We start from the raw sequence: 54,029 nt of genomic DNA on the forward strand, positions 1-54,029 counted from the left end.
GGCTGTCGAGGCGCAAGAACGGGCTGTTGCGGAACGGGAAAGAGCAGAACGATTAGCAGCACGATTGCGGGCGTTAGGGGTTGAACCTGAGGATATGGAGTAAGTGCGATATTATGGTTAATCTTCCCACTCAAACTGACCCCCCCCTTTCACCTCGGCAAACCTTACCCACGATGTATGATTTACCGAGTGATAACCCGGAGGAACCTGGATTGCCAGACGAGTTTCATTTTTTACAACCCTTATTGTTATTTCTCACGTTTCAACCTGCTAACTGGAATCCGGAGTTGGTATTTTCGGCTTGTGATTTAAATCTTTACTATGATGTGAACCATCCCCAGTGGTACAAACGTCCCGATTGGTTTGGGGTAGTGGGAATACCTCGGTTGTATGAAGGGCGAGATTTACGTTTAAGTTATGTAGTGTGGCAAGAAGTAATCAATCCTTATGTGGTGGTGGAATTATTGTCTCCCGGTACACAAGAGGAAGATTTGGGTCAAACGGTGCAAACACCTGGAAATCCACCGACAAAGTGGCAGGTTTATGAACAGATTTTGCGGATTCCATACTCAATTGTGTTTAGTCGCTATACCAATGAACTTCAGGCGTTTCAGTTAGTCGGGGGTCATTACGAACCGATGAACATGATTGATAATCGCTTATTGATGCCGGAGTTATTATTAAGTTTAGGACTATGGCAGGGGAGTTTTCGAGGAATTAACCGTCTATGGTTGCGGTGGATGACACTTGAGGGAGAGTTGATTTTAACGCCGGAAGAAGAGGCTGTTGCGGAACGGGAAAGGGCAGAACGATTAGCAGCACGATTGCGGGAGTTAGGGGTTGAACCTGATGATGTTGAGTAAGTGCGATCGCCTTTGCCACTGCGGTAAGCTGTTTGGCAACAAACGTACCCTTGCTCCTCCAACTCCCCCAACTTCCCCAGCTTTCCTTAATCTGAAGTTCCCCTTTGACAAATCGCTACACTGTATGCATATCTTGGCTTAGGGCGATTTTGCTCTTGGCTTCACTGGGTACATATCAGGCTGACGCCCAATAAATCTAAAGCCTTCCTTTGTACCGGAGTCGGTTCGGTTACCTTGTCAAAGTCGAAATTTACACCTGGGATATTAGACTGAATTCGATTGTTAACAATTGTGCCTAAATCAGCCAACAGGGTTTGAAAGCTATGCACGGGTAAATTATCGACTGTCCGCTTCTTTTGAGCTTTAGACTGAACTTCCGGAGATTTGGTGCAGACGATTTCAGCAGATGTGTGGAAGAAACGCCAAACCCCTGGTCCGATGTAGTAGGGGAAGCTGACTCGCATTTGAGCATCTCGCACGTAGCTGCGGTTAAGCCATACATCGATAAATGCCACATACTGGGAGAGGGCGCCACATTCACGACCAAATTCCAGACGTTCCCGGCGCTTCTGTACACCGTTGAGATAGTGGTGACTCAGCCGCCAAGCCTGCAAAATTGCCAGTTTTTGCTGGGGCGTGCAGTTGGGGAATTCTTCGCAAACGTCGCCACCGTAGCGATCAAACTCTCCGACGGCTTTAGTCTCTTCGTACAATTGATCCAAGGCGGCTTCGTCGGGATTGGTGTTTTTTTCAATGTCATCCGCCGTACACACACTAAACGCTGCCAGCAATTTTGGCATGAAGTCTTCGTACCAGTAAGCCACGGGCATCATCGCGCCGTCGATTTCTTCGCGATCATCTTGGAGAATCACCCGGTTCCATTGCTTCAAGTAAGCCTTGGGATCTTCCCCATTCATTGTTGGTGGCGGGGGGGTCATATCATGTCCTAATGATTGCCCATAATTGCAATGCTGTAATAACAAGGGTTTCAGGCATTTTTATTAGGGGTGTTTGACCGGACATGATATCAGTTCCCCATTCAATTCCAGTTGGCGCAACCGATTCAGTTCATTGATTGCCAGCACGCCTTCAACCACATCTCCCAAGTGAAGGTGCTTTTTCTTCATCGTGATGGCGAATTCCACCCCAGCGGCGAATTTCTCGCGAACGGTGGCAGATTTGCTGCGGGTTTCATGCATCCGCTGCGCCTCTGCGAGCATTTCTGGGGTTTTTTCAAGGTCATCTGTCAAGTTGATTCAGAAAAGTTTGTGGCGTTGTCTGAATTTAGGGACAAAAACAAATGATGCCAATCGGGAGAACCTGTTTCGGCTGCTTTTATTTCAAACGAATTGATTAACTAAGTCTGCCAGATCCTGAAGGTCTTGGTCTGAAAAAGATGCAGCGACTGGTAGATAAAGCACTTGCTCAATCAAGCGTTTTCCCTGCAGGGGATGTACAACAACAGGGAGTTGGTTTTTATCATGAGAATAATCGATACAGGTTAAACTTGTTGTCCCGCGAGTTGTATCAAATCCATTCTCTCTCAGTTGTGTCATTAGCAATTCTGGATTCGGGACGAGGATCGGAAAAACCCAGAATGAATGGTATTCTGCTTGACGACCGGAGCAAATAATTTCAGGTCTAAGCAGAGAGAGAAATCGCTGTCCATTTAACTGCCTTTGTTCAAAGTGATGGTTACTACAAGTTCTTAATCTTTCGTTTAACAGTGAGAGCATTTTACGTGGAGGTCGATATCTGATATTTGTCAAAATATCTCCCGGCGAAAATCCTCGCGTTAATGAATTAATCACTCGATCAACGTCTTGATTCAATAATTTTAGACAAGCGATGAGAGTGCCATAAATCAAAGGAATTGAGAAAAGTTTCAAGCCTAAATACTTGAGCAGGCGTTTAAAGAACCAAGTCTCACTCTTGACCGGATACTGTTGCTCGATAGATTTTATTTTCCTAGCTAGTTGTTTATCCCCAACCAGAGCTACGGCTCCCCCAAGAGCCGTGCAAGACTTAATTGCACCAAAACTAAAAAAACTGATATCGGCATCCGGATAGCCATAATACTTAGAACCTGCAAAAGCTTGAGCGCAATCTTCTATCAGAATAATATTATGTTTTCTACAGAGTTTAGCATAGGGGTCTAAATTATTAATCGTTCCAAATAAATGGGCAATAATAAACAATCGACTCCGTTCAGAAATCAGATTCTCTAGTAATTCCAGAGAAGATGCCAGTGTATCTAAGGAAATATCAACGGGAACAGGGATAAGTCCATGTCGTTTCACAATTTCAACCATATCCCGGATATTAACGGCACTCATTAAGACTTCTGAGCCTGCCGGAAGATTTAATGATTGCAACAGCAGATCCAGGGATGTCCTAACTGAGAGAGTAACGATGACCTCTTTTTCAGTTTGCCAAAATGACTGGATTTTATGGGTTTCTTTTTCTCGATCAGCAATGGTCAAAAAGGATAATAGATTTAGGATTATATCGCTGAAGCGAATATCCAGTTCGAGTCGAGGATAAACCTTTAACATCATCAATAGTTTTGAGAAAGCGTTTGTAGTCACGGCTCAAACCTGATGGCGCTGAAGCGCAACTACAAACTTATTTTTGAAAACGTGTTAGTTTAGGCTAGCAAATAAATGATGCCAATTTGGAGAACTTGTTTCGGCTTCTTTCACTTCAAACGTAACATTACAAGCTTGGGATTGTTCTAGTGCCTCAAGGCAAAGTTCAGCAATATCCTCTCGACTGACTTTTCCTCGAATATTATCGCCTTGCTCAAAGGCTAAACCTTTACCGCCTGGTTCTTCGGTTAAAGCACAGGGACGGATAATCGTATAGGGAATACCACTTTCCCGCACGGCATCCTCTCCCCGTAGCTTCCAGGTAAGAATTCCGCCTAATTGGTCATTCATTCGCACGGCTGGAGGTTCTTCTTCTAAGTTAATTCCGGGACGCCCTGGACGAGTAACGCCAGCAGAACTAATCATCATAAATTGGGGTAATGTTGCACCGTTGTATGCCTTAATTGTTTCTACCTGTAAGGAAAATGTTCCGGGTTCAAAGTGGGGATTAAGTGCGCCGTCATACTCAAACTTACTCAGCATCAATTGCACCGCGTAAATATGGCTCGGATCAAAGGGTTCGGCATTGTCTAAGGTTTTGGCACGAAATACCGGAATCAGCGCCCCAAAGGGAACCTGAACATCAATCCAGGTATCTTTTTCAGTATCAAATGAGTAGCAATAAGAAATGCCATCCCACCGTGATTCTGTTCTCAGAATAAACTTATAACGCTGTCCATCGCCTTTAACACGCAGTTCCATCCCCTCATATCCAGCTAAATTTAAAGGTGGATCAAAATTGCGGGTGCGAACGGAAACAAAACCACCGGAGTTTTTGGTAGATACAGTGCCACTGAATAATGCCGCATTATCAATCAGCCGAATTGAGCTTTCACTTACACCACCCATGACGACATCATCCACCGCTCCCCAGGTTTCTTTTACGTCATCTGAGGGATTTTTGAAATCAAAAATGAGTTGTTTTCCGGGTTCGAGATGATTAGCGGCGACTTGGACTAAATTCTTAATCCCTTGATAGTCTACAATTTCGGGACTATCGACAACTTCTGGCATATAGAATTTGATGCCTTGATAATATTTTTCCCGGTTTGGCGTATCTCCTTCTACAGGTTGCACCCGAACACCTGTGCAACAAATAACGGCGGAGATACCGTCCATCATGGCAGGGGTTAAGGTTTCGGGGATAGTGATATCAGCTTCAAACAGTTCCACCTCATCTCCCAGCATTTCCCGCCCTCGCTGAGTATCTCTGACTAAAGCGCGTACCGGATAATCCCGTTCCATCAGACGCCGCACGACTCGCTTCCCGACGCCACCCGTTGCACCAGCTACCAGTATCTTACCCAATCGTTTTCCTCCACTTTGGTTTGGTTTGTGATGTTGTGTATTACCTGAAAATAAGCGTTTTAAACAGCTAATAAAAGGGATAACCTCAAAGTAAGCTAATGTTTTGACAAATCGACCAGCATCCCATTGGGAGCGATTATTCTCAGTCATCATCCCCTCCTGTACTATTTATTTTTTTCAGTGTACCGAATTTGGCAACGGGGATGAATCCGCTATAGCGGATCGTCTTGCGGTGCAACCTAGATTAGGTTTAGGGGGATACCAATATCATTGTCGGGGCGGGTTTAGGAATTCAATGTGGCTGATTGAATCCGGCGCACGCCATGCGCCCCTACAATTTCTGGATCTACTTACGATTCAATCACTGGCGGTAATAGCTCAGAAACTGTAATCGTACAACTGGGAAATTGCAACGGCGAAACACTCGCATCTTCTGCCAGAATTACTTCACTTTGATAACCGTCTGGAGTGGGTTGACGAAAAACGTGCAGTTGTCGATGTTTAAGATCAAGTACCCAATAGTCAGCAATTCCGGATTGGGCATAATCCCTCGCTTTTATTTGACAATCGATTTGCAGGCTAGTATCTGCTACTTCGATAATCAGATAAATATCGGATGCTAAGGGATGATGGTCAGCATAGTCTAGGGGATCAACTCTGACGATAGCAACATCGGGTTCGGGTTCCGAGCGATCATTTAATTGAATCGGAAGTTGTTTCTGGATCAGCACTTGCTCTGTCAAACGGTGACTAAATACCCGATCCGTGCGTCTAATTGACGCCGCATGAGGACTTCCTTGGGGACTCATTTTTTTAATAATCTGTCCTGCAATTAATTCAACCGATTCATCGGGCTGCAAAATGCCCACTTCAGCCATTCGATGGTACTCTTCAATAGTCCACAAGCGCAGTTTGACGGGGGGTTGAGTTTTCGGCATAACTTTTATTGCTGAGATTGACCCATGGTTATCAATAATTTGAGGATTCATCGTTTATTGTACTCACTTCTCTCCCAGCCAGCCATATCGTTTACTGTGCCTTGATGGATACTTGGTATTGAGCTTCTCGAAATACTCATCGGTCACGGTTTCAGTTCCAGAGTTGACAATCACGGATTTTCCGGTAGTTTAGTATAAAATGCTCGAATCTGGACTTGTGCGCCCTAAGCTGCATCCAGAATAATGTTTAAGCTGAATAGATTTAGCTGTGAGTTCTAAGAATTTACCGGAAACCACTGCCTACGTTCGGATTACCCAGCACTCTTGGCAACGGGGCAAAATCGAGGGAGAAGTTCAAGCGGCTGCTTATGAGTGGCAGTTTCAATGGCGTTTCCGTCAAGGTCAGTTAGTCGTCAGACCTGCTTTGGGACGTGCTTTAATTCAAGAACCACTGGGTCGATTTTTAGAACGTTGCGATTACCAGTTGGAACCAGGAGGAGATTATGCGTTTACTATTCGGGCGGAATTATAGCGCTACGCGCTCGGCAATGGGCAATGGGCAACACCTCGACTTCGCTCGGTGTGTCATAGGCAATAGTGAAGACAAAAGCTTACCTGACAAGGGATTGAGCGTATTTGAATTTTTCTTTTATGTCCTAACCTTAGTGCGTAGTGCTATATAAACGTTTTAGGCTTGAAACCATTGCCCATTGCCCATTGCCTATTCCCTCTCCCCACCACAAGACTTATTCAGTAGCCCCTCACTATTATCATTTCTGAACTCGCCCAGATGTGACTAAACCCGCCCTGACCTAATTTTTAGGTCTGAGTTTGTAGGGGCGGGTTTAGGGACTTTGGTATCGCTATTGATGATAACGTTTGTTCAAAACCCGCCCTGACCCAATTTTTAGGTCTGAGTTTGTAAATAACGCTCAATCAGTAAGATAGCAACAATATCATCAATCGGTCGAGGTGGCTGGCGCATCCCTTGGGGAATCAGGCGTTGGAGTCCTTTGGGGGGATACATTTGCCAATAGCGATCGCGGGCTTCTAGGGTACTATAGCGTTCATCGACTAAGACAATGGGAACCGTGGCGGAAATGGCTTCACGAATTTTCCCTTGCCATTGCTTCGAGGTGGTTTGGTTCCCCATGACAATTGTCTCAATGGAAAACTGCTGAGATAACTTTTTAATGGTTGCGATCGCCTGATCGGATGGTATCACTTGATGATAGGAAATCTCTTGGTCTTTGCCTTTCACGGCTAAACCACATTTATCTCGTCCTGGGTCAAACCCTAATATCATAATTAGTCATTGGTCATTTGTCATTTGTCATTTGTCTGTCCTATCACATTGAGGTTCGATATTTTTCCAATAATTCTGGCAGGTAATCATACCCATCTACCCCAATTAAAGGAATAATTTTTGACCGTTGCTGCTGGAGGATTTCTTGGAATATTTTTCCTCCCAATTGCCCTTGCAAAATCGTCAGTAATCCCACGGCTTTGCGCCAGTCTTCCGTACCAATCTGCTCCAATAAATATCCGCCCAAGCTGCCTGTATAAATCGTTTTAATCCAGTTTTGTAACTGATAGTAGGCTTGCGCTAGATAGGCTAAGTTGAGTCCCTGCAAATACAAATCTCCAGAAAATTGTGCGGCTTGCCACCCTTGTTCTAAATAGGTAATCGCCTCTTGGGGTTGTTGCATAACCACATAAGCAATCCCTAAACTACATAAACACAGGGCTTGACTTTGGCGATCGCCTAATCGTTCTAATAATTGCCGCCCTTGTTCCAGGAAAGTAATGGCGCTTTCGTAGACATCAGGATCAAGGGCTTGCTGTTGGGCTTGAAAGACTTCACTATAGCCTAAATTCGCTAAGGCGTTGGCTTCGCCTAATTTATCCCCGGCTTGCCGTGCTAAGATTAATGCCCGTTGGCTATAATTAATCGCCTCGGCATAATTTTTCTGTGCCACACAGATTCGGCTTAAATGATTGTAATTAGCAATCTCACACACGCGATCGCTCGCTGAACGGGCAATCTCTAAAGCTTGCTCATGGAATTGGATCGCCCGATTATATCGACCTTGCGCCCGTTGGGAATAGCCTAATAACGTAAGAATTCGCGCTTTCTCTTCGGTTCCCTCGACGCGCCGCAAGGGTTCATCCAGGTAATCCATCGCATTCCGCAGATAATTCCCACTTAAGGAGGCAAAAACACCGCCATATAAAGGAAAATACTCCCGTTGGGCAAACGTGCGGAGAATTTGCAACGTCGCCTGAAAACAACTATCGATCAAGCGTTCTCGTTGGGGAACCGTTGCTTGATTTAAGGCAAGGGCAAGTTGTGACCAAATTACCGCAAATACGATAAAGGTGGAAATCGAGAGTCTCGCCCCCATTTTGGAGTTATAGACTCGTTGATCAAACCACTTAACTAACCGACGTTGTAACCATTGCAGAACAACGGTTAATTCTACCCAAGCATCCAGTTCTAAGGTTGGCTGTTGGCGAATCCATGCATCGAGAGGTTGATTATACGCCAGCGCTTGGAACAATGACTTAGGTAGAGGACGATTCACCTTTTTTGCCCAGAGTCCCCAAGGTCCTCGTTGTTCAGCGAGTTCCTCAAATCCCAAGGAACCCTGACTTTGCTCATAAATCCAGCTAACTAAATCATTTTCCAAGTTTCCCCAAGCGGCTAACCCCCCAGTAATTCCTTTGGCTAACTGTTCAAGTTCCTTAGCACGTTCGGAGTCGGAACTGGTGGATGCTTCTTGCTGAAGGGTTTTAGCTAATTGAGCCAACTGAGATAGATTCAGGACAGGTTCTCGATTCGGATCGATCGCCCGTAGCCAAGCGCTCAACCGTTCACTCTGATCAGCTTGGGTAATTCCTTGGGTAGCCGTTGCGATCGCCGCAGACACCTGATTTTCCTGCTGTACTCGTTCCCATTCACTACTAATCATATTCAGCGCCCTCTGCGCCCGTATCGCTTTAGCCTGTTTGAGTTCACTCGCCGGATTATCGATTTCCTCCTGAGTGCTGCTATGACGTTCATCCAGACAGCGTTCAAACATTTCCCCGGTTCCACTACTGACACCTGACGCCAGCGTTTGGTAAACCTGTCGCTTGGAGCGGATTTTTCCTTTCAGCGTCGCGGCGACAATTTCATCAATCAGTTGAAAACAGCGATCGCGTAACGGTAAAGAGTCTGTCATCGTGTTTTGTTCTCAAAACTTACGTTAATATCCTAGACTTGGGCTAACCTATGTTAATATGCATCCCTCAAATCAAAGCGTTGTGTAGAAGCTAGAATTGAGCCACAGCCTACCTCACACGTCTTTTCACCACAGAGACAACCATGCGTACCCTGTCCCTCCCCTATCCCGACGACTTACTCATTACATCTGGTAAATCACCCCAAGCCTTAGAAGCTGAACTGATCTTCTTGCTCACCGTTAAACTGTTCGAGTTACGTCGGCTATCTCTGGGCAAAGCTGCTGACTTTTGCAACATGAACAAACTGCAATTTATGTACGAACTTGGACGATTGCAAGTCCCAGTAATCAACCTGGACGATGACCAAATTGCCGACGAATTACGGGATGACTAACGCCGCAATCATCGCTGATAGCAGTCCGCTTATTTCCCTAGCCATCATTATATCCGAGCCAGCCTTATTGAGGCGGTACTACACGATGTTGGATAAATTTTATAGATACACTTTTAGAAGGATTAAAAGCCATTGAGGAGTTTAGTTGGAGTTTAGGATAAACGGCTCTTCCATATCTGTTATGCTAAAGTATAATTAACGAATAGATTGAATATCTAAATTCCAAGAGAGTGAGGTTCAGTTGAAATTGCTAATCCATCCGAAAATATTAGCCAGAAAAACTTAAAACATATCAGCAAGCATTTGCCAGACTTCCAAGTTCATGAACCCTCTATAACTCTTGATGATGTTCTCCAAATTGGTCAGCAAATTGCGAGTTGTCCAGAAAACTTAATTGGCAATCCGGGAGGCAGACAAATTTTTGAGCAATATGTAAATTTAGGAGGACAGCAAATTAGAGTTCGAGTTGTTCTCAATTCTTTAGGTCGGTTACGTTCTGTACATATTAGGGATAGGTAAAAACGATGAAAATTGAATGGAAACTCGATGAAGAAGGCGGCATCGATCCCATAGATCCAGTGGGCGATATTTCGATTAGCGATGGCGAGAGAACAATTCAAGAAGAATCGACTTATTTAGATTCTTGGTTTGATGCCTTGATTGCAGTAGGTAAAGCAATAAAATCAGGAAATAATTTGGCTGTTGAGATAGCAGAAGAACCCTATAATTTGAAGCTTGAATTAGTGTCGTCAGGAGCTGAAATCTCCTATAAAAACAAAACAATTTTAGTAAATAAAGTCGATGAATTTATTGAAGTTATCAGGCAATCAGCAACAGGTTTTGTCTTGAAACTAAACAACAGGCAATAAATAGAATCTGCCAAGAACTCAAGTTCTTGGCTAAAAGCTAAAACCCGTTAAAACGGGTTCATAAGTAGCCAGCTAAAGGAAGCTTTAGCTTTGACGCATAAATTTATTTCCTGGCTATATAAGTCAGCGACATTCCACCGAAACTACTGTGAAGTAGGCAAGAGCAACGGACGATAATATAAGTGCATTAACGGGGACCCGCTTCAATCGCAGAATTAGCAATGTTGACCATTATCGCTTCGGCTTGATTGACATCTGTACCCATCCCTTTTAAGGCAATTCGATAATGGGTATCTTGCCACACCCATTCAATCACCGCTGGCGTACAAATACTCTGACATCGACTTGGTGTAAAGTATCCCCAGATTCCATTGGTGAGGGGAATTTTTTTAATGAATCCATCGTCAGGAGAATACTGTGAATTCACTGGCGTGGCGCTAAATGCACCTACAGTACAATCAGGCATTCCATTGCAGTTTTGCTTTAAGTTTAAGGCAATACTATAGGTATTGGGTGACCTAAAACTATTCACATAAATCCGCTGTTTAAACTCCGGCATTTGGCTAGGTAATAAAATTAAGGTATCGGTTTGTTGCTGGAGTTGCGGTAAGACAGGGGTGAATAGATTCGCTACCGGAGGTTGTTCGGAGGGTGTATTCGGATTAGCGCGATCGCGATTAATTAACCGTCGCGCCGTCTGACGAGGAATCCCATAGCTAGCCAGGGTGCTGGGAGTAAATGGAGTTTGAGTTGACGCGATCGCGTGCCATTGATTATTCTGATTAAACACAACCGTCTCTCCAGCCACATTGTCCCAAAACCAGTGCGCGATCGCATAATTTTCAACAACTGTAATTTGAGTAACTTCTGGAGACAACCGAAACCCATTACCCCTTTCCCATAAATCCAGGAGTACAACTTTCCGAATCACTCCCGTATCATCTGCTACAGCAGGAGTTGCTTCTGTCAATATTGTCAGCACCGGATAACTAGCCAATAGAATCAGGCTGGCGATGTACCCAAATCCAAAACTAACCTTCATAATTCCCTGTCATAAAAAGATTTGTAGTTGCGCTTGTAGTTGCGCTTGTAGTTGCGCTTTAGCGCCGATCAAACTCACGCATCTACTAATATAGAACTATTCCTATCATAACTCCCATAGCATACAACCATGGAGCCAAACTTAACCCTAATTGCCAGAGGACTCTCTCCACTTCTCGCACCCGTTAGTCGTCAGGTAGGAAAGCATCTCATTGGTGAAGAAATCCTAGAACGCCGGAAACTCAATGAAACAGCCTTACAACCCATTCTCCAAAAAGCCGCTGAGACAGTATCAGAACGAATCCAATGTTATGAACCCGCAGAGATTGACCAAATTTGCTTGTTTCTGGAATCTCCACCCGCCGAAACCATCGTCCGTCAAATTTACGCCGCCAAACTTTCAGATAATCCGCAAACTAATTTTGAACTGATCCGTCAGGAATGGTTAGCCGCCTTCTCCCACTATACCAACATCCCAGAATCTGAACTACAAGACGCAGCAAATCCTATTTTAGATGACCTGATTGAGGGATGTGAAGAAGCGCTACAAATCGCCATTGATCAGGGTAGACTCTCCGCGCATGAGGCAAAATCAGCATTCCGTTATCAAATCGTGCGGGATGAACTGGCGACAATTCAAAAAATGCTTAACCTATTGACAGCGCCACAAAAACCCGATATTAAAGCAATTCTTGAATTTGAGGAAAACTATCGTCAGCAAGTTGGTGAACGCCACAAATATATTATTCCTCCCGACTTCGATAAGGCACAGAAACTACCCATCAATCGCCTATATGTTTGTCCCAACTTTATCCCAACCCCCACCAAACAAACCAATCAACCAGAATCCCTAAAAATTACAGTCTTTCTCGCTAGCATTTACCGCGTTGTCCTGCTGGGAAATCCGGGTGGCGGTAAATCCACCTTTACCCAAAAAATTGCCCATGTTTTGGCAACCTGTTATTCAGAACGCCCCTTTGCGGGTAGACAAGTTACACCAATCCTGGTTATCCTGCGGGATTATGGCGCAAAGAAAAAACAACTCAACTGCTCCATCGTACAATATATCGAAACAAAGGCGAATTCTGATTATCAAACACCGCCACCGTCTGGAGCCTTTGACTATTTACTATTGACGGGTCGAGTTGTAGTTATTTTTGATGGATTAGACGAACTGCTGGATACTAGCTATCGCCGGGAAATTAGCAGCGATATTGAATTATTTTGTAATCTTTATCCCTCAGTACCTGTGCTAGTGACATCCAGAGAAGTGGGTTATGATCAAGCACCTCTTGATCCAGAAAAATTTGAGGTTTTTCGGCTGGCTCCCTTTGATGAAAATCAAGTCAGAGAATATGTCAAAACATGGTTTAAGGTCAACGAGGAACCCGAACAAAAGGGAGAAGCCTTTCTCAACGAGAGCCAATTTGTCTCCGATTTGCGTTCTAACCCGCTGATGTTGGCGTTGATGTGTAATCTCTATCGGCGCGAAGGTTACATTCCCAGAAATCGCCCGAAGGTGTATGAAAAATGTGCTGAGATGTTATTTGAGAAGTGGGATCAACATCGAGATATTCCGGTTGAGTTTAGCTTTGAGGATAATATTCGACCAGCGATTGCATATCTGGCGTATTGGCTTTACGCGGATGAAGGTTTACAGGGAGGCGTAACCGAACGCCAGCTTATTGCTAAACTCTCTGAGTATTTGTTAGAACGTCGTTTTGATAACCGTGATCAAGCAGAAAGGGCGGCGCGTGAGTTTATCCAATTCTGTCGGGGACGGGCATGGGTATTTACGGGAATAGGAACAACGGCAGATGGAGAGGAACTTTATCAATTTAATCATCGTACTTTTCTCGAATATTTTACCGCGCTCTATTTGTTTAGAACTCAGGAGACAGCTAAAGAATTAGCCGAGTTTCTTTTGCCCAAGATTTCTAAGAGAGAATGGGATGTTGTCGCACAATTGGTTTTTCAAATAAAAAGCAAGGAATCGGAAGATGCTGGCGATAAATTACTCACCACTGTCCTTTATGCTGTTCGTGAGGCTGAAGCAGAGGAAGTATTAGAATTACTATATTTTGCAGCACGATGTTTAGAGTTTATGGTTCCTAGTCCAAAGGTGACTCGGAAGATTACTACAGCTTGTATTGAATGCTTACTAGATTGGGGAATTAAACAGATAAATTTAGATGATTATACAAACGGAATTAGCATAAGCTATATAGGCTTTGGAGAGACTCTATTGCTTCTCAATACTGCAACTGAAAATCGTGAAACTATTGCAGATAATTTAGGAAGATTACTGATTGAAAGATTCAAGAGCAGTAGTGAACGTGAAGCCATTGTGGTTTTTGCAATCAGCTCCCATGTTTGGAAAAGTGTTTTTCCGAAAATAGTCGAGGCGTGTTCTGAGTGTATAGAGGTACTTTATACCAAATATTTTTGTCCTTGTTATTTAGCTTGGCAACAAGGAAAAGTGTCTCTTGAAACCTTGATTAATTGGCATGGTGCAAATAGCATTTTTATAGATAGCAGTTTGTGTGATCCAATTTTTGATCTAGTTCCAGATTACTGGAGTTCTGTTGCTGCATATTTAATTCATTCCGTGAATAATTACTGGAACTTGTCTGACGAAACAACAGAGATTGAAAACCAGGTAGATGACTTAATAGAAATAGGTAAAATTTTGCTTGCGTCTTCACCACCTTGGATTAGTGGCGAGCAATACGACACAGAAATATTATTGCAAATTAATCATTTTTATGGAATTTCTTTGCAGAAGTATCAAAATCAAAGTCCAGATACCATATTCGGAGTCTTTGCCTTATTGTCTACAACATTAGAATTGGCTCAAAGAGCGTACCAAAATTACGTTCCTTCTTCTATTGCTCATCTTCCAGAAAATGATTGGTATTTCTTGGGTGGTATCCGCTGGGTATTAATTGCACGATTTCAGCCAGTAGGCGACGATAAAGTACAAGCCGAAATGGATCAATGTGGCTTCTCACCTGAACAACAAGACATTATTTGGCGGTGGATACGACAAGAAATCAATCTTGTCGCAAATACCACAGACGAAGAGATTTGTTAAATTCTCACGGTGTCTAGCAATTCAGCTTATAAGATTTGTGTATTCTTTGTCCTCACAAATCAGCTAGTCTAAATTCCTTGTCCTTTCAGATTGTAGAGACGTTTCATGCAACGTCTCTACACTGTTTTTGGGGTTTACCAAAAAGCTTTAATATAGGGCGACCCGAATAAATTGAGTGGATTTGAGTTGTTCATTGATGTAAGCGGGTCGCCCCTACATGCCCAATTTGATGCAAGCATTGATTTAAAATTAAACCCTGAACTAAAGTTCGGGCTAAAAGCTAAAACCCGTTAAAACGGGTTCAAAGATACCTGCTGAGGAGTTCAAACTCCGGGCAATTTAGTTCAAGTCTATTAAAATGGACTAAAATTATTATTCAGTCAGCTTTAGCTGACTTGAGCTTTTGGTTCCTTGGGTTTGAACCCAAGGCTGTTTAACTTTGGTTCCTTAGATTTGAACCCAAGGCGGTTTAACGCGAGTGGATTGCTCAAAACAGATATAGTATGTTAGGTCTGTACTGAAAACTATTTTTAGCTTAAAAGCGTGGAAAAGGGTATATTTTTTAGTATCTGTCTGGGATTAATGGGTTGGGTGGCTCAACCGACTTTGGCGTTACCTCCCCCAGATGATCTCCCCGAAGAGGTGTTGAGAACCGAGATAATCACCGAAGCGCGATCGCCTATCGATGGGGAACCCCTTACCGCCGCCGAATACGCCCAACTTAAAGCTGAATTAGCCCAGCGAGGAACGACTCCGGAACTCGCTCCTGAGATCCGGCACAATGTTTTTCTGCTGCAACTGCTTGATCTGTGGCGGACAGTCACACCGTTTTAGCCGAAGCAAAAAACGCCGGAAGCCTCACCCTGTCCTCAAGGATAGCGCTGGATACATTACCCAATCGACAGGCTATAATCCGTTGTTATACCCCAATTTCCCCCAAATGTGTAGAAAAAATCAAAAAAGTATATAAATATTAAGATTATTTAACACCCATTTTTCATTCACTGAAGTAGATACCTTGAATTTTCCCATGATTGCCCCTGAACAGATTGACCGAATTGTCTGGAATCAACATCACGACCCCTTTGAGATACTGGGTCCACACCGATTAGAACAGGATGGAAAGACCACCTGGGCAGTGCGGGTGTATTTCCCCAATGCTGACGCTGTGTGGGTTGTGCTACCAGAACAACGCCAAGACTATCCGATGCAATCAGTGCATCATCCTCACTTTTTTGAATGCCAGATTGATATCGAAGAACTGGCAAACTACCAGTTACGCCTCAAAGAAGGCGAACACGAGCGGGTGATCTACGATCCTTATGCCTTCCGTTCGCCCCGCTTAACCGACTTGGATCGGCATCTATTTGCCGAAGGGAATCATCATCGCATCTACGAAAAACTAGGAGCCCATCCCACGGAAATAGATGGAGTTCAGGGTGTCTACTTTGCAGTTTGGGCTCCGAATGCTCGCAACGCTTCGGTTTTAGGGGATTTTAACCACTGGGATGGGCGCAAGCACCAAATGCGGAAGGGTGACACGGGAATTTGGGAACTGTTTATCCCCGAAGTGGCAGTTGGCGACCATTACAAGTATGAAATCAAAAACTATGATGGGCATATTTACGAAAAATCTGACCCTTATGGTTTCCGCCAAGAAATCCGCCCCAAAACCGCCTCGATTGTTGCCGATCTTGATACCTACACCTGGAATGATCAGAACTGGATGGAGCAGCGCCGTCATACCGATACGCTGACTCAGCCAATTTCTATCTATGAAATGCATTTAGGCTCGTGGCTGCATGGTTCTTCAGGCGAACCCGCCATCGGTGCGGATGGCAAGCCTGAACCCGTGGTTATGGTGTCTGATCTCAAACCGGGAGCGCGATTTCTCACCTATCGGGAATTGGCGGATCGCTTAATTCCTTATGTTAAAGATTTGGGTTTTACCCATATTGAGTTACTCCCCGTCGCCGAACATCCCTTTGATGGTTCGTGGGGGTATCAGGTAACCGGATACTTCGCCTGCACCTCTCGCTATGGCACACCTGACGATTTCATGTATTTTGTGGATCAGTGTCACCAGAACGGGATTGGCGTGATTGTGGACTGGGTACCGGGTCATTTTCCCAAAGATGGTCACGGTTTAGCCTTCTTTGATGGCACTCACCTGTATGAACATGCTGACCCCCGCAAGGGTGAACATAAAGAGTGGGGAACCTTAGTTTTCAACTATAACCGCAACGAAGTCCGTAACTTCCTGGTATCCAACGCCCTGTTCTGGTTTGACAAATACCACATCGATGGAATTCGCGTGGATGCTGTCGCCTCGATGCTGTACCTGGACTATTGTCGTCAACCGGGAGAATGGGTGACGAACCAGTATGGGGGAAGGGAGAACATTGAAGCCGCCGATTTCCTGCGACAGGCGAATCATGTAATCTTTAGCTATTTTCCTGGTATCCTCTCCATTGCCGAAGAGTCAACGGATTGGCCCATGGTGTCTTGGCCCACCTACGTTGGCGGATTAGGCTTTAATTTGAAGTGGAACATGGGGTGGATGCACGACATGCTGGATTATTTCCACATGGACCCTTGGTTCCGCCAGTTCCACCAGAATAATATTACCTTCAGTATGTGGTATCACCATGCTGAAAACTATATGCTGGCGTTGTCTCACGATGAGATTGTGCATGGTAAGAGTAATATGCTGGGCAAAATGCCTGGGGATGAGTGGCAAAAGTTTGCCAATGTCCGTTGCTTATTTACCTATATGTTCACTCATCCCGGCAAGAAAACCCTGTTTATGAGCATGGAGTTCGGTCAGTGGAGTGAGTGGAATGTCTGGGGCGATTTAGAATGGCAGTTACTGCAATACGAACCCCATCAGCAGTTGAAGCTGTTTATGGCTGACCTGAATCAGCTCTATCGACGAGAATCTGCTCTCTATACCCAAGATTATGCTGAAGCTGGGTTTGAATGGATTGATTGTAGTGACAATCGCCATAGCGTGGTGGCATTTATCCGCCGTGCTAAGGATTCTGAAGAGTTTGTTATCACGGTTTGCAATTTCACACCTCAGCCCCATAGCCATTATCGGATCGGGGTTCCAGAAATGGGCTTCTACACGGAACTGTTTAACAGTGATGCTCGCGAGTATGGTGGGAGTAATATGGGGAATTTGGGCGGTAAGTGGACGGATGAATGGTGGTTCCACAATCAACCCTATTCTCTGGACTTGTGCTTACCTCCCCTGGGTGTGTTGATTCTCAAGCTCAATCGGGAGAAGACAGTCGCCGCCCTGGGATCAGAGCAGTCTTGATTAGACCGAAAAATTGGGTTCAGGCTCCTGGTTAGTTGAAAGTCTCCCGTCGGGTTGATGACGGGAGATTGGTTGCACCATAACCAGGTTGCCCAAGGGAATCTAACCGAATAGAGGAAATCATTGGTTACAATGGTCGATATTAGTGGTCGTTAAGATGCTGATAGCTATAGAAGGCGTAGGTATCAAATAAGGCTGCCACAAAGCTACAGGTCAAGCTAATCACGAGCAGCCCTTCCACGGAACAGCCGTTCCCAAAAATCGCCAGAAACTGTAACAAATCGTTTGCGCCTGTTTGACCAAGGGTTTCCAAGCCAGGAACCCAGCTCATGGTGCATAGAAAGGCGAAAAATCCCAAGAAGAGGACAACGGGAGCAATAAAGCTGAGTAGGGCGGTTAAAGCAAGGGAACGAATCAATGTAGGTAGAGTAGTCATAAAATAATTAGCTCGTTATGGCAAGTGAGTGAACAGAACGTTAGCGTCGCCGTTAATCGGCGCTCTGTATATCAGAATAGGCGCGATCGCCGCCAATAAACGAAATTGTCAGAAATCTTAAATCTTCATTAAGAATCTTGGTAAAACTCCGTAAATTTTACCAAGCAGACAAGGATAAAGTAGAGTATATCGCCCTTTCGGGTGATGTCAATCCACTTCAATGTTGAGTACATCGGCGGGTATTTGGTTGATCAGATAACCACGGGATGGTTTTTGTTGGTCAAGGGATTGACAAGGGGGAGGAGAGGGGGGATGGAACCAGAGGTGATCAAATTCGTTCCAGAGGCGTTGTAACTGTAAATTAATCGCACTGTCGGCTAAAATGCCCATGACGACCTGATTGATACCCAGTAAGTCGGGTAAATCACCCCTAACATAAATTTTGCCACTCATTACCGCCGCATCCAATGTCACAGCACCCGTAATGATATCTCTCAGGGTTTCAGCATCGCTGCAAAAGTGAACGGGTTGTGGTTCTATCAAGGATTCGATGCGAACCTGCAACGGTTCATCTTCCTGCGCCCACAGTTGCAACTGAGTTCCATCTAGCTCAATCACAGCCGTTTTGCCAGAAACCGTCTGAACCAACCTACGCCATGTCGAATTTCCTTGGCTACGCAGGATTTCTACAAGGCGATATAACCATTGAGCTAATTGTTCGTTATTTGTCATTTGTCATTTGTTGATTGTTCATGGTTCATGGTTCATTGTTCATTGGTAATTCTCTTCCCCTGCTCCCCCTGCTCCCCCTGCTCCCCCTGCTCCCCCTGCTCCCCCTGCTCCCCCAGCTTCCCCTGCTCCCCCTGCTCCCAGACGTGCCATGGCACGTCTCTACATTGCTTCCCCTGCTTCCAGTTACGAATAAGTTGGCATCGGTGGTAAATCCGGTGCTTCCTCCAGGTTGCTCATGTTATCCGCATCAATCTCACCTGTTGTCAGAAAGCGGAAGGTTTCCTGATACAAACTCTTCCAGAAACGATTCGTCATTCCCTGACTCACTTCTGTCGGGTCTACCATAGGATGAGGTACAAGGTCACTCGCTGGATAGAGATAGTAGTGGTGTCCTTTGTCTTTCCCTCCTAATTGGTCAAAGAATCTCTGGTTTGTTTTCAGATCAGCCGCGTCTTCGTTCTCGGTTAATACCAAAAATGTGGGAATAGTCTTTAACGCTTCTCGGTTTTTGTCACTACGAACAAAGGCACCAAAACGGTTAGCAGCAGTTAAACAGCCAACCGGAAAACTAACATTTTGTTCCCAAGAAAATTCCCTCAAGTCTAAGGGACCTGTGAGGTTAATGTAACGCTCATTAACTTCATTAGATACTTCCAAAAGCGGAGCATAAGCCACCACCTTTTTAATGCGATCCGGTCGGGACGCCGCCAGTCCTAGGGCAACAGCACCCCCCACAGAAAGTCCCAGGGTATAAATTGGTCCTGGCATCGCATCCAGTTCTGCCAGACGTTTCTGGGCATTGGTCAAATAATTCAGATGGGACGATGTGAAATAGCGCTCAAAATCAGGGTCATTGGGTCGCTCAATTGCCAATGCCATATCCAATAGCTGGGGTGCCATTTTGATGATCCGACCAATCAGCGCCATCTTCTGAAACGTTGTCAATCGTTGAAATTGCTTTAGCGATTTATTATCACGATTGGACAAGAAAAGATCTAAAACGGCATCTTTTCGGGCTTCTTCCCGTAGAGGATCACGAAATTCTGGCTTGAGGTCAACTTGGGGCCAATAATTATCAGGTGGCATAAACCCATGACCCGCTAAAGGAATTTGATAGATATTAAACCCGTTGCGAAAGAGATAGTCACCCACCAGGAACATTTGCATCGGTTTGGCAGAAAAGCCATGAAAAATCATCACTGTTCCATGAATTGATTCTCCCGGTTCATGCATTTGATAAAAAGGAGCCACTCCTTCCCGTTTGTCTGGATGATAGAACCAGGAAATGTAATAATCTTCAATCGCTTTTTTGGTTTGAGCGATTTGATCAGCCGTTGGAGTAATCATGATGTTTCAGTTTAGAATGTTGATAACTAGGTGGACACAATTAATGTGAACGGTTGAGATTAGGGAACAGGGAACACCTCGACTTACCTCGACTTGCCTCGACTTCGCTCGGCAACACGCTCGGTAACACGCTCGGTGTGGAACAGGGAACAGGGAACAGTAAGGGTTTGAGTAACATTCGCAGAACTTAACATAGTTCGGTTTATTTCCACCGACCTACTTGATTTTTTTCTATGGATTGTATGTTACCCATAATAAAGTTAGAGGAGTGTCTATTGCTCTCCGTGTTTATCTAATAAAGCCTTGAATTTTTCCAGATTTGTAGGTCGGTAGTCAAAAAGTTTTTGCCACCGTTCTTTAACACTCTCATGTAGCTCATTAAAGTCATCACTTACTGTGCGGGTTATCTGTCCAGTTTTGAATGTTAATCGACCGATCAAACTCTGCGGTTCATTGCTGAACATGATAGTTGGGTCAGGGTGAATACCATATTCGATGACGGTTGGATCAAGTTCCAATCCCAGACGTTGTTGTTGACGCAATTGCTCAATGGATTCAATCATCCACAGCAACGCTCCATCGGATAAACCAGCTTGTTCTTGAGAGCCACCGCCCACTGAGCCATGAACACCGGGAAACCAAACTTGACGCAGGAATTGATCCACAGCCTGACCCTTATATTCGCTCCTGCGGCTTATCTCCATGGGGGTAACGTTGAAAACCTCACGCTGCTCATCAATAGCAACAGCATGTAGGGCATTCTTAATAATAGGACTCAATGAGGTATCGTGGAAGGCGTATTTCTGGTTAATCTTTTGGTCGAAGGAGAGAAAAGCTGATAAATCAGGTATGCCAAGGGCACCGACGGTGTCCCAGCAACCAAGAAGCGTAATCGGAACTTGCTTGGCGTTATTGTCTTGGCGAAACTTTTCCATCTTGTAGGAATCGGGTTTATCTTCACTCTTACGGGAGCGATAGTTCTCGTAAGCTTCAGGAGCTTTGCGAATCTTTTCTCGCGGTAATAGTCCTGAATTAAAGATCATTCCCGCTAAACTGCGAACCGTATAAGCGCCACGGCTGAAACCGAACAAATAAATTTCATCCCCAGGTTCATAGTTTAAGCAAAGAAAGCGATAGCAATCTTGTATGTTTCGATCAATTCCTTTACCAAACGCGCCACCAACAATCTTAGCGACTGGATTCTCTGTACCTACTCCCTCATCATAAAAAACGATTTGGGGAATAGTTTGACTACAGGTTGCTTTAACCGCTTGGGCAATTTTAACCACATTTGTGGGATAAGGACTCGTTAGTTTTTGCCAGGTTCCATCACAACAAACAACCAGACGCTTCATTAATTATCCTACTCCTAAAAAAACTGAATTGGCATAAACGGTAGATTCTCCCTTGGCTATAGTGACTAATTTAAGGATCTAAAATGAACCAGGTTAGCGCAACTGAAGCAATCAGCAACCCGACTAACACTAAATTTCCCAGTAATGAAGGGGGTTGACGAATATTTTGTCGTTTGACCAGCAAAGAGACTCCCCCCTGATTATCCGCCAGTAGGTCATCACTGATAAAAAAGCTGACCTCACTGCCAAATTTTAGGGTAAATGAGGTGTTTTTTGCTTTAGAGCGAGCGAGTTCTGGTGTTGCATATACACCTGTCGTGGGTACACTAACGATAAATTCACTGGAGGTTATGTAGTATTCATTGAGCCATCCAGTAGTACAATTTTCGCCATTTTCTTCACATTCATAGACGAAACTCCAGCGACTCCAGGCATCATACATTCCACCTTGAGATTGATCAATAAACTGAACCTCATAAGTGCCAGGTTTCAAATATTTGATGACGGGGTTATTCTTGTTGTTAACTCGCGCATCAATATTAATAATTGTCACATCACGAGAACGAGTCAAAAGGGATTGCCCGGATTGAGCTTGATTGGTCATAGTTCACCCTCTATAAATGCTGCAAATAGTTGCTTAAAAGACAGTTTAGCTTAATGAATCACTAACACTTAAGTTTCTATAATGTCTGATGAGTTCCCCCTAAGCCAACATTCGTTTGTGTTTCTTAATGAAACCTGTTCAGAATTTATGTAGCTACGCTATCTATAGTGGCAATGGTGCGTTACGCTACGCTAACGCACCCTACGTATACAGCATTTGCGAAAATGCTGAACGGCTGATTTTCCCCTAGTGAAAGAAGGCAGAAATAACTGAACAATTAACATCTCCCCCAGCTCCCCTGAGTCAGGGGAGGACAGGGATAGAGTGATCACGTTTCGTTGGCAAATGCTATATAAGCACTACCCGCATAAGGACACCCTTGAGCATCTGCATTATGCGCCCCGGTGATGATCACACTCTGACTCAGAGCAACGGTATACCCAAACCCGTCTTGTGGTTGCACCTCTGGGGAGTATAATTTCTGTTTTTGCTGCCATGTCCCCTGATTGAGTTGGAAAATGTAGGCGCTTCCGGCATCAGAAGTCCCGACGACAGCCACTTGTCCCTGAATGGCGACAGAACAGCCGAAGCCATGGCGACGCTGTAAGTCATCGGGTTGCAGCTTCTGTTTTTGTTGCCACACCCCGTTTTCCTGTTGGAAAATGTAGGCAGCGCCAGTATCGGGATACCGTTGGGCATCAACACCATAGGCACCGACAATCGCCACCTCGCCACTGATCGCGATCGCATTCCCAAAATTATCCCCATATTGTAAGTCAGCAGGTTGCAGTTTCTGTTTTTGTTGCCACACCCCGTTCTCTAACTGGAAAATATAGGCACTCCCGGCAAATTGACTGCCATCTGTCTTGGCAAGACGCGCCCCGACGATCGCGGTTTCCCCACTAATCGCCACTGCACCCCCAAAACCATCCCCGCGCTGTAAGTCATCGGGTTGCAGCTTCTGTGTTTGTTGCCACACCCCGTTCTCTAACTGAAAAATATAGGCACTCCCAGCTTCGGGACGACTTTCAGCGTCTACCGTATAAGCACCGATGATCGCGAAATTGTCACCAATCGCCACCGCACTCCCGAAGCAGTCATTTGCTTGTAAGTCAGCGGGTTGGAGTTTCTGTTTTTCTGTCCACACGCCATTTTCCTGTTGGAAAATATAGGCGCTTCCGGTATTAGGGCGATCGGGCGCATCAGTAAAATAGGCACCGACAATCGCCAGATTTCCATGAATAGCAACCGCATTCCCAAAAACATCTTGATGCCCAAACCCCGACGGTTGCAGTTTCTGTATTTCCGTCCACACGCCGTTTGTGTGTTGGAAAATATAGGCACTGCCCACAGCCGGACAACCATTCACTGGAGCCAAACGCGCCCCAACAATCGCCGTATCTCCACTCATAGCAATAGCGCTGCCAAAGATACCTTTTTCGGGTAAATCTGGGGGTTGTAGCTTTTGTTGAGGCTGCCAGGTGGGGCAGGGTATGACTAACGGCATCCAGGCTTTGACGGAGGTGAACCCAGAATTATTCAGATTTTCAATCACGGCATCCGGAGATGCGCCTTTATATCCGACAATTGACCAAGCCCCCCGAAATTGCAATTCATCAATCAGACGGCTACCGATCGCGCGACAGGCATCTTTGGCAGCTTGGGAGAGATTGACAAAGGCATCATCTTTGAGTGCGATCGCGACAATCTTCCCATCGGGTATCGCTTCAATCTGCTGGGCAAAGACATCCGCAACAGATGCATCCGCAAACAAGTCAAACGAACCACTCGACAGGGGCTTGCCAGTAGCAGGTTCAAACACTACCACATTTAACCCGCGCTGATATCCTCCCTTAATCGGGATCACAGATCCATTCCGGCTAATATGCGTTAAAAAGCCGTACTCTCCAGCCGCCGATGTCGCCGAAATCGTCGCCGTGTTCGCGAAAATGGAGGGAAGCGCAAAGGAACGAGAACAAGTGACGCCATGCTCATCCGATAACGCTTCAGTCGCCGTTCCCGGTGTCGCTCCCTTTTGACCAATCATCGCCCAAGAACTGCGAAATTGCAGATAGTAAACCCAATACGCCCCCAACGCCGCACAAGCATTTTTTGCCCGTTCATCCAGATAGATAGTCCCCTCATCCTTCAGCGCGATCGCCACAATTCGACCAACAGGCAGACTCTCCATCCATTCGGTGAAGGCGATCGCACAACTGGGATCGCCAAAGGTATCAAAGGTGGCGCTACCCAGCTTTTGACCCGTCACTTCATGGATAACTGCCACATTCAGTCCGCGATTGTACGGGTCAAACCCGAATTCTTCGTCATTGACCGTAATCCGAGCCGAATTTCCCTGGTTACCAGCGGCAGACTGAACAGTGATATGGAGATGGGCTTCGTTATGGTTCATTCCTTTGTTCTTCCTTCACCCGCATCTAAAAATTTGGTCATTCGTCATTTGTCATTTGTCATTCGTCATTTGTCAAGTCGGGGCGGGTTTATTTACATCTGGGTGTAACCGAAAAGATAGTAGTGATACTAAGTTGCATTCAAAGATATAACTTTCCCTTCCCCTGCTTCCCCTGCTTCCCCTGCGTCCCCAGCTCCCCCAGCTCCCAGACGCGCCATGGCGCGTCTCTACAACTACGCCTTATGCTTAAGCGCCTCCAGCACGGTGGGCGGAACTTCCAAATAGGTGTACGAATTGTTACGATCCCTTGACACCAAGAACAGCGTATCGCTGTCAGTGGGGATATTGGTCGTCACTCGTACTGTTTCCGAGTCAGCGATAGGGAGCCAGTCCCCACTTGCGGTGACATATCCCAACTCAGCCAGGTAATCCTGATCCGCTGACGGAAAGGTGAGCAGCACATAATTCTCTGAACCCTGACAATCATAGTCCTGGACACAGTGGGAACGATAGCGGTCTGGATCTAAGCTGTCGGAGACATCATATAGACGCAACAACAGTGTTTCTCCCTCTTGACGCTTTAAGGCTTGAATCTGATTGGGCGCCAATTCCCAGTAAGCATAGGCATTTTTGCCACTGTAAGGCACTAAGAAGAGGCGACTTTGAGAGGGACTCGGAGAATGAGACAACCAGGTTCCTTCACCATGACCTATGCTTCCTGGGAGAACATTGCCCGTCCCCAAAATTGGCGTCACCCGCACAGTTTCCGATCGCGTCAATGGTAACCAATAACCTTCGCGGGTCAAGTAACCCAGTTCCACTAAATAATCCCGGTTCTCTGTGGGTAAAGACAACAGTAAATAGTTTTGCTCCCCCTGACATCCAAACTGTTGTAGCATCGGGGGCTGATCCCGCTCTGGATTGGGACTATCAGTGACATCATACAGACGCAGCATCAGCTTTTCTCCCCCTAAACGCTGGAGAGATTGGGCTTGAACGGGGGCAATGTCCCAATAGGTGTAGGCATTTTTGCCGTCATAAGGAACCAAAAATAGGCGACTGTGAGCGGAGGCTGGCGCGTAATATCCTCCGCCGTACCCCGATTGGGGAGGCGGTGTTGTCATCGCCGATGTTGTCGTGGCTGGGTAGGGCGATGGCACAAGCCCAGCTTGTAGGTTGGGAGTGGCGGTGACGGCGGTACTGATGGGAATTGTCGGAGAAACCCGCACCTTATTTGAGGTAGCCAAGAGCAGCCATTCTCCGCCTGGGGTGAGATACCCTAACTCCGCTAAATAATCCCGATTTTCTGCGGGTAGCGTCAACAGGATATAAGGAGGTTGAGGCTCACAGCTAAACTGCTGGAGGAGATAGGGGGGCTGATGGGGCGAAATCAGGCTGTCGGTGACATCATAAAGCCGTACTACCAGATCTTTGCCACCTTGACGCTGGAGATTCTGGATATGGGCTGGGGCTACGTCCCAATAGGTGTATGCGTTTTTGCCATCGTAGGGGACTAGGTGTAAACTGCTGTGGACTGGTGCTGGTGCTGGCGCTGGTGCTGGTGCTGGCGCTGGGGCGGCAACTGGGGGGGGAGGAGGAACAGCCGCGCCTGCTGTGTTTATTGGTTTGCCATTCGTCGCCATCCCCGCCCCGAAAGGACGACGTGCTGGACGTTCATCATCATCGTTGCGATCTTTAAGCAGCCAGACGAGGAAACCGCCACCTAGAAACGAAAGGGCGATCAGTAACGGTACCCACCAGGGGATTAGTCCGGATGGCGTGGCTTGGGCATCGACATCGACCTCATCTACCTCTACAGGTGCGGCGGGTTCGGGCGAATCGGGTGCATTCGGTGCCTGGGCTAACTGGGGTGCGGCGGCGGGTTCTTCGATCGCGTCTTCTGGTTCTGTGGTGGTTTCGGCAACGGCTTCGTCAACCGCCTCCTCATTGGAAGGATCTAAAGCATAGCCGACAAAGGCTTCTACCGCAGGTGTAGCAGGTTCCTTATAGACATAAGACAGGGATTGGGAAAAGGGGTAGCGTTCATCATCGGGAAAGACTTTATGCATGGGGATGATTTTCACATCCTGACGATCAAACACTTGATCCGCGATCGCATACCCAATCCCGCCAGCGTTTTTCCCCAGTTCTTCAATTACGGCATCGGTACTATCTCGATCTACCTGGGTGGTATTGGCTCCGGTTCTAAACGATGCCGCTTTAAACACATCGTACCGTTGAAACGCCCGCCGGGTATCACTATACTCCGGGCGATCAATTAGTTGAATCGGTCCGGGTTCACCCCCAAGTTCTGACCAATCGGTAATTTCACCTCGGAACACCCTGGAAAAGTCCTCAAAGGTAATATCTATTTCACCATACGGACTATTGGGTCCAACGAGAATGGCAATCTTTTGCCGACTTAAGGGAATTTGCACTAATCCTTGTGCCTTTTCTACCGCCGTCAACGGGCGTCCAATCGCCGCCAGATCAATTTCTTCGTTGACTAAGGCTTCTAAGGCGGCGGTACTCCCAGCCGCATTGAGTTGAACATCACTATTGGGATACTGTCGCTCAAAGCGCTCTTTTAAGGCTTGATTTACCTTTGCCATACTGCTAGAACCATCCAGCCGCACGGTTGTCCCACGGGGAACGGATTCTGGTACCTCGAATTCCTCCGGTGAAACCTGAGCCAATACCGGACTCAACCGCAGCGAGGTGAGTCTCAACTGAGGGGAAACCGTTCCTAAGGTGAGAAATAGGATAACGGAAGCGATGAACGCCTCTTTTTTGCCGAACGTCTGCATCATTAGTACCCTTGATTCTAATTGATAAGTTTTTTAGTTAACGTTTAATGGAAGCTCAAGCCGTCTAAATTCGTTTTTTCAGGGTTATGCAATGTCTAGAAATACTGAAAAATTTATGATATCTCATGATCGCTTTTTAATCTAGCTAGTTTGGAAAAATTCATATTTCTTTAGACTCAACAAGAGCAAATGGATAAGTTTTGAATTGACTCCTAACTCAGTTCCGAAACCGAGGCATTCTCTCACCAAACTCGAACTCCCACGGATCGATCATGACTCAACTGTTCTATGGCTGAACCTGCTGATGTATCTTTATATCCCACAATCGCCCAAGAACTGCGGAATTGCAGATGGCGAATCAAGCGACTACCAAGGGCTTCACAAGCTTGTTTTGCCCGTTCGGAAAGATTGACGAAGGCATCATCTTTGACAGCAATGGCAATACCGTGATCTGGGGAACAATCTTCAATCAGTTGGGCAAAGGCTTCGGCATTATCCGGATTAGCAAACAAATCAAAGGAACGACTGAATACTTGCGTTTTATTGTCCCGGTCAAAGACAACAACATTCAATCCCCGTTGATATCCTCCTTCTATCCCTATCTCTTCGTTATTCCAGGTCATTTGGGCAAAATTGCCCTGATTTGCCCCTGCTGATATCACCCCTAAGCTGGGACGCTGGACAGTATCTGAAGAGACAGAAATTAAACGAGAACAGATGACATCGGAATAGTCCGATAATTCTTCTTTCGCGATTCCCGGTTTAGCATCTTTTTGACCAATTAGCGCCCAAGAGGTGCGGAATCTGAGACAGTGAACTTGCCGACTGCCCAGAGATTGACAGGCGCGTTTTGCCCGCTGACTTAGGTTGGCACTGGCATCATCTTTAACCGCGATCGCGACAATTCGACCACTGGGTAACTTGTCCACCAGATCGGCAAATCGGTCGGCATTTCCAGGGAAAAAGGTATCAAATGTGGTGCAAACTAAGGGGTGTCCTGTTACTTCATCGATAACAGCAACATTCAGTCCGCGACTATAGTAAATAAACCCAATTTCTTGGTCGTTGAGTGTGATCCGGGCTGAGTCACCCATGAACCCACCCGCTGATTGAACCGTTATCGTTACTGGTGAAGAAGTCATTTAAATTAATTAGAGTTGATGCAACCGTCAAAGGATGTTCGTAGTCGGCACTTTAGTGCCAGAAGCGCTAAAGCGCTTACTACAAACTAATGAACATATTCACCATAGGCAAACCCCCTTGCTTGTATTGTTTCCCCTTGCAGTACGAGAGTCACGTCCACCGCACCCGTCACTTCATCAATAAAGGTATATTGGCGATTCTGATTATCGGGTACAATTAACTCACTTGTGGCATCAAATGCCATGGTTAATGACAATTGATCCTGATCATCTGCCGCTTGCACTTGTAACCGTTGGGGCATACTCACCGTGCGATCGCCAAAGAGTGACGCCATAATTCCGGGGAGGCGTAACGGTAAACTGGCAGTGGCAGACCAATCCCAATCAATTTGTAACGTAGACCCTAAAAACACCTTCCGCAAGCGAGTGCCAGAATAGATAAAAATATAGGGTAAACCACTGATGGAATGGTTTTTATTCGTGCGTTTATCTAACACGAGGGTGAAGGATCTGCCCTTTTTGTCAGTAACATAAGCGACAAACCATTCCCAACCAATATCCTCACCCCAGCGAAACCGACCAAAATTGCGATCGTGATAGCAAAACCAGTCCTGATCAATGGCAAAGGATCGCCCACAAACGGATAGTTCTCCCGAAACTTTTAATCCTGGAATTAACCCCCAACCAATAAACCCACTCCCGAATGGCGCATCTTCAGTTACTAATAGGGGCATGGCTTCAGCTTGTCCTTGAACGTTGAGGGAAAGCTGCGCCCTCTCGTCGTGAACGTGAACCGATGAGTTCATGCCATTAATTTCCAGATTGATCCCTCTTCCTTGCAGACGTAAGGGATGACGACATACCATGTCCGGTTGCCAGTCTAGGCTAAAGGTTGTGCCAAAGGTTGCCACCGAGGGGGGGAATTCCAGTTCTGGAGTAATTTGGGCGGAGGGCAAGTTGGCAATAAAGCTGACTTGCATCTGCCCCTGTTCCGGTTTGCCAATCAGGGTAGCGTTGACGAGTAGACGGATTCCCGTTTTCAGATCCAGCAAAATAAAGTGATACCAATCCTTCCAATCCAGAGGTAAGGCGGGATCTTCTAGGGGAATACGTAAAGCTTCGACACGGTTAAGGAGAACTTGTTCGTTGACATTCATCGCCCCAAAGAACCTCCTTCATTCAGAACATCATTGAACATGACGGGGGAGGTTGGGGTAGGTGTGAGAGGCGGCGGGGCTTGATCCGCGATCGCCTTTACCCACTTCGCCATCTTTGGTGACACCTGAATCAGTCCCAACAGAATCCCCACAAACCAGCGCTGGGCATCCATTCCCAGTTCACAGACAAAGGTTTTTGTCGCCGCATTGGATACAGAAACCGGGTTGTCCATTCCCTTAACGTTTAAGGTATTGGGAACTAATGTCCACAACCATTTTTCGCCGACATGAAGTAATCCCCCTTGTCCCATCTGCACCCCCAGAGATGAATGATACGCCGCCGCCGCTGATTGACTGATCACCAGCCATCGGGGGGCTTGGGCTGAAGCAAAGGCGAGGACGCCATTCTTGAAGAAACGGGTACGGCTAAGTTGATTCAGTAATTGGCAACCGGATTCCGTGCGGCTATAGGTATCCCCTTGTTGTGCCAACAGAATCAGGAGTTCCACCACCAACCAACGCCCCGGAAGCGCATCCAGTCCCGGTAATCCGGTGGTTAAACTGTAGCTAGCTTGGGCAGCAATTGTATGATCAACAGTTGGTATTGTGGAGTCCTGAGTCGCGATCGCCCGAAAACAATTCGCCATTCTAGGTGATACCTGGGCAAGTCCCAAAATCAGTCCCGCAAACCATTGTTCAGGGTTTTGCGTGTTGAGTATTGACGCTTCGCTTCGCTGATAGGGAACCGGGTTTGTAGGGGCGGGTTTAGGGACTTTCTTGTCGCTATTGATAGTAACGTTTGTGCAAAACCCGCCCTTATTCAATTCTGAGTTAACTCCCCTACCTCCCCTATCTCCCAGTTCAATATCAGTTTGGGCTAAATCAAATAACCATTCCTCCCAAATAGAAAGCAGATGTCGTTGTCCAATTTGGGCGGCGAGGATAGTATTCGCCATGGATAAACTACTTGTTATCCAAGCCGGAACTTGGGCAGAGGAAAAGGCATAAACACCATTTTTAAAGAACTGGGTGCGACTCAGTTGGGTAAGGAGTTCATTCCCTTGGGGCGTCTGGGCATAATCATTTCCATGTTGGCACAGCCGTGTTAACAGTTCTGCGATCAACCAACGGGCAGGAATTTTATCCAAATCGATTAACCCCGACATCAGACCAAAGATTCCGGCGGTACTGGGTTCAGCCGTTCCTAAGTAGTTTTCCTTGCTGTCTCTCGGCGGCGGAAAGGTGACCATTAAGGGATGGATTACGGGAGTGCGATCGCTAATTTCTGTGGTTTCTAAGATTTCCAATTGGATGGGAATAGCGTCTTCTAGCCAACCGGGAAATCTTAACCAGGTTTTCAGGCTTGTCCCACTCGGCAAATAGTCGGGAACGGGAATCGTTAATTGACAAGTAGACTCATACTCTGGAAACAAATAAACATAAGGTGGTTCTAAACGACTCACAACGGGCAAAATCTCACTGTTATTAAGAACCCAATCATCTAGAGTCGGACGCAAAAGTACAGCTTCATGAAGTTGATTCCGGATCAATAGCTGGAGAACCAAGTCTGTACCGGAATGGAGTTGTAACGTTACTTGGGGCAGGACAAGAGTTTTTTTTAAGCGCTGACTCATTTAACACCTAATCGGACGGCGTTTTACTTTGTCTATTTTAATCCTTATTTCATCTTTATAAACTCTTTTTTTCTAGTCATTCGTCATTCGTCTTATGTCATTCGTCTTATGTCATTCATTATTTGTCATTTGTCATTCGTCTTATGTCATACTCGCTACCCTTGAGAAGCAAGCTACGTTTATGTATGTAAGGGTTTAAGGGACATCCACATAACTTAACATAGTTTAGTTTATTTCCACTGACCTACTTAGTTCAGTGATATTCGACTTAGACTACCACTAAATTAAAAAGCAGGTTGGGTTTGTTGTGGCTAAACTCTACTCTCAATCGAGGGTCGGCTGGGTTACGCTTCGAGAAGAGTTAACCCATGATTTTACAGACCCAACCTACAAAATATTAGTTTTAGTTGGTTACATCTAATGCTCTCCACGATAACCAATAGGATGCAGAGGCGTAAATAGATAAAAGTTAGTAAAAATTGGTTCTTTTTTTTAGGGCTGACTTTATATTCATAAAGTTGGCATTTTGTCAATACATAAAAATTGGGGAATTATCGTCTTTTAGAGGGGAACGGCAACAGGGTAGCTGTCATGCATTTAAATTGGGAATGGGTAGCGAGCATTGGGAATGGGTAGCGAGCAAGATGCTCGCACTACAAAGATTTCGTTATTCTTGACATTAAGCTTTAAAGTGCTATTGCTCCCCCAGCTTCCCCTGCTCCCTCAGCTTCCCCCGCTCCCCCTCACCACAAAACTTATTCAGCAGACCCTAATTAATCCAGAATCATCCAATCCACCGTGATGCACCCTTTATTATCCCAATACCACCCTGGCTCATCATTCATTTTAAAGATGACAATTTGACCTGCTTTGAGGCTGAGAGTCTTAGCACTGCTGATTTCTTCAATAACTTCACCACTCGCTTGATCTACAGCAACCAAGGCGTAGGGTGTATTGTTCGGATACGTCACATGACTGAGTAGTTCAGCCCCTGGTTCTCCGGCGGCGGTAATCTCTACTCCGTCTTTCACCGACCAAGTACCAGACGGGGTGACTTTAATTTTAGCAGCCGTGTCCATAGGATTTTGGAATTCTACCCCTTCTTCAGAAGTCGCATAGACTTGCAATTGACCGGAGGGGAGGACTTTTTTCTCAAAGGCTTTATAGGTTACATTATTTTGGGAGAAGTTATAGAACGCAATCCGCCCTTCACTAAAATCGCCATCAATATCAATTTCTAAGTTGCCATTCACAGAGACTTGCAAATTGGTTTTAGTATAAACAAAGTCAAACGTATTTTCGACGTGTTTTTCCCATCCCTTATTGCCCAGAGTTTTTCCCCGCGCCAGTTCAGTGACTTTACCCGTATGACTCCAGAATTCAGCTTGATCTTTAGGAACTCCATTAATTAAAGATACCGCTAATCCGGTTTGGGCAAGTTCTCCCCACCGTTTCTGCTGACCTTTCCTCCAATCAACGAGTAGATATTTAGCGGAACTATTGGTGGTATCCCCGGGGTGGAATCCTAGGGCAAACCCAATAAAATCATCATCCCCTGTGTTGCCGACGCTTATTTTCCCGGATACTTTGGTATTAAAAACATTAAATGGACTATAAAATAACGTAGGTTTACCATTTTTCTTCTGGATCACTTCTTGACCATTCCGGGATACATCCCACTTTCCGGAACCCTTTTCATAGGATTCTTCTTTCCAGTCGTTTAGATCGACGGTTTCGACTTTGATTTGAGCCATTTTATTTACTCCTTATTCGTTTTTTGAGTTGTGAACTTGTCAAACTTTTTCTGCGCTATGATAAACTTTACAATTATCCTAAATCTGAGTATCCTATTATTGTAATCGAGCTTTATTCACTTCTACTCAAAATTATCTATTTTTATTAAAACTTAACATTTTTGCAATCATTTTTTTTGATCATTTATCCATACGACAAAAAGCAATAACGAATGACAAATGGCGATCGCAACCTACTGACTTCGATAAATGACATAATTAATCAACTCCTTGAGAAATCGACGGTCATGAACTGGAGCAACCCATTGTTCTCCCGGTCGCAGTGGCGTTTCCGGGAACAAAAACTCCAAAGAATCAAAGATATCTGCCGCTTTTTGGGCAAGCGATCGCGCCACGTTCCAACCATGTTCAATGCTGCCGCACCGCTGCATTTGCTCCATAATGAAGGCAACATGATCAGGATGTTTCTGGGGGCGAGGTAGAGCCAGAATTTCCCGCATTTTCTCCGCTTCCTGTTTACTGTTGGCTAAAACATGGTTCAGCATCAATGTGCGTTTGCCTTCATAGATATCGCCGCCAATTTCCTTGCCATAGGATTCCATTTCCCCCTGGAGATTTAACAAATCATCTTGGATTTGAAACGCGATCCCCAAAATCATGCCAAACCGCGTCAATCCGGCTAAGGGTTCGACCAAATCCTGCACACTTGAGGCAGGATGTCCGACAATTAGACCAATCCGACAAGGGGTAATAAAGGAATACCAGCAGGTCTTTTTCACGCACATGGTAAAGTAATCTTGGTCACTCAGATGGGAGGGATTAGTCGCCACCCAATCCAATTCCATCGCCTGACCTTCCACAGATTGCCGCGCCATGAACTCAATTTCATGTAAAATATTCAGCGCCTTGGATACCCCCAGCACCGATAAGTTTTCCAGCAGCAATCCCACCGCTAAAACATTCGTCGCATCCCCAACATTAATCGCACGGGGAATACCAATCATTTGGTGTAATGTTCCCTTTCCCCGTCGAGACTCCGACTCATCTTCGATATCATCATGAATCAAGAATGCATTGTGATACAGTTCCAATGCAGCAGCAGCGGTTAATGCCGAATGTCCCATTCCTCCCACCGCCCGGGCGACACTAATACACATCGTTGGACGTAACATTTTCCCGACACGAAAGGGATAATCACTTAATAGCTCATAGAGGGGAGTATAAGCACCAGAGACTTGGCGCTGGCTTTGGATAAATTCCTCAATTTTGACAAAAATGGCATCGCGTGACCCCTGTAATGCCTCGTTGATAATGGTTTGATTAAACTTAGAGGAATCGGCGACGAGACGTTGCTCCTTAGGTTCCTGTGCCGCCTGCAATTGGGCGAGATCCGATAAGGTTGTGGCAATCGCCTTACGACTTCCTGAATCAATATCAGATACCGTTGGCGGCGAAGGTTTAGAGGTCGGGGGATGAGGCAGTAAAACCTGGCGGGGTGTACGTTTCAGCTTGAGGATTGGGAATTTTTGGGGGTCATACAATAACAAACTGAAGAAGGTAAAAAATACGAGAAATAAGAATAGTCCTAACATTAACAATTTTCCTCTAGAGCGTCGGTTCAGAAATAGCCTTTATATTTAGTCCTTATTAATTAAAATAGCCCCGATAACAACGATAACAATAATAGCCAGCAAAAGTCCGATAATGATTACTTGTTTCTTCTTCCCTGAGCCTGATTCGGAGGCTTCTATCGATTCAGCCACAGGTTGAGCCATGGATGGAGTAACTGGGGAAGAGTCAACCAAGGGAAACCAGGCGTTGACAGAAACGGAGCCGAAGTTATTCAAATTTTCGATAACTGCACCCCCAGAAGCACCTTTGATGCCGACAATCGCCCACGATCCTCTAAATTGAAGACGGTCAATTTGAGTACTACCAATAGACTTACAGGCGGTTTTGGCAAGATCCGAGAGATTAAAGCTGGCGTCATCTTTTGCCGCGATCGCAACCACCCGACCCTGTGGTATAGTCTCTATCCAGTCGGCAAAGGCATCCGCGTTAGCGGGATCAGCATAGATATCAAAGGATCGACTCTGAAGTTGACGCCCATTGGACGGATTGAAAACGACAACATTCAAGCCGCGCTGATATCCTTCCGCTAGGGGAATGAGTTCCCCATTACAGGTAACTTGAGCCATATTACCCCAATTATTCCCTGCCGATGTCGCGGCGATGGTAAAACTAGGAACACTCACCTTTGTCGCTGTAATCTCCCGCGAACAAGTAACCGCCGCCTCATGAGACAACTTTTCTGTTGCCGTTCCCGGTGCAGCATCCGTTTGACCAATTATCGCCCAAGAACTGCGGAATTGTAGATCATCAATCAGCCGACTTCCCAAGGATTTACAGGCTCCTTTGCCCGGATCAGATAAATTAAAGTTAGCATCATCTTTAATGGCAATAGCGACAATTCGACCTGGGGGTAAGGTAGAGACAAATTGGGCAAAGGACTCGGAGTTGCCTGGGTTAAAGGTATCAAACGTCGTACCAAAAATGGGTTGTCCGGTAAATTCATCGAAGACGGCGACATTGAGTCCACGATTGTAGCAATTCTCACCTAAGTCTTGGGTATTACGTTTAATCGACGCCGAGTTTCCGTGATCATAACCGGCTGAGAACACCTGTACTGTTGTCGTGACGCCGTTTCTGGCAGGGTTAACGTTTGTTGTGTTCATACGATTGACTAACCTGATGACCAATGAGGGGTGACAGCGTTTTAGCTTGAGGGACGCTGGGGGCGCTTTCTTCGGCTTCTCGTCTGGTGAAATCAAGAATTAGACGTTTCTTATGGCGTCCTATCCTTGAATAAGGAAAGGGATAAGAAATGAGAGTGTACAAATGAGATGTGAACATTCATTCACCTTAAACCCTTACGGGCAGTCAAATTCACCAAAATTTTCGTTCACGAATCATTTGGAATTCCTCTATAGCTATATATTTTTTGAGATTAGAGAGGAAAATTAACAGGCTTTATTTACATCAAGTCAATGATAGGCTAAAAAATAATTCTACCACTAATATTGTGCAGGGATGTTAGGAGATGGGGAGCTGGGGAAGCAGGGGGAGCAGGGGGAGCTGGGGGAGCAGGGAGAGCTGGGGAAGCAGGGGAAGCTGGGGGAGCTGGGGGAGCTGGGGGAGCTGGGGGAGCTGGGGAAGCTGGGGAAGCTGGGGAAGCAGGGGAAGCTGGGGAAGCAGGGGGAGCTGGGGAAGCAGGGGAAGCAGGGGGAGCTGGGGAAGCAGGGGGAGCTGGGGAAGCAGGGGGAGCTGGGGAAGCAGGGGAAGCAGGGGAAGCTGGGAGAAAAGAGGCGTTCCGATAAAACATCTTTTGTAGGGGCGGGTTTTACTGCTAACGTTTCGTTTTCACCCTAATGTAACTAAACCCGCCCCGACCTAACCGTTCAATTATCGCAAATGACCAATGACCAATGACCAATGACCAATGACCAATGACCAATGACAAATGACCAATGACCAATGACAAATGACCAATGACCAATGACCAATGACAAATGACCAATGACCAATGACCAATGACCAATGACAAATAAACATATTGTTTTAACAGCCTACGGTTCCTTTGGCGATATTCATCCCTATATGGCGATCGCGCTAGAGTTGCAAGCACGGGGACATCGTGCTGTTATTGCCACAAGTGAGCTGTATCGGTACAAGATTGAAGCCGAGGGGATTGGATTTCATCCGGTTCGCTACGATAGTGCGATCGATATGCAGCAGGATGGGGAGTTTATCGGCGTGCTGTCCGAATCCCGTCGGGAAAGTGAATATACTATCTGTTATCTATTAATGCCCCATCTGAGGGCGACATACAAAGCGTTACTGGAGGCGGTGCAGAATGCGGATCTGCTGTTGACGCACCATTTAAGCTTTGCTGGATCATTGGTTGCAGCAAAAACAGGGATTCCTTGGGTGTCAACGGTTCTCTCTCCGATCTTATTTATGTCGGCTTACGATTCCCAAACCCTTTCCACTACAACCATCTCCCCTTATGAACAAGCCTTAGCTGTTGTCGCCAATGACGCCCGCCTACGCCAGTTTCGTTGGCAAGCCCGATTGTGGAGTGCGCCGATACGTCAACTGCGGGGGGAATTGGGGTTACCACCCAGTTGTGATCCGGTGTTTGAAGGTCAACATTCGCCGGATTTGGTACTGGCGTTATTTTCTGCAAAGCTAGCCAAGCCGCAACCGGATTGGTGTCCCCAAACTCAGGTGACGGGGTTTCCTTTTTACGATCGCGCTAAACAGGAGAATTTGTCTCCAGAATTGGCAAGGTTTCTTGACTCTGGATCTCCTCCGATTATATTTACCTTGGGTTCGCTGATGGTTTGGACACCCGGAAACTTCTATTTAGAAGGTGCGATCGCGGCTCAACAGTTAGGATACCGGGCGGTGTTATTAGTGGGCAAAGGAGTCCCCAACTTACCGTTAAACCAGTTACCCGAAGGGGTGATTGTGGTTGACTATGCCCCCCACTCTGAAATTTTCCCCCGTGCGGCGGTGGTTGTGCATCATGGGGGAGTTGGCACCACTGGACAAGCTTTGCGATCGGGGCGTCCCATGTTAGTAGTACCTTATGCCCATGATCAGCCCGATAATGCCATGCGCTTGGTGCGTTTAGGGGTGGCGCGAACTCTCGCCCGACATGAATATAGTGCGAATACATTAATGACTGAACTCAAGCAACTCTTATTTGAGCCGAGTTATGGAAGCAAAGCCGCCGAGGTGGGAAAGCGGGTGCAGCAAGAAGATGGAGTCAAGGCGGCGAGTGACGCGATCGAAACCTATCTCAGATCGCAAGAAAATGGGCAATCAAAGTAGTGATGTGGCATACCTAAGTTAATAGATTAGAATTACGGAAAAGACACTGTAGGGGCGCAAGGCTTGCGGTTATAAAATCCGTAAGTATAATTGAAGTAGTTTTTTTGTCAAGACTTTATGCCCAAAAAGGATAAATTTCATGAGGTTGTGGAACTTGCCTTGCGAAAAGACGGTTGGGAAATTACAGATGAACCCCTTTCAATCAGTGTGGGTGGAGTCGATATGGTAATTGATTTGGGGGCAGAACGTCTGCTTGCGGCAGAAAAGCAGGGTGAGAAAATTGCAGTTGAAATTAAGAGCTTTTTGAATAGTTCAGCTATAACCGACTTTCATTTAGCAGTTGGACAATTTATTAACTATCGTACAGCACTGAAGTTGAAAGAGCCTCAACGTCAGTTATTTATGGCAGTTCCTTTAACAACGTATCAGGATTTTTTCAAGCGTGAGTTTACAATTATTGTTGTCGAAGAACATAAGTTAAAATTATTGGTGTATGACGTTGAAAATGAGGTAATTTTCTTATGGAAAAAGTAGAAGAATATCGGAAATGCATAAAAAAAATTTTGATGGATTATGCTGCTTATAAGCCTTCTTATGGAGAGGTTGAGGTGCAAGTCGTCTTTGATACAGAAAATAATCATTATCAAGTTATTCGAGTCGGTTGGGATAACCAACAGCGAATTTATGGTTGTTCTATGCATCTCGATATTAAAGATAGCAAGATTTGGATTCAGCAGAATGGAACAGAAATTGATATCGGACAAGAGTTGATTGATTTAGGTGTGCCAAAACAGGATATTGTGGTTGGGTTTCATTACCCTTATATGCGTCAGTTTACAGAATTTGCCGTAAGTTGATCCGAGGGATTTGCCAGTATCAGGCATCAGTTGTTGGCACGGCAGTGCCGTGCCCCTACCCTTTCCCAGAAGTTACTGATTGCGTAGGAACAGGATAATATCGTCCCCTTCTTAAGACAGAAATGCTAAGATTTAAACCTAAAATAAAAAGCGCGATCGCGAGTCATCTTATACAAAACAGTGCTGAAAAGCATTATAGCCCATGAACAGTTTCTCACCCGTCATTTTAAAGTTAAAACACGTTGGCTTAAGCGATGAGCAATTTTATCAACTCTGCCAAGCTAATGAAACGTGGCAACTGGAACAAACCGCTAAAGGACGATACTATCGAACCTTTCTCAATACTGCTTTTATAGTAGCGGCATAAAACTAATGCGGTCTTGGTATTCATCTTCCCAAGCTGCCTCAGCTACAATCATCAATTCTTCCATAATTGGCCCCATGGTCATATCATCATTGATAATAAATATTCCTGGTACATGATGATTATCTGCCAGATGTTCAGCTAGATGAACTGGCATTGTTTTGCGGTTATTCGTAACCAAAATAAATCTATTGTCTTCACACCAACCAAGAATATCTGCATCGGGAGTGCCTTTAGGGGGTGCATTGGGGTCACCAATTACCCAAACTTGCAATTGAGGATATCGTTGCAACATTTGTGTGCGAAGCACCAGTGGAATATGTTCATCCAGGAGATATTTAATTGTCATTAACTCACGGCTTGACTTGAAGTATCTTGTTGAGAATCTACTTGTTTTTTTGCCTTCAATTGTCGTAGTTTTTCAATAAATGGTGGCGGATTTTCCTGTTGTTGTTTTCGCATCTGATGACTCCAGGCTAACCAATCAGCTAAATAGGCACTCACAGATTCTTGGTTGTGTAAATAGTATAAAATAGTAGCATGAACCTGTTCTAGTGTTACGGTTCGATAACGTTCAGTTATGGCTGAGGGAGTTTGAGCACGATGGATATATTGGTAGAGAATATGTTCTATGCCAATGCGTGTTCCTTTAAGGCGAATATCATCAGGCGCTAAGAAATCAAAGTAGTCTTCTAATTGCATAAGTATTTATTCTAATGCTGCATAAGTGTTTATTTTAACACCAAAATAGCCTTTATCATTGGCTTTGAGACATCCTGTTGTTTGCACGGCACTGCGGTACTCCTACCCGAACACCCAGCCAGCATTGATGGCGTAGGGGTTATCGTGTCTGTCTTAATCTTGCTTGTCGTTTTTTGACTACAGACGAGCCATCAATGCTAAGATTTAAACCTAGAATAAAAAGCGCGATCGCGAGTCATCTTACTCCCATTCCGGCATAAAACTATGGAACTAAAATCTAGCACTGATAAGGATTTCAGCCATTAACATTACCTAGTCTTATAGTGGGAAGGGAGTATACAAAGCCGTGCTAAATTGAAAATCATTATATCCCATGAACAATTTATTACCCGTCATTTTAAACTTAAAACACGTTGGCTTAAGCGATGAGCAATTTTACCAACTCTGCCAAGCTAATGAAACATGGAAACTGGAACAAACCGCTAAAGGAGAATTATTGATTATGCCTCCCGTTGGTGGAGTAAGTGGCAATCGAGAATCCGATTTAATTACCGACGTAAACCTGTGGAATCGTCAAACTCAACGGGGAAAAGTCTTTAGTTCATCAACTATCTTTCGCTTACCCAACGGTGGAAAGCGTTCTCCTGATGTGGCTTGGATAGCAAACCAACGCTGGGAATCCCTAACTCCCGAAGAACAAGAAAAATTTCCGCCAATTTGTCCAGATTTTGTCATTGAACTCCGTTCTCGCACCGATTCTCTATCCGACTTACAAGAAAAAATGCAGGAGTATCTCAATAGTGGCTTAAAATTAGGCTGGTTAATTAATCCCCAAGCCCAACAAGTCGAAATTTATCGTCAAAATCAGCCCGTTGAGATTGTCCAGTTACCCGCGAGTTTATCCGGAGAGGATGTCTTACCTGGATTTATATTAGAGTTACCAGTTTTCTAAGCCAAAATCCTGTCAATTTCCTCTCCCCACCACAAGACTTATTTAGCAGACCCTAGATTAGGTTGGGTTTGTAGCTGAGAACGGTGCGTTGCGGCGCAAAGATTCCAAGTTATTTTTCACATTAACCCAAGCAGGCGCCTAACGCACCCTACTGGACTTCGCTCAACCCAACCTACAATCTATAGTTTCTGATTATTTACACTGGGCAATTGTCCCCCGTTCTGGAGATAAGAAAACCTATATTCTAACACCCAAATAGCCCTTCTCAATTTTGCTTGCGTTCGTAGTGGGGAACCTTAGCCCTAGATTCTGTTGGGTTGAGCGAAGTTAGGACACAGCAGTGCCGTATTCCTACCCTAACCCAGAAATCATTGATTGCGTAGGGGCACGATACCATCGTGCCCTTCTCAAAACTCCACACTTTTTATGTATTGACAAAAAGACCAATTTAAGCAGTCTGCCTTGTCTGGCGATAAAAACTCCTGAATTTTTACCAACTTTTCTATATTTACACCTGAACCGTTAATCAATTATTCTCGATGAATCGTCAATAACGAGACAGCCTATTAACGCCGGAACCTCTGGCAGCAATATGGCAAAATCGATTCACGATCAAGATTCATAGATTTGTCTAAATCAGTTGTGAAATAGGTGTGGGATGAAAAGCCTTATCTAGCAAGCTTTTCCGCCCTATCAAGTTTCATAAATCATTTAGATTCACTCCATAACTGAAACAGGCACTTATCCGTTCCCGTTTCAGAGTCTCTCGGTGTTTTGTAAGGAGAGTTAAATTAAAATGGTCGCAAGCGCAACAGTTCCAACAGATAGTCGGAAGTTTTTAACCGACAATTTGCTTCTCTACGTTTCTCCCAACGGTTCCGACGAAACTGGTGATGGAACGGAAGCAAAGCCTTTTGCCTCTGCCGATTATGCTGTCGTTTGGGCAAATAATAACTGTGATTTCGGTGAGCGGTTTGACCTGTATGTTAAGCTAGCTCCCGGAACCTATGATGCCATACAAATCTACGGTCAAGCTGCCCGACAGATTTACCTAGTTGGTGAACCTGACGATCCTGGAGCTGTACAGGTCAAAGTTCTCAAAGAAGAAGCAGTCTATGGACTCTCAGTCGCTTTTTACTCATTTGTCCATGTGTCCGGTATCGATATCGCTTCGATAATGGTTACAGGCTTCTCGCACTTGATCGTTGATCAGTGTTATTTGTCTCCTTCGGTAGCCCCAGCACTCGTTCTGTGTAGTAATCACAGCACTATCGATTTTGACTCGGCGAAGGTGAAAGCAGGACGTATCGGTAAAGGCGAGGAGAGTACCTGTTACCGCTGCGAGATTCACTCCCATATCGAAGTGGAACAGCTAGAATACGAAGCCACCGTTGAGTGTAATACATTCTGCGAGGCAAAGTTCCTCTCATCTATCTATGTTTGCGGGGATTCAAAAACCAAGAACAATGTGAAAGCGAAGCAATTGGCTCGTGCTATCACCCAGAGCATTGTTTGCGATTCAGATTTTCTGCCTGAAAAATCATCAACGGCAAATCTAGCTACGTCTGGTGGACTTGTTGATGATTTAAATGATTCTGGACTCTAGTCTAGAATTAAAATTTCATTGTCGATCATGTTAAACTTTGTTAGAAGATAAACGGAGGTCAATTCATTATGAGCTGGAATTGTTGTAATCGCACTCGATGCTATGGGGGCTGTACTCGTCCCTGTAACCCAGTGGGTTCTGGTTGTGGTGGTTATCGTCCTCAGTTTGGCTCCAGTTGTTACAATCCATGCGGTAGCTGCTATGGCAGTGGTCGTTGCGGTAGCCGCTGTTATTGATAGAAGATAATCAGGTTATTGTCACTTAACCGGATAAATAAAATAGCGTAAAAGGAGAAAAGCTTTTGGCATTCTCCTTTTTTAATTTTTTTATACAACTGGGAACGGTGTGTTACGGCGCACAAATTCCAAGTTATTTTTCGCATTAACTAAAGCCAGTGCCTAACGCACCCTACAGGATAGGTTCAAATTCCTGACAGCTTAAAGAAGTTAGCAACTTAGGTTATAATAACTCATCGTTAAATAAAAACCCTTAATCAATACCCTAATGAAACTCACCGATATTATCCATCACGATATTGTCATTCACTTAGATACCCTCAAGACTGACCCAGAATTAGTCCAGCAAATCCAAACTCAACTGAATCGCTTAGGATTTTACCCCGGTGGTTCCTGGCTGGATGGTGCTTATGGCAACCAGACAGAACAGGCAATGACTGATTTCAGTAAATCGGTTTACCTGAATAACATGGATAGTGGGAAATTTGGCAAAGGCTGGGCGCAAAAACTCCTGCCGGAAAAACCCAAACCTCTTCCCTCGCTCAAAGACAAAAATAAAGACACGATTTATCAAACCTTCTTAAAAGAATCCGTTAAGGGAAGCATTGACGAACCCGCCCTATTTTATAAAGGAATTGACACCTCTCCCTACAAAACTCAACTCAAAGACTATGCCGCCCGTCTGATGCAGAAACCGGATGGCAAAACATTGGTTTCGGTCACCAAAGATACCGCCCACTTCCAACCTTTTCCCCCCGTTGGAAAACTCCCCGATATTGATGACCAAGGTTTAAGCTTTTTGCATCCAGAGATTACCGAAGCTTGTCTCTGTGTCGGCAGTTTTGTTAACGGAGACTTCAAGACCAAATGGCTCGGCAGAAATGCGCTGAGTAAAACGGAGTTTTGGAGTAGTAGTAAAATTATCCCCATTCTCAATGTTGTCTCTCGCAGCAATACCAACGCCTTTCAAGTAGATATTGATAACTGCCTGATTCGAGGCAGAGATTTAAGCGGGCAATACCGAGAATTCTCGTTCCATGATGTGCTTAAAGACGTTCTATCCTACGACAATCGCATTGCTTCATCCAACTCCCTAGCCGCAATGTTAAAGCAATTTTCGACTCCCGCCGAGTTAGAGAATTGGCTGAAAAGTATGACGGGAAATCAAGACTTGATTTTCACGGGACGCTATGGCGAAGAACCGTTTATCCCAGAACCCGAATTATCAACGCAACCCCCTCAAGGATGGTGGCGTCCCCGAAATGTTATTCTCAAAGGCGTATCAGAACGACATCGCGGCGAAAATACGATTACGGCTTATGATTTAACTCGAATGATTTCGATGTTGGGTTGGCATTATCACATCCCCCAATCCTCACGATTACCGGGTGCCCAATGGCATAGTTTAGAATCGGTGATTCGGGCGATGGGTGCAGATGCGGCACGTTTAACCGATGTGGCATTAGAGGCATTAGATTTGCAGGATAAAATTAGTTCTCCGGTGATTATTTCTAAACTGGGAAATGGTGTAACTCAAATTCGGAATCGGGCGGAAGCGGTTTATGTGGCGCTGGTTCAGTTTATTCAACCCAGTACAATGGGTGTGCCAGAGTTGGTGACGTTTAGCATGGCATTAAAGGGGGCAAAGCGTTTAGAACCTAGGGATGCGAAGCGTGAGGTGGTGGAATTGGATGCTAGGATAGCAACGGAAGTGACGGAAATTATTCGTCGAGGAGCGTTAGGGGAATTGGGTTCATGAACCCCGCCCTACTTCGTGAGGACGGGGATTGGCAGAGATAACCTGTCAGGAAGTCATGAATAAGGGCATGAGCCGGCATCCCGCTATCCCTCCTCGCCCTACGAGAGTTGAGGGCGAGGATTCCCGCGATTTTGTTGAATTAAGGCTGGTGGGCATTGCCCACCCTACGCTATATCAAGGTTGTAGCTTGGGTTTCGACTTCCCTCAACTCAACAAAATCTAATGCTAGGGTTCCTCTACTAAATCTAATGCTAGGGTTCCTCTACTACAAATTTTATGACGAATTTAATCCTGCTTCAAGTTAATTGGATTATAGGCTAAGGTTCCCCTACTACAAACGAACCTAATACTACCCATCCTCCTCCCGCGCTTGCTGAAGTAAACAATAAATCGCTAAACCCGCCGCCGCAATTCCTACAAAAGCCGAATAGGTGTACAGAGTCACGACAAATGTACTCACTTCCAAGGTTTTTAGTAAAAGTTCAGAATGCTTCCTATTCATCACAATCGGGTTGAATGCTTTACTCTTCCATCAAACACCCCCGAATCCCAGGTTTAATCCCAATCCCAACCCCGTGTTAACCACTTTGTCCCAAGTTAGTCTCAAGTTAGTCCCAGGGCGGATGATTGCCCTTGATATACTGAGAAAAAGATTGTGCGATCGCGCATGTCCAGAGGTACAAGGGTTCATCCCGACTATATCCCCAAGCTGAAACAAGCACTCAGGCGCAATGGCTTCCCGCGTCAGATTGACTTAGCCGAAGCCGTAGACGTATCGAAAAACACTGCATGGAACTTTCTCAACGGTAAACCAGTTGACCACTTAAACTTTGAGGAACTCTGTAATAAACTCGGCTATGATTGGCGAGAGGTTGCCGATTTGGGGGAAAATCCCGAAACCCAAAATGTGCCAAATGTCAATCCCGATTCCCCATCTAACCCATCTGCTGTAGGGGCGGGTTTAGACACTAACTCAACAACATCAACCCCTAATATCATGTCTTAACGATTGCCCATAATTGCAATGCTGCAATAACAGGGGTTTCAGGCGTTTTTATTAGGGGTGTTTGACCGGACATGATATGACGCCTCAACAAAACCCGCCCTCACCACCGCAACCAACCCAACAAACACCTTTAACCCACCATCCCCAAATAACGTAGGGGCAGGTTTAGACGCTAACTCCACAACATCAACCGCCAACGCCTCAACAAAACCCGCCCTCACCCCTCCCCAAACCCGACTAATTACCAATCAAGGATTCCCCACAATCCCCGTTTGGCAAGGGCGCGACGAACTTCTTACCCGATTAACCGCCAAACTCCGCCAACCGAATACTCCCTTAAAAGTATTAGCATTAATTGGACAAGGCGGAATCGGCAAAACCAGTTTAGCGGTGAAACTGCTGGAAACATTAGGAATTGAATTATCCAGCCGCACTCCAGTCACTAATTGTCCCTATCCCTTGGTGATATATTTCCAGGTACAACTGGGAACCAGTTTTGATGATGTAACGGAATTTCTGTTGCGGGATGGATTCGGGATTGAGACAAGGGAATGGTTACAGCGTACCGAGGAAAAGATTGCCAGAATTATTCAGGGATTCGCCCAACAACCCTGTTTATTCCTACTAGATAACCTGGAAACTATCTTACATCCCGCCAACCATCCCCAAGCCAGACAAGCCAGACAAGCCATGTCCCCAGAGTGGGGTCAATTCCTCAATGCTTTAGTCTATCAACAGCATCAGTGCCAAACTATTATAACCAGTCGAGACATCCCAGCTGATTTCACTGATCCGCGTTATGACAATACAGAACCGGATTCAGAATTAGTGCATATCGAAACAGTAACGGGTGTGGCGACAAAGGCGGGGATAGAAATTCTGCGCCAGCGTCATTTACGGGATAAAATAGCCGATTTGCAATGGGTGTCAGCAAAAGTTGAGGGACATGTTTTTCTATTAACCCAACTGGCGGCGGTAGGAAAAGGGAAACCGGGATATCTGCGGAAGCATCCAGAGTTAGTGACGAAAAAGGCTGAACCGATTCTTCGAGAACAATTGATGCGACAAAATGAAGCAGCGCGAGATTTACTGCGTCGAATGTGTGTGTTGCGGGTGGGGATTGATTGTCAGGGGTTAACCTTTTTGCGGTTATATCAAGATAATGATTCCCGGTTCGAGAAGGCTGTACGAATGGCAGAATCGGTGATAAAAAAATACCTGAGACGGTGGGGGTATTGGGATTTGTTTAAGAACCTATATGAACAGTTACAGCCTCATGTTGATGAAGATACGAAAGCCTACTGCTTGATGGGGATAGGAGAAATGTATCGCGATTATGGCAAGTTTGATCAAGCACAAATATATTTACAGGATGCTTTATCTATTTCTCAAAAGCAACAGAATAAAAGTAATATTGCTAAATCATTAAGTATGTTAGGAGATCTTGAATGTCTTCGGTATAATTCGGAAGAAGCAGAGCGTCTTTATCAAAACAGCTTAGAGATATATAGAGAATTAGGTGATCAACAAGGTCAAGCAATTTCCTATGGTCAGTTAGGAAACATCCATAAAAACCGAAGTAACTGGGATCAAGCAGAGCAACTGTATCGACAGTATTTACAAATTATGGAAGAGTTGAATCAGCGTGATGAAATAGCAACGGGTTACGGTTGTTTGGCAGATATCGAGAGCAATCGTGGCAATTTCAAGGAAGCCGTTCGCCTGTATCAGCAATCGTTGAAATTAAGGATAGAATCAAATAATAAACTGGGAATAGCTGAGTCTTTTGGCTGTATGGGACATATACAACGTGCTTATGGCAACTATGATGAAGCCGAACAATTTTATCAGCAAGCACTCCAAATAATGACAGAATTAGATAAGGACGATGGTATTGCGTTAGGAATTTATTCTCTTGGATCAAATGAACTGGCAAAAGGAAATTTGCCGAAAGCAGAATCACTATTAAAAGATGCTTTAACCAAAATGGAAAAATTGGAAATAAAACATTATATTGCCATGGTCAACTATGAGTTAGCAAAACTTGAACGTCAACGCAGTAATATTGACATTGCCGAAAACTATTACAACACAGCCCATCAACTTTTTGTGCAATTAGGAGCAGTTCAAGATTTGGATGAAATGGAGCAGGAGTGGCTTAATCTTCTCTAGCTTAAGCCCTGAACGAAAGGACTCTACTCTTCGAGAACCGCTATCGCGCAAGCGTCACGCGAACGGGTTGAAAGTCTTGAATGTAGTAAGCTTTAGCTTACTTTAGCTTTAAGCCGGAAATTTATTTCCCGGCTATACTTCGATTAGGGCGCACGTCGGTGCGCCCCTACGGGATTGTGATAGTGTTGTCCTCGTTAACGGAATGCGATCGCAGGTGTATTTTAACCCGCGCAGGCGGGTTTTGTTTGTGTAGCTGCGGTTTCTAACCGCCCAGCTTTTTTTCGGTTAGGGCGCACGTCGGTGCTCGGTTAGGACGCACGTCGGTGCTACGGGATTGTGATATTGTTATCCCCATCAACGGGATGCGATCGCGCTGAAGCGCAACTACGAACGGTGCGATCGCATTCTACCAACTCTCACAACGGTAAATATTCCACTTGGTTAGTATAATCCTCTAAATCAGTCGCTTTAGCAATTAATTCTAGATCACGCACACAAATACCAATCGTAACCAACAACTGATGAGCATAAATAACGCCAGCAAACGGTATTCCTTCTACCTGACGACGTTGTGCTTCTATCAATAAATCTCTGTCTTGGGAAAACATGACCCGCCCCAGTTCCATCGCCCGATCTAGTAAAATATCATCGGGTGTGTTCCGTCGGTCATCATCCTGAACCGTTAAAACATCCACCCCACGCCGACGCAACCCTTCACTAATCGCTTTATGCACATGTTCGTCCATATAGAACGCTACAGTCACACCAGTAATCCTTTTGCTCTCAATTTAACCGCCACAGGAGAGACTCCAGCTTCCTTTTTTACCTGTTTTGCCCAGCGCAGACTTTCCTCTATTTCAGCATCAATGGCTTGTTTATGATCCCAATAGTAAGCCAATGCTGAGTAAATTTGGCTCATCGACAAGTAGGGATGCTGAACCTGCAATTCGTCCGCACTCCAACCGTAAGCCATTTGTGCCATGACTAACTCAATAACTTTCATCGTTGTCCCTGTTAGGATAGGCGCACCTTGATCATTAAGCTGGATGTACTTATATTCAGTGGTTGTTGCCATGGGTTTAATCGGTTCAACGTATTTATTTATCCTATCCTTATCGCTGGTTAAATTCTATTTGTTACCCCAGTAGTTTTGTTGCTTCGATTAGGGCGCACGTCTATGCGCCCCTACAGAATGTGTGATATTGTTTTCCTCCTCAACGGAATGCGATCGCGCTGAAGCGCAACTACGAACGGTTTTGTTCGGGTAGCTGTGGTTTTTAACCGCCCAGCTAACGTCTCAACTCCCCTAAAAATATTGGCATTAATCGGACAACGAGGCTACACCGGTTCCCAACACTCGCTCCGCAGTAGGCGAATTTGGGCTAATGCTAGGATAGTGGGAATAATCCGACCATAATTTGTCGCGATCGCACGCCAGCCTAAGTCGGCGAAGAAATAGCCCCACAATACGGGTCCGACAAAGGCAAATAAAGTGCGAGTTGCCCCATAACGCGCTGCATTCGCTGCCATTCCCCGCTTCGCAGTTTGCAGCACCAGGTAATTCTGAAACTGAGTCGCTGCTGCTGCACCTCCCTGAACCGCCGCTTGTTTTGCCACTTGATAACGGGCAAAATGGATGGCAAACTGACGCGCTACCTGTTTAAGAATAATCGGCTTGACAATCGAAGACACAGCTAACGCCGAACCCCCTTTAATCAACAAATCCATCGGGTTGTGCTGGATATGTGCGGGTAACGGTTGGGATTGATTCGACTGGGCTAATGAGCGCTGTACCCGCACAGTAAGCGATTTTTGTTCCGCTGGGGGTAATTTTTTCCAAGCGCGACTCATCAGATTAAGAAATATTTCTGCTTCCAGATCGGTGGTGGATAGTTTTTTGGAATAAGGAATCTTCAGGTAACGGCACACCTGAATCAGCGCTTGTCGGTACGTGAAGTCGTTCGTGCGCCCCTTAAGCACCGTCATTCCATCAGCGGCTAAAAAGCGAAACCGTTGCTCTAGAGTATCCAACCACACCTGCCGATCTTGACTTTGAACGTCGATAGGTTCAGGGGTTTGCAGATAGTCTAGGGGATTAAACTGACGACGGAACAAAATTTGTGTCAGTTGTTGTAATTCGTCTTCCGTTGCCAGTTCTAAGGCGCTTCTGAGTTCATCCAATGGTATTCCCTCCAACCCCTATAAGCCCTACTGTTCTCTATTCTACCTGTATACTAACTACCAACCGGACAGGAGAATCTGTAGTGTTTGATATTGCGATTATCGGTGCAGGTATGGCAGGACTAACCTGCGCTCAACAATTGTACCAAGCTGGGTATCGAGTCGTTGTCTTAGAAAAGTCTCGTGGCGTGGGTGGGCGAGTGGCAACTCGGCGGATTCAGGGAATTCCTGTGGATCATGGTGTGCCGTTTCTAGAGGCGAAGGGCAAGTTATCCCAGCAACTGATTCAGACATTGTGCGATCGCGGCATTCTTCATCGTTGGACAGATAATCAAGATGAGTCTGAATGTCCCTCTCCTCGGTATGTCGCCCCCACAGGTATGACAGCTATTGCCAAATATCTGGCTCAGAATTTAGATATCCGCTTCTCCTGCCGCGTCTGTGCGATCGCGCCTACTCCTGAACAAACCTGGCAGATTACCTATCATACACCTGAGGAAACTGACAACAACTTAACCACCGCCGCCGTGGTTATGGCGATTCCCGCCCCCCAAGGATTAACAGTGCTGGAACCCTTAGAAAAAGAGTTCTCCTCTAATTTATTAGAGAGTCTACGGGCAGTGAAATTTAACCCCTGTTTGAGTATCATGGCGGGTTATTCCAGTCCCCAGCAACCGCCATTAACGTCAGGCTCGATCAACTGTTCACCCGATGATAATTTAGCCTGGATTGGTGTAGATAGCAGCAAACGGTCTGATTCGACTTCATTAATATGTGTGCTTCATAGTACGGCTGAGTTTGCTCAACATTATCTAGAGGCTGCCGATTTACAGGAAGCGGGTCAACAGTTACTCACTCATGGGGCGCAATTGCTCGTTCCTTGGCTCAAGACTCCGGATTGGTTCCAAATCCATCGCTGGCGCTACGCCTTTCCCAGAACTCCCGCCGATAAAGATTGTCTGGTGACAACTACACCCTTACCCCTTGTATGTTGTGGCGATTGGTGTGGGAATAATTTAATTGAAAGTGCGATGAAGTCTGGATTAGCCGCAGCCGTTAAGATAAATCAACAATTGCGGCAACTTTCCTTACCCGATCAAGTCATAAGTGTTGTCGGGGCGGGTTTGATTACTATCCTTTCTTGCTGCACCCAGATATGACTAAACCTGCCCAGTGGCGTCAGGGCGGGTTTCCGAGAAAAACATCATGAAATTTTCTCTCGGTGAAAATAAATTCATTGGGTATTTATACCCTGAAAAAATTCTTCATAAAAGCTTTATATGCAATTGACGAAAATTATATTAAATTAAATAAAAGAGAGAGCAAAATCAACTCAAGTACATAAAGCCTTCATCTATCCGATGAACTTTAAACGGCTCCAATGAATTGCTCTTGAAGATCAGGTGCGCTACAACTTCATACTCCTTTCGGGGTTAGAGCCGTTAATTCATAAACAGGGGTAATCTGCAAAACCGTTGAAAACGGCTGATACACCTTGAGTATCACCACAAACGCAGGTAACTTTTAGAGGGAACTACCAATGACAACCAGTGCAACTGCCATCAAATTCATTCTTACACCCGTAGCACTTTCAGCAGCAGTATTTGCAACCTTGACTCTACCCCTCAATCTATTCGGTTCCAAACCCGTGACGGTTCAAGTTCAAGAAGAACCGCTTTTTTTTGGCGAATTGAAAGACTTTGCTCCTCAGTATCTAGGGGTAGCGGGTTTACTGAGCGCAGGTGTGGGACTCACAAGTGTAGCCATGATGGGGTGGCAACAGTCAAATCGGAAATCGGCTGTCGTTGAACAAAAACTTGCCAAGTTAGCCCAGACTTTAGACGAAAAGCAAAAACTGCTCGATAACATCAGAAGCTCACAATCTCAGTTAGATGCGTCTGGGCTACAAAACTGGTTGGATAAACAGGCGACAGAATTAACCAGTACAACAGTAAATCAAGACACTCAGACACCTGCACCCGTAAACGCGATGGAGCAAGACACTCCAGAGATAGAAGAAGTATCGTTGCAAACCGCATTAGAGGAACAGATATCGTCTCAAGCGAATTCAGCACCAGTAGATGTGATTGAGGCGCAGCCGCAGATGGAACCGCAGGTTATTAGCGAGCAACCGATTACCTCTGCTCAAGTCAACTCGATGCAAGCACTAGCCGTATCCTTAGCATCAGCTCAAGCTGTCTTCGGTAATACCCCAGCCCAAGATACACAACCGTCATCGCCAACAACCTCAGAAGTTGAGAGAATAGACCATCAACTCGAACAAATGATGGCACAGATTATCTCCATGCGGCAGGCGCTACAGTCAAATCAGTATGCTGTTCAAAATACGGTTGAGGAAGATAGCGAACGGCATCACGGTTTAAAGTTAGTCAGTTAGGAAAAAAGGGAAATGGCGTAGCACAACTAATATAGTGGATAACGCTTATATCCCAACACTGTAGGGGCGCACCGACGTGCGCCCGATTTAATTGGCGTGGCGGTTGCTATAGAATATAGGGCTAAGGTTCCCTACTACAAGCCTACCGCAGCTTAGGGATAAGCTGTCATGCATTTAAATTGGGTATTAGTAGCGAGCAAGATGCAAAGCCTGCGGCATGGCTTCGCTTAACGCACTACCATCCTTTCGTCATTATTGACATTAAGGTTTAAATGCCGAACAGCTTAATTGATTCGGTAGGGACACGATACCATCGTGTCCTAATCTATAGAAGTCGCTGAGTGGCAAATTCTAACGCCTCGTCACGAGTCGAAACTTTGCCTTCAATCCTGGCAATTTGAATCTCTGTTAGTAACTCGCCAATTTGAGGACTCGGTGGTAACTTTAACTGTTGCATCAAATCATGACCCTTGACTAAGGGAGTCGGATGAGCGACTTGATTCTCTGGGTTTAAATAACGATTGATTAAGGGAGCGATTGACTCAACCAATACCCCTTCGGCAACCGCTAGAACCGCTAAAGCGGGAAAAACTGACCCGACAGCTTGAAAGAAAAAATACTGCTCTCTTAAACTCATGGGCGAGGTGACATGAGATAAAAGTTGGGGTAAGTATTGAATCATAATCAACACTGCCCGAATTTCGGCGCGGCTGTATTTTAACTGTAAAAGTTGGGCTTCTGCTGGTTCAACCTCAGAGGGTAATACGTTCGTCAATTTTGCTAAACTTAACCACGATAAGGATTTGCCACTGACTGGGGTTTTCAGTTGGCTGGCTAATGTCTGCCATATTTGAGCCAGTAGAATCGCGGCGTTATCCGTTGCAGCGATTTGGGTGAAGTTATCAGCCTTTGTATCAGGAAACCAATGGTGAAGTAATTGATCCTGCCAAGCGGCGGTAAGCCAAGGTGTTCCTTGCGGAGATTGTAGTAGGTAGTTTAATTCAACTTGTACTCGTTCGGCTGCTATGTTTGCCAGTAAGGGAGCCAATTGACGAATTGTTGATTGAGTCGTGGGTTCTATCGTAAAACCCAGTTGAGCGGCTTGGCGATAAGCCCGCAGTAATCGTAAGGGATCATCCTGGAGATTCGCCGGGGATACCATGCGGATTATACCTGCACGACAATCGGCTACACCCTGCAACGGATCAATAATTTGCTGGGTCTGGGGATTATACGCGATCGCATTAATGGTAAAATCACGTCGATACAGGTCAGTCTCTAGGGTTTCCCCTTCCTGTTGAGCGATGTCAACGGTGGCGGTATCAAAAACAACTCTGGCAATCTGTCGCGCTTCATCCAGCACCACAAACCCAGCTTTGTAATGACTTGCCAGCTTACGAGCGACTTTCACCGCGTCATGGGGAACCACAAAGTCCAAATCCAAATAGTCAGCCTGTCGCCCCAGCAACGCATCTCGTACCGCACCACCGACTAAGCAGGCTTGAGGCGGTAGCCACTCTAGACTGAAGGGAAACCTTTCAGGAGACAGAACCGATAAGTCAGAATTCATCGTATATCTCGTGAGACTCCGGGTTCAGCGAAGCAACCCGGAGAGGGATAGAGGTCAAATCAACCCTTCCAACAAGGGGAGATTTGACAATCCAGTCGCAGGCACGACATTTCGACTTCGCTTGGCGGCGAACGATTAACCCCGTGCTTCGCTGCAACAACCGGACTTTCTTGGCAGTAAACTGCCCAAGTCTTTTCCAGCTAGCATCGCTAACTGAAACCTGCTTCTCAGTGTCTCCAGAACACCA

47 protein-coding genes and 3 pseudogenes are annotated in these 54,029 nt (G+C 45.5%); 19 read left to right on the top strand and 31 right to left on the bottom strand.

Annotated features, from left to right (window positions below; all coding sequences use genetic code 11):
* Positions 1-113: 113 nt before the first annotated feature.
* Positions 114-863 (top strand): Uma2 family endonuclease, encoded by a 750-nt coding sequence (locus RIC07_RS36665; protein WP_446398805.1) that lies wholly within the window; start codon positions 114-116, stop codon positions 861-863.
* A 161-nt stretch (positions 864-1,024) separates the two neighbouring features.
* Here the strand turns inward: RIC07_RS36665 and RIC07_RS36670 are convergent.
* From RIC07_RS36670 to RIC07_RS36690, 5 genes and pseudogenes are all read right to left on the bottom strand, one after another.
* Positions 1,025-1,237 (bottom strand): annotated as a pseudogene (locus RIC07_RS36670) (IS1634 family transposase); the annotation flags it as partial.
* 627 nt (positions 1,238-1,864) lie between these two features.
* Entirely contained in the window at positions 1,865-2,113 is a 249-nt protein-coding gene (locus RIC07_RS36675) for a hypothetical protein (RefSeq protein WP_446398806.1), read from the bottom strand.
* Positions 2,114-2,203: 90 nt separating this feature from the next.
* On the bottom strand, positions 2,204-3,451 hold the full coding sequence (locus tag RIC07_RS36680; protein ID WP_446398807.1) for an aminotransferase class V-fold PLP-dependent enzyme: 1,248 nt from the start codon (positions 3,449-3,451) through the stop codon (positions 2,204-2,206).
* Between the two features lie 54 nt (positions 3,452-3,505).
* Positions 3,506-4,969, bottom strand: a complete 1,464-nt coding sequence (locus RIC07_RS36685; RefSeq protein ID WP_446398843.1) for a CIA30 family protein — start codon at positions 4,967-4,969, stop codon at positions 3,506-3,508.
* 200 nt (positions 4,970-5,169) lie between these two features.
* A complete protein-coding gene (locus RIC07_RS36690) occupies positions 5,170-5,757 on the bottom strand; it encodes a Uma2 family endonuclease (protein WP_446398844.1) in 588 nt (195 codons plus the stop codon).
* A gap of 268 nt (positions 5,758-6,025) precedes the next feature.
* Here RIC07_RS36690 and RIC07_RS36695 point away from each other — a divergent pair, with 268 nt between their 5' ends.
* Entirely contained in the window at positions 6,026-6,289 is a 264-nt protein-coding gene (locus RIC07_RS36695) for a DUF3146 family protein (protein ID WP_446364933.1), read from the top strand.
* A gap of 375 nt (positions 6,290-6,664) precedes the next feature.
* Here the strand turns inward: RIC07_RS36695 and RIC07_RS36700 are convergent, their stop codons facing one another.
* Positions 6,665-7,063, bottom strand: coding sequence for a pre-16S rRNA-processing nuclease YqgF (locus RIC07_RS36700; protein ID WP_446398808.1), 399 nt, complete (start codon positions 7,061-7,063; stop codon positions 6,665-6,667).
* A 43-nt stretch (positions 7,064-7,106) separates the two neighbouring features.
* Positions 7,107-8,981: a tetratricopeptide repeat protein gene (locus RIC07_RS36705; protein WP_446398809.1), complete on the bottom strand. Its 1,875-nt coding sequence runs from the start codon at positions 8,979-8,981 to the stop codon at positions 7,107-7,109.
* Positions 8,982-9,124: 143 nt separating this feature from the next.
* On the opposite strand from RIC07_RS36705, the gene RIC07_RS36710 reads away from it, so the two are divergent.
* On the top strand, positions 9,125-9,376 hold the full coding sequence (locus RIC07_RS36710; protein ID WP_446398810.1) for a UPF0175 family protein: 252 nt from the start codon (positions 9,125-9,127) through the stop codon (positions 9,374-9,376).
* A gap of 524 nt (positions 9,377-9,900) precedes the next feature.
* Positions 9,901-10,245, top strand: coding sequence for a hypothetical protein (locus RIC07_RS36715; protein WP_446398811.1), 345 nt, complete (start codon positions 9,901-9,903; stop codon positions 10,243-10,245).
* A 187-nt stretch (positions 10,246-10,432) separates the two neighbouring features.
* Here RIC07_RS36715 and RIC07_RS36720 read toward each other — a convergent pair whose 3' ends face one another.
* Positions 10,433-11,287 (bottom strand): hypothetical protein, encoded by an 855-nt coding sequence (locus tag RIC07_RS36720; RefSeq protein WP_446398812.1) that lies wholly within the window; start codon positions 11,285-11,287, stop codon positions 10,433-10,435.
* A gap of 129 nt (positions 11,288-11,416) precedes the next feature.
* Between RIC07_RS36720 and RIC07_RS36725 the strand changes: the two genes are divergently transcribed.
* From RIC07_RS36725 to glgB, 3 genes are all read left to right on the top strand, one after another.
* Positions 11,417-14,380 carry an NACHT domain-containing protein gene (locus tag RIC07_RS36725; RefSeq protein WP_446398813.1) on the top strand — a complete coding sequence of 988 codons (2,964 nt, stop codon included), beginning with the start codon at positions 11,417-11,419 and terminating at the stop codon, positions 14,378-14,380.
* Positions 14,381-14,962: 582 nt separating this feature from the next.
* Positions 14,963-15,214, top strand: a complete 252-nt coding sequence (locus RIC07_RS36730; RefSeq protein ID WP_446398845.1) for a hypothetical protein — start codon at positions 14,963-14,965, stop codon at positions 15,212-15,214.
* A 196-nt stretch (positions 15,215-15,410) separates the two neighbouring features.
* Positions 15,411-17,702, top strand: a complete 2,292-nt coding sequence (glgB, locus tag RIC07_RS36735) for a 1,4-alpha-glucan branching enzyme (RefSeq protein ID WP_446398814.1) — start codon at positions 15,411-15,413, stop codon at positions 17,700-17,702.
* A 142-nt stretch (positions 17,703-17,844) separates the two neighbouring features.
* On the opposite strand, the gene RIC07_RS36740 is transcribed toward glgB, so the two are convergent.
* The 13 genes from RIC07_RS36740 to RIC07_RS36800 all read right to left on the bottom strand — a co-directional run bounded on the left by RIC07_RS36740 (position 17,845) and on the right by RIC07_RS36800 (position 35,818).
* Complete coding sequence (locus RIC07_RS36740; RefSeq protein ID WP_446376128.1) at positions 17,845-18,138, bottom strand: hypothetical protein; 294 nt, start codon at positions 18,136-18,138, stop codon at positions 17,845-17,847.
* A gap of 207 nt (positions 18,139-18,345) precedes the next feature.
* Entirely contained in the window at positions 18,346-18,870 is a 525-nt protein-coding gene (locus RIC07_RS36745) for an SCP2 sterol-binding domain-containing protein (protein ID WP_446398815.1), read from the bottom strand.
* Between the two features lie 183 nt (positions 18,871-19,053).
* Entirely contained in the window at positions 19,054-20,217 is a 1,164-nt protein-coding gene (locus tag RIC07_RS36750; RefSeq protein ID WP_446398816.1) for an alpha/beta hydrolase, read from the bottom strand.
* 272 nt (positions 20,218-20,489) lie between these two features.
* Entirely contained in the window at positions 20,490-21,572 is a 1,083-nt protein-coding gene (locus tag RIC07_RS36755) for a DUF2235 domain-containing protein (protein ID WP_446398817.1), read from the bottom strand.
* Between the two features lie 70 nt (positions 21,573-21,642).
* Entirely contained in the window at positions 21,643-22,176 is a 534-nt protein-coding gene (locus RIC07_RS36760; protein WP_446398818.1) for a hypothetical protein, read from the bottom strand.
* Positions 22,177-22,504: 328 nt separating this feature from the next.
* Complete coding sequence (locus tag RIC07_RS36765; RefSeq protein ID WP_446398819.1) at positions 22,505-24,589, bottom strand: interleukin-like EMT inducer domain-containing protein; 2,085 nt, start codon at positions 24,587-24,589, stop codon at positions 22,505-22,507.
* A 233-nt stretch (positions 24,590-24,822) separates the two neighbouring features.
* The gene (locus tag RIC07_RS36770; protein ID WP_446398820.1) at positions 24,823-27,399 is read right to left on the bottom strand and encodes a DUF4912 domain-containing protein; all 2,577 of its coding nucleotides are present in this window, start codon (positions 27,397-27,399) and stop codon (positions 24,823-24,825) included.
* A 239-nt stretch (positions 27,400-27,638) separates the two neighbouring features.
* A complete protein-coding gene (locus tag RIC07_RS36775; RefSeq protein ID WP_446398821.1) occupies positions 27,639-28,538 on the bottom strand; it encodes an interleukin-like EMT inducer domain-containing protein in 900 nt (299 codons plus the stop codon).
* Between the two features lie 86 nt (positions 28,539-28,624).
* A complete protein-coding gene (locus RIC07_RS36780) occupies positions 28,625-29,695 on the bottom strand; it encodes a hypothetical protein (RefSeq protein ID WP_446398822.1) in 1,071 nt (356 codons plus the stop codon).
* Positions 29,692-31,329, bottom strand: a complete 1,638-nt coding sequence (locus tag RIC07_RS36785; protein ID WP_446398823.1) for a hypothetical protein — start codon at positions 31,327-31,329, stop codon at positions 29,692-29,694. Before RIC07_RS36785 ends, RIC07_RS36780 begins: the two co-directional genes overlap by 4 nt.
* 773 nt (positions 31,330-32,102) lie before the next feature.
* On the bottom strand, positions 32,103-33,083 hold the full coding sequence (locus tag RIC07_RS36790) for a hypothetical protein (protein WP_446398824.1): 981 nt from the start codon (positions 33,081-33,083) through the stop codon (positions 32,103-32,105).
* A gap of 233 nt (positions 33,084-33,316) precedes the next feature.
* Positions 33,317-34,675: a polyprenyl synthetase family protein gene (locus RIC07_RS36795; protein WP_446398825.1), complete on the bottom strand. Its 1,359-nt coding sequence runs from the start codon at positions 34,673-34,675 to the stop codon at positions 33,317-33,319.
* 45 nt (positions 34,676-34,720) lie between these two features.
* Positions 34,721-35,818, bottom strand: coding sequence for an interleukin-like EMT inducer domain-containing protein (locus tag RIC07_RS36800; protein ID WP_446398826.1), 1,098 nt, complete (start codon positions 35,816-35,818; stop codon positions 34,721-34,723).
* Between the two features lie 345 nt (positions 35,819-36,163).
* Here RIC07_RS36800 and RIC07_RS36805 point away from each other — a divergent pair, with 345 nt between their 5' ends.
* Entirely contained in the window at positions 36,164-36,460 is a 297-nt protein-coding gene (locus RIC07_RS36805) for a hypothetical protein (RefSeq protein WP_446398827.1), read from the top strand.
* Between the two features lie 85 nt (positions 36,461-36,545).
* Here the strand turns inward: RIC07_RS36805 and RIC07_RS36810 are convergent, their stop codons facing one another.
* Positions 36,546-36,695: a hypothetical protein gene (locus tag RIC07_RS36810; protein ID WP_446398828.1), complete on the bottom strand. Its 150-nt coding sequence runs from the start codon at positions 36,693-36,695 to the stop codon at positions 36,546-36,548.
* On the opposite strand from RIC07_RS36810, the gene RIC07_RS36815 reads away from it, so the two are divergent.
* The 4 genes and pseudogenes from RIC07_RS36815 to RIC07_RS36830 form a co-directional block, all read left to right on the top strand.
* Positions 36,681-37,979: a glycosyltransferase gene (locus RIC07_RS36815; RefSeq protein ID WP_446398829.1), complete on the top strand. Its 1,299-nt coding sequence runs from the start codon at positions 36,681-36,683 to the stop codon at positions 37,977-37,979. The genes RIC07_RS36810 and RIC07_RS36815 overlap by 15 nt on opposite strands.
* A gap of 117 nt (positions 37,980-38,096) precedes the next feature.
* The gene (locus RIC07_RS36820; RefSeq protein ID WP_446398830.1) at positions 38,097-38,513 is read left to right on the top strand and encodes a XisH family protein; all 417 of its coding nucleotides are present in this window, start codon (positions 38,097-38,099) and stop codon (positions 38,511-38,513) included.
* Positions 38,501-38,836 (top strand): element excision factor XisI family protein, encoded by a 336-nt coding sequence (locus RIC07_RS36825; protein ID WP_446398831.1) that lies wholly within the window; start codon positions 38,501-38,503, stop codon positions 38,834-38,836. The genes RIC07_RS36820 and RIC07_RS36825 overlap by 13 nt, the downstream gene beginning before the upstream one ends.
* A gap of 202 nt (positions 38,837-39,038) precedes the next feature.
* Positions 39,039-39,155 (top strand): annotated as a pseudogene (locus tag RIC07_RS36830) (Uma2 family endonuclease); the annotation flags it as partial.
* A gap of 31 nt (positions 39,156-39,186) precedes the next feature.
* Here RIC07_RS36830 and RIC07_RS36835 read toward each other — a convergent pair.
* Together RIC07_RS36835 and RIC07_RS36840 are read right to left on the bottom strand one after the other, a co-directional pair.
* A complete protein-coding gene (locus tag RIC07_RS36835; RefSeq protein ID WP_446398832.1) occupies positions 39,187-39,549 on the bottom strand; it encodes a DUF5615 family PIN-like protein in 363 nt (120 codons plus the stop codon).
* Positions 39,549-39,902: a DUF433 domain-containing protein gene (locus tag RIC07_RS36840; protein WP_446344475.1), complete on the bottom strand. Its 354-nt coding sequence runs from the start codon at positions 39,900-39,902 to the stop codon at positions 39,549-39,551. Before RIC07_RS36840 ends, RIC07_RS36835 begins: the two co-directional genes overlap by 1 nt.
* 373 nt (positions 39,903-40,275) lie before the next feature.
* Between RIC07_RS36840 and RIC07_RS36845 the strand changes: the two genes are divergently transcribed.
* From RIC07_RS36845 to RIC07_RS36855, 3 genes are all read left to right on the top strand, one after another.
* A complete protein-coding gene (locus tag RIC07_RS36845; protein ID WP_446398833.1) occupies positions 40,276-40,854 on the top strand; it encodes a Uma2 family endonuclease in 579 nt (192 codons plus the stop codon).
* 850 nt (positions 40,855-41,704) lie between these two features.
* A complete protein-coding gene (locus RIC07_RS36850; protein WP_446398834.1) occupies positions 41,705-42,460 on the top strand; it encodes an acetylornithine aminotransferase in 756 nt (251 codons plus the stop codon).
* A gap of 504 nt (positions 42,461-42,964) precedes the next feature.
* Entirely contained in the window at positions 42,965-44,455 is a 1,491-nt protein-coding gene (locus RIC07_RS36855; RefSeq protein ID WP_446398835.1) for a peptidoglycan-binding domain-containing protein, read from the top strand.
* A 349-nt stretch (positions 44,456-44,804) separates the two neighbouring features.
* On the opposite strand, the gene RIC07_RS36860 is transcribed toward RIC07_RS36855, so the two are convergent.
* The gene (locus RIC07_RS36860; RefSeq protein WP_446375794.1) at positions 44,805-44,957 is read right to left on the bottom strand and encodes a hypothetical protein; all 153 of its coding nucleotides are present in this window, start codon (positions 44,955-44,957) and stop codon (positions 44,805-44,807) included.
* 153 nt (positions 44,958-45,110) lie between these two features.
* On the opposite strand from RIC07_RS36860, the gene RIC07_RS36865 reads away from it, so the two are divergent.
* Positions 45,111-45,461 carry a hypothetical protein gene (locus tag RIC07_RS36865; protein ID WP_446398836.1) on the top strand — a complete coding sequence of 117 codons (351 nt, stop codon included), beginning with the start codon at positions 45,111-45,113 and terminating at the stop codon, positions 45,459-45,461.
* 38 nt (positions 45,462-45,499) lie between these two features.
* Here RIC07_RS36865 and RIC07_RS36870 read toward each other — a convergent pair whose 3' ends face one another.
* Positions 45,500-45,709: a hypothetical protein gene (locus RIC07_RS36870; protein ID WP_446398837.1), complete on the bottom strand. Its 210-nt coding sequence runs from the start codon at positions 45,707-45,709 to the stop codon at positions 45,500-45,502.
* A 106-nt stretch (positions 45,710-45,815) separates the two neighbouring features.
* Here RIC07_RS36870 and RIC07_RS36875 point away from each other — a divergent pair, with 106 nt between their 5' ends.
* A complete protein-coding gene (locus tag RIC07_RS36875) occupies positions 45,816-47,633 on the top strand; it encodes a tetratricopeptide repeat protein (protein WP_446398846.1) in 1,818 nt (605 codons plus the stop codon).
* A 416-nt stretch (positions 47,634-48,049) separates the two neighbouring features.
* Here RIC07_RS36875 and RIC07_RS36880 read toward each other — a convergent pair whose 3' ends face one another.
* The 3 genes from RIC07_RS36880 to RIC07_RS36890 form a co-directional block, all read right to left on the bottom strand.
* Complete coding sequence (locus RIC07_RS36880) at positions 48,050-48,397, bottom strand: DUF5615 family PIN-like protein (RefSeq protein ID WP_446398838.1); 348 nt, start codon at positions 48,395-48,397, stop codon at positions 48,050-48,052.
* Complete coding sequence (locus RIC07_RS36885) at positions 48,394-48,708, bottom strand: DUF433 domain-containing protein (protein ID WP_446398839.1); 315 nt, start codon at positions 48,706-48,708, stop codon at positions 48,394-48,396. Before RIC07_RS36885 ends, RIC07_RS36880 begins: the two co-directional genes overlap by 4 nt.
* A 263-nt stretch (positions 48,709-48,971) precedes the next feature.
* Positions 48,972-49,814 carry a YaaW family protein gene (locus RIC07_RS36890; protein WP_006098602.1) on the bottom strand — a complete coding sequence of 281 codons (843 nt, stop codon included), beginning with the start codon at positions 49,812-49,814 and terminating at the stop codon, positions 48,972-48,974.
* A gap of 83 nt (positions 49,815-49,897) precedes the next feature.
* On the opposite strand from RIC07_RS36890, the gene RIC07_RS36895 reads away from it, so the two are divergent.
* Both RIC07_RS36895 and RIC07_RS36900 read left to right on the top strand, forming a co-directional pair.
* Positions 49,898-50,974, top strand: coding sequence for an NAD(P)/FAD-dependent oxidoreductase (locus RIC07_RS36895; protein WP_446398840.1), 1,077 nt, complete (start codon positions 49,898-49,900; stop codon positions 50,972-50,974).
* Positions 50,975-51,354: 380 nt separating this feature from the next.
* Positions 51,355-52,212 carry a hypothetical protein gene (locus RIC07_RS36900; RefSeq protein ID WP_446398841.1) on the top strand — a complete coding sequence of 286 codons (858 nt, stop codon included), beginning with the start codon at positions 51,355-51,357 and terminating at the stop codon, positions 52,210-52,212.
* 325 nt (positions 52,213-52,537) lie between these two features.
* On the opposite strand, the gene RIC07_RS36905 is transcribed toward RIC07_RS36900, so the two are convergent.
* Positions 52,538-53,782: a CCA tRNA nucleotidyltransferase gene (locus tag RIC07_RS36905; RefSeq protein ID WP_446398842.1), complete on the bottom strand. Its 1,245-nt coding sequence runs from the start codon at positions 53,780-53,782 to the stop codon at positions 52,538-52,540.
* Positions 53,772-54,029 (bottom strand): annotated as a pseudogene (locus RIC07_RS36910) (RRXRR domain-containing protein); the annotation flags it as partial. The pseudogene RIC07_RS36910 and the gene RIC07_RS36905, both read right to left, overlap by 11 nt.

The organism is Coleofasciculus sp. E1-EBD-02, from assembly GCF_040218245.1.
In the GTDB taxonomy this organism is placed as follows: Bacteria; Cyanobacteriota; Cyanobacteriia; order Cyanobacteriales; family Coleofasciculaceae; genus Coleofasciculus.

Coding starts and splice junctions, on each gene's coding strand:
- RIC07_RS36665 (WP_446398805.1), top strand. CDS start 114: ATGGTTAATCTTCCCACTCAAACTGACCCCCCCCTTTCACCTCGGCAA.
- RIC07_RS36685 (WP_446398843.1), bottom strand. CDS start 4,969: ATGACTGAGAATAATCGCTCCCAATGGGATGCTGGTCGATTTGTCAAA.
- RIC07_RS36690 (WP_446398844.1), bottom strand. CDS start 5,757: ATGCCGAAAACTCAACCCCCCGTCAAACTGCGCTTGTGGACTATTGAA.
- RIC07_RS36700 (WP_446398808.1), bottom strand. CDS start 7,063: ATGATATTAGGGTTTGACCCAGGACGAGATAAATGTGGTTTAGCCGTG.
- RIC07_RS36705 (WP_446398809.1), bottom strand. CDS start 8,981: ATGACAGACTCTTTACCGTTACGCGATCGCTGTTTTCAACTGATTGAT.
- RIC07_RS36710 (WP_446398810.1), top strand. CDS start 9,125: ATGCGTACCCTGTCCCTCCCCTATCCCGACGACTTACTCATTACATCT.
- RIC07_RS36715 (WP_446398811.1), top strand. CDS start 9,901: ATGAAAATTGAATGGAAACTCGATGAAGAAGGCGGCATCGATCCCATA.
- RIC07_RS36720 (WP_446398812.1), bottom strand. CDS start 11,287: ATGAAGGTTAGTTTTGGATTTGGGTACATCGCCAGCCTGATTCTATTG.
- RIC07_RS36725 (WP_446398813.1), top strand. CDS start 11,417: ATGGAGCCAAACTTAACCCTAATTGCCAGAGGACTCTCTCCACTTCTC.
- RIC07_RS36730 (WP_446398845.1), top strand. CDS start 14,963: ATGGGTTGGGTGGCTCAACCGACTTTGGCGTTACCTCCCCCAGATGAT.
- glgB (WP_446398814.1), top strand. CDS start 15,411: ATGATTGCCCCTGAACAGATTGACCGAATTGTCTGGAATCAACATCAC.
- RIC07_RS36740 (WP_446376128.1), bottom strand. CDS start 18,138: ATGACTACTCTACCTACATTGATTCGTTCCCTTGCTTTAACCGCCCTA.
- RIC07_RS36745 (WP_446398815.1), bottom strand. CDS start 18,870: ATGACAAATAACGAACAATTAGCTCAATGGTTATATCGCCTTGTAGAA.
- RIC07_RS36750 (WP_446398816.1), bottom strand. CDS start 20,217: ATGATTACTCCAACGGCTGATCAAATCGCTCAAACCAAAAAAGCGATT.
- RIC07_RS36755 (WP_446398817.1), bottom strand. CDS start 21,572: ATGAAGCGTCTGGTTGTTTGTTGTGATGGAACCTGGCAAAAACTAACG.
- RIC07_RS36760 (WP_446398818.1), bottom strand. CDS start 22,176: ATGACCAATCAAGCTCAATCCGGGCAATCCCTTTTGACTCGTTCTCGT.
- RIC07_RS36765 (WP_446398819.1), bottom strand. CDS start 24,589: ATGAACCATAACGAAGCCCATCTCCATATCACTGTTCAGTCTGCCGCT.
- RIC07_RS36770 (WP_446398820.1), bottom strand. CDS start 27,399: ATGATGCAGACGTTCGGCAAAAAAGAGGCGTTCATCGCTTCCGTTATC.
- RIC07_RS36775 (WP_446398821.1), bottom strand. CDS start 28,538: ATGACTTCTTCACCAGTAACGATAACGGTTCAATCAGCGGGTGGGTTC.
- RIC07_RS36780 (WP_446398822.1), bottom strand. CDS start 29,695: ATGAATGTCAACGAACAAGTTCTCCTTAACCGTGTCGAAGCTTTACGT.
- RIC07_RS36785 (WP_446398823.1), bottom strand. CDS start 31,329: ATGAGTCAGCGCTTAAAAAAAACTCTTGTCCTGCCCCAAGTAACGTTA.
- RIC07_RS36790 (WP_446398824.1), bottom strand. CDS start 33,083: ATGGCTCAAATCAAAGTCGAAACCGTCGATCTAAACGACTGGAAAGAA.
- RIC07_RS36795 (WP_446398825.1), bottom strand. CDS start 34,675: ATGTTAGGACTATTCTTATTTCTCGTATTTTTTACCTTCTTCAGTTTG.
- RIC07_RS36800 (WP_446398826.1), bottom strand. CDS start 35,818: ATGAACACAACAAACGTTAACCCTGCCAGAAACGGCGTCACGACAACA.
- RIC07_RS36815 (WP_446398829.1), top strand. CDS start 36,681: ATGACAAATAAACATATTGTTTTAACAGCCTACGGTTCCTTTGGCGAT.
- RIC07_RS36810 (WP_446398828.1), bottom strand. CDS start 36,695: ATGTTTATTTGTCATTGGTCATTGGTCATTGGTCATTGGTCATTTGTC.
- RIC07_RS36820 (WP_446398830.1), top strand. CDS start 38,097: ATGCCCAAAAAGGATAAATTTCATGAGGTTGTGGAACTTGCCTTGCGA.
- RIC07_RS36825 (WP_446398831.1), top strand. CDS start 38,501: ATGGAAAAAGTAGAAGAATATCGGAAATGCATAAAAAAAATTTTGATG.
- RIC07_RS36835 (WP_446398832.1), bottom strand. CDS start 39,549: ATGACAATTAAATATCTCCTGGATGAACATATTCCACTGGTGCTTCGC.
- RIC07_RS36840 (WP_446344475.1), bottom strand. CDS start 39,902: ATGCAATTAGAAGACTACTTTGATTTCTTAGCGCCTGATGATATTCGC.
- RIC07_RS36845 (WP_446398833.1), top strand. CDS start 40,276: ATGAACAATTTATTACCCGTCATTTTAAACTTAAAACACGTTGGCTTA.
- RIC07_RS36855 (WP_446398835.1), top strand. CDS start 42,965: ATGAAACTCACCGATATTATCCATCACGATATTGTCATTCACTTAGAT.
- RIC07_RS36860 (WP_446375794.1), bottom strand. CDS start 44,957: ATGAATAGGAAGCATTCTGAACTTTTACTAAAAACCTTGGAAGTGAGT.
- RIC07_RS36885 (WP_446398839.1), bottom strand. CDS start 48,708: ATGGCAACAACCACTGAATATAAGTACATCCAGCTTAATGATCAAGGT.
- RIC07_RS36900 (WP_446398841.1), top strand. CDS start 51,355: ATGACAACCAGTGCAACTGCCATCAAATTCATTCTTACACCCGTAGCA.
- RIC07_RS36905 (WP_446398842.1), bottom strand. CDS start 53,782: ATGAATTCTGACTTATCGGTTCTGTCTCCTGAAAGGTTTCCCTTCAGT.